Origin of the sequence: Oceanisphaera sediminis (genome assembly GCF_039539745.1) — a bacterium.
GTDB classification, from domain to species: Bacteria; Pseudomonadota; Gammaproteobacteria; order Enterobacterales; family Aeromonadaceae; genus Oceanimonas; species Oceanimonas sediminis.
The window spans coordinates 57,672-98,703 of record NZ_BAABDS010000006.1 but is presented as its reverse complement, the minus strand read 5'-3'; the positions used below and the strand labels follow the sequence as shown (position 1 = coordinate 98,703).

Sequence of the window (41,032 nt, the reverse complement as noted above, 5' to 3'; positions counted from 1 at the left end):
ACAAAAGAGAAAATCTACCATGTCTGCCTATTTTTTTGGGGATCCCTCAGCGCGAAGGCGGGAATCCAGGGCCAGTGGCGCAGATTTGTCAGCTTGCGCTGCTCCGGCAAAGACACTGGCCCCCCGCCTTCGCGAGGGTGACGAGAAAGAAAAGCTAGCCCCGGTATCCACATCAGTTATGAGATATTGCTTAGGGCCACTCAGCACAAATCCAGAAGATAAAGTTGATTGTTTATTCAAAAACAGACAATAAAACCAGAAGAAAATGGTAATAAATTCAAATTTAATAACTAAATATAAACAACAGGCAACATAAAACACCATTTTATTACTAAAAAAAAAGACAAAAAAACATAACTTTGCAATAATCCCGCTCGTTACATGGATTTAACCTGGTTCGCCGACCAAATATTGTGCTGCGACACCAACACTTTTCAGTAAGAGGGACTATGAATAACAACACTCCGAAAATACCCTTTGCCATGGCGATGCTGCCTATTATCCTGATGGTTGGTGCCATGCTGGTCACCATTGTCATCTTTGAAGGCAGCCCTCATATACCGCTCGCATTTGGCACCACTGTTGCCGCTCTGGTGGCCTGGAAGCATGGCTACAAATGGCAACAAATAGAAGACAGCATCTACAGCGGCATCAAGCTGGCGCTGCCGGCCGTGGTCATTATCATGCTGGTGGGTGTTGCCATCGGCGCCTGGATTGGTGGTGGTATTGTCGCCAGCATGATTTATTACGGGCTGCAGATACTTTCACCTTCTTTGTTCCTGGTCTCCATTACCCTGATCTGTGCCGTCGTATCCATCGCCATCGGTAGCTCTTGGTCAACCATGGGTACCATCGGCATCGCCGGCATGGGGATTGGCATCAGCATGGGGATCCCCGCTCCCATGGTGGCCGGCGCCGTGATTTCCGGCTCCTATTTCGGTGACAAGCTATCGCCCCTGTCCGACACCACCAACCTGGCCGCCGGCCTGACCGGCACCGACCTGTTCGAACATATCAAGCATATGCTCTATACCACCATTCCCGGCTTGCTGATTGCTCTGGCCGTGTACTGGTATCTGGGCCTGAGCTTCGGTGCAAGCGCCAGCGAATTCGAGAACATCGCCACCACCATGGCCATATTGCAGGACAATTTTGTCATCTCTCCCTGGCTGCTGCTGATCCCGGTGTTCGTGATTGTCCTGGTCACCCGTAAGGTACCGGCGCTTCCGGCCCTGATCGTGGGTATTTCACTGGGTTTCCTCAGCCAGGTGTTCATCCAGGGTGGATCTGTCGCAGACGCGGTAAAGGCCCTGCAAGCCGGCTTCAGCATCGAAACCGGCAACGAGATGGTGGACGGCCTGTTCAACCGGGGTGGCCTGGAGTCCATGATGTATACGGTATCCATGACCATCGTTGCCATGACCCTGGGCGGCGTGCTGGAAAACACCGGTATGCTGAAGGCCATTGTCGCCAAGATCCTCAGCAAGTCCCGCTCGGCCAAGAGCCTGATACCCACCACCATCGCTTCCTGTTTCATGACCAATGCGACGTGCTCGGAGCAGTATATTTCCGTGGTGGTACCTTCCAGAATGTTTGCCGGCGCCTATAAAGAGAGAGGGCTGCACTCCAAGAACCTGTCTCGGGCCCTGGAAGACGGCGGCACCCTGACCTCGGTATTCATTCCCTGGAATACCTGCGGTGTCTTTATCCTGGCTACTCTGGGGGTTCATGCACTGGAATATGCCCCCTATGCGGTACTCAACTTCGCCGTTCCCCTGTTGTCCATCCTCTTCGCACTGACCGGTTTTTCCATCGTGAAACTGAACAGCTCGGAGCAGGTGGCGGCTGGCGCCGATGACGTCACCACCACCACCACCAGCACGGAAGAACCGGGCATGATGCAGAAGGCCGGTCACTAAGGCTCACCTCGCCGGCTCCGTTTATCCGGCGGAGCCGGCAATCAGGTATCGATTGACATGAGCAGGCCCCGGCCTGCTCTTTTCCATTTCAAGCCCGGCGAACGCCGCTACCTAGCAGGAACAGGGTAAAATGAAAAAATTCCCCAGAGTGGTATGGGATCCATCCCGCCTTCTCGCCAATGCCGCCTTTCTGGATCGGCTCTGCCATCAGCAAAAAAACTCCGTTGGCTGGATTCCGGTGACCAAGGTCACCTGCGCCGACCCCGACATTGTCGGCACGCTAATCCGGCAGGGATACGACTCCTTCGCCGACTCGAGAATAGAGAATCTCCGGCGTATCAAGCAGATGTCATCAAGCTGCCAGACCACGCTGCTGCGCCTGCCCGGACTGCATGAGGTCGCCGAGGTGGTTCGCTACGCCGATATCAGCCTGGTATCGGAGCAGGACACCATAGCCGCGCTGCAACGCGAGGCGCAAAGAGACAACCGCCGCCATAAAATCATCCTGATGATTGAGCTGGGAGATTTGCGCGAGGGCGTCTGTACTCAGCACGCGCTTGAGATGGGCCGCTTCATTCTGGAACAGGACCATATCGAGTGGCTCGGCATCGGCACCAACCTCACCTGTTATGGCGGAGTGATCCCGACCGCAGACATCATGCTGGAGCTGACCGGCCTGAAAGCCCGGATAGAAACCGAACTGGGCCATGCCCTGACCATTGTCTCCGGTGGCAACTCCAGCCTGCTTCCCCTGCTGCTGGAACAGCGGCTGCCGCCAGGCATCAACCAGCTCAGGCTGGGAGAAGCCCTGTTTTTCGGCCGGGAAACCGCCTATGGCCGGCACATAGCGGGCATGCATGAAGACATCTTCCGGCTCGAGGCCGAGGTGATAGAGGTGAAGGAAAAACCTTCTGTTCCCAAGGGTACGCTGGGAAAGAACGCCTTTGGCGAAACCCCGGTGTTCAGGGACAGAGGCATACATACCAGGGCCATCATCGCCCTGGGAGAGCAGGACGTGCCGGTGGCCGATCTGAGCCCGTTCGACCCGAATATATCCATCCTCGGCGGCAGCAGCGATCATCTTATTCTTGATGTCACGGGGTGCGATATAAAGGTAGGGGATGTGCTGTCGTTCCGGCTGAATTATCGGGCACTACTCTATGCCATGACCTCCGGCTATGTCGGCAAACACAAACTGACAGAAGAAGAAATCGGCTCCTGCGTATCCTGATACCCATCTTTGGTATTACCGGATCGCCGGTTTTTTTTGCAGCATCCGCTGCAGGGTACGCCGGTGCATGTTCAGCGCCCTGGCGGCAGCTGAAATGTTGCCATCGTGCTGTTGCAGCACAAACTGCACATACTCCCACGACTGCTTGCGCACCGAGGGACGAAAGGCCACCAGTGCGTCGGGGGCAACCTCGGCAGGCGCCTCCGGCTGCTGAAAGGCCGCCACTATGGTGTCGACATCGGCAGGCTTGGGCAAATACTGGGTCGCGCCCAGCTTGATGGCAGTGACGGCAGTACTGATACTGGCATAACCGGTCAACACCAGAATAGCGGCGCGAGGAAAGCGCCGATGCAGCTCGGGCAGCAGTTGCAGGCCGCTTTCGGTCCCCAGATTCAAATCCAGGATGATACCGTCCGGCTCGGCTACCAACGCCAATGCATCAGCCCCGTTTTCGGCCCACGCCAGCGTCAGCCCGCGCCGGGCAAAACCGCGCTCGAGCAGATTGGCAAAGGTCGGATCGTCATCCACCAGCAGAAAATGCTGCATTCACTCACCTACGGCTGTGTCATAAGGTTTACTCTGTCGGCTCGTCGGCCAGCAGCAGCGGAATCCGAATACGGGCATAAACACCACCATTGGAATGATTACGCAGCGTCAGGCTGCCATTAAGGCGAGAAAAGGTGGCATGCGCCAGCCAGACGCCCATGCCCAGCCCCGCCGCTTTCTCCGACTCCTGCTGATTGAGCCCGGCCTGGGCCAACTGCTCTTCGCTTAAATGACCCTGACGGTTATAAATGCCGATATCGAGCAGGCTGTCGTCTACCACCGAGGTATAAAGTTCAACCCGGTTTTCGCCCGCATCGGCGGCATTATCCAGAATGTTGAGCAACGCCGACCAGAATAACTCGTCCAGCCACACTCGATAGTCCCTCCCCGGCGGTGCATTGTGCCATTGATACCGTACATCGGGTCTCAGATTGATCCAGCGGTCCAGATAGCCTTGCAGCTGACTGAACAGTAATACGGGTTCGGTCGCGGATTCTTCTTTACGCTTGAGCTGCCACAACACCTCCCGGCACAGTAACAGCTGCCGATGCAGCGTATCCAGATGCTGGCGGCCGTCATCGGACAGCGCCGGCTCGGCCGCCAGCTCTTCGGACAGTAAAAACAGATTGTTGAGCGGCGTCGACAACTGATGAGCCACCGAGGCCGACTCGATACCCAGCAGCAAAAACTGCTGCTGTTCCTGTTGCTTCTGATAGGCCTGCTGCAGTTGCCGATCCTTGTCGGCCAACAATCGCATCAGCCAGGACACCGAGGCCGTGATCAACACCGCAGACAGGCTGAAGGTCAGCCACATGCCAAGCAGATGCAGGTTAAACAGCGGTGCCGCCGCGCCATGATCGCCATGCTCCGCCGCCGACACCAATGGCCGGTACCAGTAGAACAGCAACAGATAACCCACCATGGCCACGGCAACGCTTAGCCAGGCAAACCTGGCCGAGCAGGTCAGCGCCGCAATCAGCAACGGAAACAGATACAGCGACGCCACCGGATTCATGGCCCCACCGCTGAAATAGGCCACCAGGGTCAGTACCACAATATCGACCAGCAGGCCGGTCTCTTTCACGCCACCAAGTCGGGGCCGCTGCCATGCCAGCACGGTAGCCAGCACATTGAACAACAACAAAGCCAGCAGCAACCAGACCAACTCGACACCCAGCACCGGCAACAGCAGCCAGTCGGTCAATAACAGGGCCCCGGACAGGGCAATAAAAAACAGCCAGCGTACCGCCGGCACAAATGACAAGACACGGAACGATCGCCAGGGGACGGCCACCGGTTCGGTGCCGGATTCACGTTTCATCGGCCTCTGTTCCACCTTCTGTATGGTTCCGTCAACGCCATGATAGCGCGCCGCTCATGGCCGACTGCGACAATATGTCGCATTGAAGCCGAGGCCTCATACTCATAAAGTCTGCCGCCGTTACTCGAAACACGCACCTTTTATGCAAACACTTTTTTCTAAACGATAAACAAATCAACAAACAGAAGGCTAACGGCAACGCCCATGAAACACCATGCTCTTTTTACTCTGACGCTCCCCCTGTTCGCCATGAGCCATGCTCATGGACAATCGGATGAACCGCTTTCAAGCTCTGCCGCCACCAGTATCGTCATCACCGCATCGCCGTTGAGTCGCCCTACCCGCGTCAGCCTGGATCCAAAAGCACCGGTACAGCCGATACCGGCAGCCGATGGTGCCGGCCTGCTGAAAACCGTGCCCAACATGAGCATCACCCGCAAGGGCGGCATGGCCGGAGACCCCTTGTTTCGCGGGCTTGGCGGCTCGCGCCTGGCCATCACCAGCGACAACAGTTACGTGCTGGGTGGCTGCGCCGCGCGCATGGATCCACCTACCGCCTATCTGTTTCCCCGCTCGTTTGACGAAGTGGTGATCACCAAGGGGCCACAAACCGTGACCCAGGGGCCCGGACTGGTGGCCGGCTCCATTCGTTTTTTGCGCCATCCCCGCTATTACGACGAGGCGGCGTTTAACCTGAGTGGCGGCCTCACCACCGGCAGTGCCGACCGGTTTGATGCCTTTACCGCGCTGGATGCGGGTAACCGCCTGGGTTACCTGCGTCTCAACGCCAATCACAACGAGGCGGGTGATTATAAAGACGGCGCCGGCAATCGGGTACATTCGTCTTATGACAAGAACAGTCAGAGTGTGCAGCTGGGGCTGACGCCCGACGATCTGAGCCTGCTGGAGCTGTCTTACGACCGTAGCCGGGGCCAGGCCGCCTACGCCGATCGAAACATGGACGGCAGCCAGTTCGACCGGGATGCCTGGGGCATCAAACTGGAACGTCAGGCCATCACACCCTGGCTCGGCAAACTGCAACTGCAATACGGCCACAGTCTGGTGGATCATGTGATGGACAACTACAGCCTGCGCCCCAACAGCGACATGTTTATGGCGATGAATCCGGAGCGCAGCACGGATACCGCCAGACTGATGGCCGAGCTGAATCTGGGCACACACCAGACCCAGGTCGGGATTGACTGGATGGAGGATAATCATCGCTCGCGAATGGGCAAAGGCATGACCGAAGCCGCCGCCGAACGCTATACTCAGGCGCCCTATACCGATACCCAGTCTTTTGAAAACCTGGGGGTCTTTGCAGAAGACCACTGGCAACTCAACGAACACCAGCGGCTGATAAGCGGCCTGCGGCTCGACCATACCCAGGCGCGCTTTGAGCAACTGCCGGCAACCAACCCGCTCAAGAAGCAGGACTACCAACTGCAGGCCGGCTTTGTGCGCCTCGAGCATCAGCAGCAGGCCTGGACCTGGTATGCGGGTTACGGCCAGGCCGAGCGTGCTCCCGATTACTGGGAGCGTAACCGCAATGGCGCGCTGAACAGTGAAACCAACCATCAACTCGATACCGGCGTTATGTATCGGGAGGGCCCACTGAGCGGATCGCTCTCACTGTTTGCCGGTTATATCGACGACTTCATTCTGGTAGACAACCTGGCCGCCCCGCAGGCCCGCAACGTGGACGCGCGTCGTGTTGGCGGCGAGGCCGAATTCAGCTGGCAGTTCACACCTGAGTGGTCACTCGGCAGTAACCTGGCCTATACCCATGGTCAGAATCACAGCGACGGCCTGCCTCTGGGCCAGACTCCGCCCCTCGAACTCAACACCAGCCTGATGTTCGACAACGGCGATTATGAGCTGGCATTGCTGATGCGCAATGTGGCCGGCCAGAGCCGCTTTGTCGAGGGCCAGGGCAATATCATCGGCCAGGATATCGGTGCTTCTTCCGGCTTCAGTGTGTTCTCGCTCAATGGCGGCTGGCAGCTCAACCCGCAACTGAAGCTGGCGGCCGGCGTCGATAATCTGCTCGACAAGGAATACAGCGAGTTTATCAATAAGCAGGAACGGTATGTCTCAGGGGCCAACCCACAAACCACGCGCATCAATGAACCCGGCCGTCAATGGTGGGCCGAGCTGCAGTTGACCTTCTGAACAAAAGCGTAAACAAGGACATAAAGACAAAAAGGGGAACGCCATGGCGTTCCCCTTTGGTTTGTTCAGGCCCGATGAAGGTTAAAACGTCAGGCCCGGCGACAATGTGGCCGGCATGCTGACCTTGTCCTCTTCCACCGAGGCCACCGGATAGGCGCAGTAGTCGGCGGCGTAATAGGCGCTGGCTCTGTGGTTACCGCTGTCGCCGATGCCACCGAAAGGCGCGGCACTGGAGGCACCGGTGATCGGCTTGTTCCAGTTGACGATACCGGCCCGAATGCGACGGAAGAAGTAATCCCAGTCGTCGGCGCTGTCGGACAGCAGACCCGCCGACAGGCCGTAGCGGGTGTTGTTGGCAATCACCAGCGCCTCGGGCAGCTCGTCATAACGGATTACCTGCAGCAGCGGACCGAAGTATTCTTCGTCCGGCAGCTCGGCAATGGCGGTCACGTCGATAATCCCCGGCGAGACCAGACCGGTACCGGCCTGCAAGGATTTAAGCATCAGCAAAGACTCGCCCCCCAGCGCCAGCAGGTGCGCCTGGGCCGCCACCATGGACCTGGCGGCCTGCTGCGAGATCATGGCACCCATGAACGGCTGCGGCTCGGCGTCGTACACACCGACCTTGATGGCTCTGGTCACCTCCAGCAGTCGGGCCAGAATGCGATCACCGGCATCGCCGTTCGGCAACAGCAGACGACGAGAACAGGTGCAACGCTGGCCGGAAGTAATAAAGGCAGACTGCACTATGGTGTGCACGGCGGCGTCCACGTCTTCCACCTGGGTCACCACCAGCGGGTTGTTGCCGCCCATTTCCAGCGCCAGTATCTTGCCGGGCTGGCCGGAAAACTGGTTATGCAGCAGGTTGCCGGTGCGCGACGAGCCGGTGAAGAAGAGGCCGTCGATCCCCGGATGTGCCGCCAGCGCCTTGCCGGTATCCACTTCGCCCTGTACCAGATTGAGCACGCCGGCGGGCAGGCCGGCCTGCTCCCACAGTTTGACCATTTCCTGCGCCACCATCGGGGTCAGCTCGGACGGCTTGAACACCACGGTATTACCGGCAATCAGCGCCGGTACTATGTGGCCGTTGGGCAAATGGCCGGGAAAATTATAGGGACCGAATACCGCTACCACGCCATGGGGCTTGTGGCGCACGAAGGCGCGGGCACCGGGCATGGGATTTTCTACCGTGCCGGTACGCTCGAAATAGGCTTTCTCGGAAATGCCGACCTTGCCAACCATGGCCGCCGCCTCGGTCAGGGTTTCCCACAGGGGTTTGCCGGTTTCACGGGCGATAATGCGGGCCAGATGTTCCTTGTGCTCGGTCAGCAGCTCGGCGTAGCGCTTGGCAATGGCCAGGCGTTGTTCAACACCGGTATCGGCCCAGGCCACGGCTGCGTCACGTGCGGCAGCAATGGCGGCCGCCACCTGCTCGGTGCTGGCGGCAGCACCCTGCCAGATCTCTTCATTCCTGGCCGGATCCAGTGAGACGAAGACGTCACCTTCTCCTGCCAGCCACTGGCCATTGATATATTGTACTGCTTCAGTCATCGATTCATCTCCACTACCCGGACGGTATCGCCGTCTTCCACCTTGAGCAAGCGGGCAACCTCTTCGGTTATCACCGCCTGGGCTTTTTCTTCATTAACTGCCAGATCCCCGATCAGCGCCCGGAAATCATCAAACCGGGTGTTGCTGATCAGATGCGTGCCGCTATCCACCGGCTCGCCGACATGCACCTTCAGCTGACGGCTGTTACGCACGGTACGGATTTGGCGCAAATCACATTCCACGCTGGGGCCCGCATCGAAGATGTCGACATAACCACGACAGGTGAAACCTTCTTCTTCCAGCAGTCGTACCGCCGGGCGGGTCTTGTCATGGGGTTTGCCGATGACTGCCCGGGCCTCTTTCGACAGCAGGTTGACGTAGATCGGGTATTTTGGCATCAGATCGGCGATAAAGCCTTTCTGGCCGATACCGGTCAGGTAATCCACCGTCGGGAAGTCCATGGAGAAAAAGTGCTCTTGCAACCAGTTCCAGAACGGACTCTTGCCCTGTTCATCGGACACGCCGCGCATCTCCGCCATCACCCGGTCATCGAACAGCTCGGAAAACTCGGCCAGAAACAGGAAGCGGCACTTGGACAACAGCCGGCCGTTCAGACCCTTGCGCGCCTGCTCCCGAAGGAACAGGGTGCACAGCTCGCTGACACCGGTGAAATCGTTGGTCAGGGTCAGGGTATCGACCACGTTGTAGATACCCAGCCTCGGCGAACTGTGCACCTGCTTGCCCAACAGATAGGTATAGAAGGGAGAAGACAGACCCACGGCCGCCTCCAGCGCAGTGGTACCCAGCACCTCGCCGGTGTCGCTGTCTTCCGCGACAAAGAAATACAGGCACTCGCCCTTGCCCGCCGGTCGACTGGCAAAAGAAGCGAGGGACTGATCTATCTTGTTTTGCAGTAATTCATCGTTCACTGGCAGCGAGGTAAAACCGTGGCCGGATTCAATGGCGATCTGCTTGAGGGTGGGGAAATCTCTCTGCTCGATGGGTCGAATCACCAACATGCAGAACTCCTTATCACAAAATTGACGACCAGAGCGAGGCGACTCTGCCCCGCTCTGAATTCCTGTCGTCGGAATAGTTTATCCGTTAACAACCCGGGCCACGGCGCGCTCGAAACGGGCCAGACCCTCAGCCACTTCTTCCTTGGTGATCACCAAAGAAGGAGCGAAACGAACCACGTTGGCGCCGGCAACCAGCACCATCAACTGCTCTTCCATCGCCGCCAGCAAAAAGTCACGGGCACGGCCCTGATACTGTTCGTTCAGCACGCAGCCCAGCAGCAGCCCCTTGCCACGCACCTGCTCGAAGCAGTGATACTTGGCATTGATGGCTTCCAGACCTTCCCGATACCAGGCTTCACGCTCTTTTACGCCCTGCAGTACCGTATCGGTGTTGACGGTATCGAACGCCGCCTCGGCCACCGCACAGGCCAACGGGTTACCGCCGTAGGTGGAGCCGTGGGTACCGACCTTGAGGGAAGCGGCAATCTTGTCGGTGGTCAGCATGGCGCCGATGGGGAAACCGCCACCCAGTGCCTTGGCGCTGGTCAGAATATCGGGAATGACATCCAGCCCCATGTACGCATAGAGATCGCCGGTACGGCCGACACCGGTCTGTACTTCGTCGTACACCAGCAGCGCATTGTGCCGATCGCACAGCTCACGTACCGCCTTGGCGAAGGCCGGATCCGGGCTGATGATGCCGCCCTCGCCCTGCAGCGGCTCCATCACCACCGCGCAGGTTTTATCGGAGATAATCGCCTTGAGCGCGTCCAGATCGTTGTAGGACACATGATCAACGTCGGCCGGCTTGGGGCCGAAACCGTCGGAATAGGCCGCCTGGCCGCCCACGGTCACGGTAAAGAAGGTACGACCGTGGAAACCCTGCTTGAAGGCGATGATCTGGGTTTTTTCCGCGCCGAAATGGTCGATGGCGTAACGACGAGCCAGCTTGAAGGCCGCTTCATTGGCTTCGGCGCCGGAGTTACAGAAATAGACCTTGTCGGCAAAGGTGGCATCAACCAGCTTGCTGGCCAGACGCAGGGCTGGCTCGTTGGTCATGACGTTGCTCAGATGCCAGAGTTTTTCACCCTGCTCTTTCAGTGCTCCAACCAGTGCCGGATGACAGTGGCCCAGACAGTTGACCGCAATGCCACCGGCAAAATCGATATACTCACGGTTTTGCTGATCCCATACCCGGGCGCCCTGGCCTCGGACCGGGATCACCTCGGCAGGAGAATAGTTGGGAACCATGACCTGGTCGAATACTTCGCGGGTGACTGCCATATCAGACATGCTTTGCTCCTCGAATACCGCAGCTTGCTCTGCGATAAAAGTTAAATCCATGTAAATTCGCAAGCATTATTGCAAACCAATGGTGACTTGTCTCTACATGACGCGAACATTTCAGTCATTTGTTCGGCGCATTTGAAAAATATAGTCATTGATATTGCATAAGCTCGCACTAAAAACGTCAGCCCGGCAATGAAGACGGACCCGGGCTGCATAAACGGGCAATTAAAAAAATTATCCGAAGACCACCCAAAGAAGGTGGAAACACCATTATTCCCGCTCTGCAGAACGCTGACGAACGAAAAACACTGATAGCCCCGATAAATAAAACTAATACCGGGAGCCGCCAGTAGAATTTCTAATACACTGCCGGCAACATAAAAGGAAGGCGCAAGGCTTAAATCAGTGCGAGGAAGTTGTTCAGCAGCCGGTGGCCGCCTTCGGTCAGGATGCTTTCGGGATGAAACTGCACGCTGTGCAGTGGCAGGGTGCGGTGTTGCATGCCCATGATTTCGTCCCGCTCGCCGGCCTCGTTCTCGGTCCAGGCGGCCAGCTCGAAACAGTCCGGCAGGCTGGCAGACTCGACCACCAGCGAATGATAGCGGGTTACGGTAAGTGGATCCGGCAAGCCGGCAAACAGCCCCTGCGCCGTATGACGAATGGCCGAGGTCTTGCCGTGCATCACCTGGCGTGCGCGTACCACCTGACCGCCAAAGGCCTGGGCAATGGCCTGATGCCCGAGGCAGACGCCGAGAATGGGCAGCCGACCGGCAAAGTGTTCGATGGCCATCAGTGAAATGCCTGCCTCAGTGGGCGTGCAGGGGCCGGGCGAAATCACCAGTCCGGCCGGTTGCAGGGCGGCAATCTCCTCCAGACCAATCTCATCGTTACGGCGTACCAGCACCTCTTGCCCCAGCTCGCCGAAATACTGCACCAGGTTGTAGGTAAAAGAGTCGTAGTTATCGATCATCAGCAGCATATTGAACTTATCTCTTTGATTTTAAAAAACTAACCAGCCAAACACTGCCTTGATACCCGTACTGAGACTTATATTTCATTTGATACCCTGTATCCGGAACCTCAACAGCACACACGAGGAGGCCGTATTCTCGCATCTATCCGGTTGGCGTCAAACTTCCGCGATCCGGACAGCACAATCCGTCGGTACGGCTTGAAGAGAGTGGAGTATGAGACCTACACCAGAACGCCGATTCGACTTACTCTGAAGACAGCGCCATCATTTTTTCATGAAAAAGACGCATTTCTTGATCCTCATCAATGCAAGTGGCTGCCTTTACCTTCGGACAAAGTTGCACCAAGTTGGTATAGTGTCTCAATCGGATACAAAAAAGACTATATATAACAATAACGGGTTAATAATGCTTAAGCGCTTTTTATGGTGGTTGCTGCTCGCATGGACAGTGCTGGCCGCCGTTCTCTGGGTGAGTAAAAAAATGTATGACAAAGGGCTGCAGCAGCAGGCCCTGAGCCGGCACCAGCACCTGATGAATGCCGCCAAAACCACGTTCCATGAACACCTGATGGTCGCCGTACAAAACACTCGGCTATTGTCCACCATGGCATTTGATCTGGGTTATCCTGATGCTCCCGCCGGCGAAAACCGGCAACGGCTGACGCAGGCGTTTATTAACAGCGCCAGCATCTTCGGTCGCTACGATCAAATCCGTATTATTGACTTGCAGGGGCAAGAGCGTATTCGCATCAACAATACCAATGCAGGGCCTGTTGCGGTACCCGAATCCGGACTGCAGAACAAACGGCATCGTTACTATATCCAGCAAGGGCTGAAACTGGCGCCCGGCCAGGTTTATCTGTCACCGCTTGATCTCAACACCGAGCAGGGTGAACTGGAAAAACCATTCAAGCCAACGATACGCCTGGTGGGCATGATGCAAAACACTCGGGGCGAACCCGCCGGGCTACTGGTACTGAACTTACGCGCCGCAGCCATGCTCAATCAGTTTATCGAGCTGTTTCCACAAGACGACAGGGCCATGCTGCTGAACGCCGATGGCTACTGGATGGTCAATCACGACTCGGTCAATGAATGGGGCTGGATGCGCGAACGCCCTGATCTGATAGCAGCGACCTGGCAGCCAGAACTGTGGCAAGAAATGCAAACCAACCGGCATGGTACGGCTAATATACAAAACAACCTGTTTAGTTATCTGTGGCTGGATATGGCCAATATCTACGAAAAAACGGTCGGTGGCCGCTATGCCAGCAACCTTGGTCTGATCAGCGATCTCTGGGCCTCTCAGTGGCTCATGATGGTACAGACCGCCCCTCGGCAATGGCAGTCTGGGGCCATTTATCTTCATCCCTGGTTCAAAGCGGCACTCGCCGGGCTTTTTATGATGGTGCTGGTAAAAGTGTACCTGTTGGTGCGCAATAAGCACCATGCTCGGGAAAAAGCTCGCCTTGAACAGATGCAATTGGAGTACTTCAGGGATCTTTACGAAAACGCACCTATCGGCTACGTCACCCTGGCAGAGGACGGCCGCATTTCCAATATCAACAAGCAGGCACTGAAATATCTGGGTTACCGGCGAGAAGAGCTGATCAATCGCTTAAAACTGATTGAACTGGTCGATAACGAGGTTCAGAAAGATGCGCCGGTATTACTGGAAAACATGTTTAAAGATGAAAAACATCATTTTCGCGTGACCATGAAAACCAAGCAGGGGGCCCCTCAGGTGATGTCTTGCAGTGTTTCATCCCGTCTTAATGATGAGCGTACCCTTGAGCTTAGCCGCTTCAGCATGCAGAACGTGACCGAACAGGCCCGACTGGAGCAACAGCTTCAACAACTGGCCTACAAGGATCCGCTCACGGGTGCCGCTAACCGCCGCCGATTTTATGAACAGGCCGAGCGAGAAATGATCCGCGCCAACCGAAACGGTTCACCACTAACGGTGTTAACACTCGATATCGATCACTTCAAGAAGGTGAATGACACTTACGGTCACGATGCCGGCGATGAAGTACTGATCGCGCTGGCTGAACATTGCCGGCTTGCCCTCAGGCGCACCGATATTCTGGCCCGTTTCGGCGGTGAAGAGTTCGTGATCCTGCTGCCCGACACACCACTGCAGCAGGGAGCGCACAAGGCAGAGCTGATTCGCAGGACCCTGGCAGAACTGCCGGTCACGGTATCCAGCGGAGCCGAGATCAGGTTTGCCGTGTCACTGGGCGTCGCCACCTTATCAAGCCGACATCAAGGTATTAAAGATCTGCTGCAATCCGCTGACGAGGCCCTTTATCAGGCCAAAAACAGTGGCCGTAACCGAGTATGTATGGCCGGCACACCAGAAAAGCCTGACTTGCTCGTAATCTGATCCCTTTGACAACGGGCCGATGCAGCACTGTTTTGCCGATTATGCGGACTTGATCCGGAAAATCACCACATACAGCAGTGGCACCACCACCAGGGTAATCACGGTGGCAAAGGCCAGACCGAACATGATGGTAACCGCCATGCTTTTAAAGAAGGGATCCATCAACAGCGGTGCCACCCCCAGTATGGTGGTCAATGCGCCCAGAAACACCGGCCGGGCCCGGCTGACGGCGGCGTCCACCACGGCGGCAAAGCCCGCCTTGCCGTCACCGATTTCCGCATCCGCCTGATCCACCAGCACGATGGCGTTTTTCACCAACATGCCAATCAGGCTCAGCAGGCCAAGAATAGCCATAAACTCGAACGGCACCTGAAACACCAGCAGGCCGACGGTGACGCCGATAATGGCCAGGGGCGCGGTCAGCCATATCACCAGGGGCTGGCGCAGGGCGTTAAACATCACCACCACCGCCAGTATCATGGCACTGAAGCCATAGGGCGCCGACAACAGCAGGCCTTCATTAGCCTCTTTCGAAGCCTTGTCTTCTCCATGCCATTCCAGCCGGTAACCGGGCGGCAGGGCCATGGCCTCAATATTCGGTCGCAGCCGCTCCAGCAGTGGTCCCGACAGCTCGCCCGGCAGCGGATCGGCCTGGGCCTTGATGGTAGGGAACCGGTCCACCCGCCGTATAATGGCGTCCACCCATTCCAGCTTCACCGCCGTGACCAGCTGACCGACCGGCACATACCGTTTGGCCGTAGGGCTGTAAACCTGCACGTTTTCCACCATGTCGGCACTGGCACGCTCGGCGGCCGGTGCCCGGGAGATGATGGGGATCAGCTGGTCTCCTTCGCGATACACCCCAATACGCTCGCCGCTGAAGGCGCGATTGATGGCCTGACTGATGTCGGTAAGGGTCAGCCCGGCCCGGCGGGCAGCCACTTCATCCACCACCGGGCGCAGCACCGGCACCTTTTCGCGCCAGTTATCCTGAATGGCAATGGCGCCCTCGTGCTGGGCCATGATGGCCTTGGCCTCTTCGGCCAGTTGGCGCAGCACCACCGGATCCGGCCCCATGAAGGCGGCTTCTATTTTCTTGCCACCGCCCCGGCCCAGCATGAACTTCCACACCTTGATGTCGGCCAGCGGATGACGCGCAGACAACTGCTGCTGCAGCTCGGCCACCATATCGGCAATCCGGGTGGGATCCTCTACATCCACCAGCAACTGGCCGTAGCTGGTGTTGGGATCTTCCGGTCCGTAGGTGAGCATAAAGCGCAGCCCGCCCTGACCGATAAAGCCGGTGACGTGAGTCACGCCATCCTGCTCTTGCACAAAGTCGCTCATGCGCGCCAGTTCCGCCTCGGTTTCCCGAATATCGGTCCCCTGTGGCAGATACATGTCTACCACAAACTGAGGCCGGGCCGACTCCGGCATAAAGCCCGGCTGCACCCATTTAAAGCCGAACACGGCACCGGCCAGCAGCGCCAGCAGCAGGCCGCCGGTCAGGGCGCGATGACGCAGGGCCGCACGCAGCAAGACGCGATAGCGCGCCAGCACGCTCGACTCGGGAACATCATTTGCCGACGGCGACACTTTCAGCAGCGCCACACAGAACAACGGCGTCAACGTGACCGCAAACAGCCAACTCAGCAACATGGAATAGAGGATCACCCAGAACAGGGAACCGGCGTATTCGCCCATGTCGGTGGGCGACAGGCCAATGGCGCTGAACGCCAGAATGCCCACGGCGGTGCCCCCCAGCAACGGCCATTGGGTGGCCTGCACCACGGCAACGGCGGCCCGGCCGGCCCGCTCGCCCTTTTGCATCCGCACCAGAATGCCGTCGGTCACCACGATGGCATTGTCCACCAGCATGCCCAGGGCGATGATCAACGCCCCCAGCGATACCCGTTGCATGGCAATGCCGTCGAGCTTCATGGCGATCAGGGTACCGGCCACCGTCAGCAGCAGCACGGCGCCCACGATAATGCCGCTGCGCAGCCCCATAAACACCACCAGCACCAGCACCACTATGGCCACCGCCGCCGCCAGGTTGGCCACAAAGCCGTTCACCGACTCCCGCACCGAGTCGGACTGGTAGGAGACTTCATTCAGCTCCATACCAAGCGGCCGTTCGCCTTCAAGCTCCATCAATCGGGCCCGTACCGCATCGCCCATATCCACCACGTTGCCGCCGGTCACCTGAGAAATCCCCAGGCCAATGGCCGGCTGGCCGTCGTATTTCATCAGTGCATGGGGCGGCTCGCTTTCGGCCCGGGTAATACTGGCCAGATCTTTCAGAAATACCACCCGATCGCCATCCTGGGAGGTCAACGCCAGGTTGCCCAGCGCCGCCACCGAGTCGGCCTGTCCGGTGGGGCTGAAATACACCCGCTGGGGGCCAATTTGCAGATCCCCCGCGTCGGTGATGACATTTTGCCGGCGCAGGGTCTGATAAATGCTGTCCAGGGATACATCCAGGCGGGCGGCCCGAGCGGCGGAGATTTCCAGATAAATAGCCTCCTGGGGTGCCCCCAGGGTGGCCACCCGGGCCACGCCCGATACCTGCAGCAGCTCCCGCTCCAGCCCCTGCAGGTAGTCCTTGATATGCTGCAGGGTAAAGCCCTCGCCGGTGACCGCAAAAAACAGTGCGTACACATCACCGAAGTCGTCGTTCACCACCGAGGGGCCCGCCCCCGGTGGCAGCTTGCGCTGGGCGTCGTTCACCTTGCGTCTGAGCTTGTCCCACACCTGCTCCAGCTCCCGGGTGCTGTGGGCAAAGCGCATGTCTATGTCCACCTTGACCAGGGAGTCGCCCATGCGCGACACCGAGGTCACTTCTTTCAGCTCCTGCAGTTGCTGCACCGCGTCTTCAATCACTTCGGTGACCTCTTCCGCCACCTGCGTCGGCAGCGCGCCGGGATACGGGGTGGAGATCACCGCCTGGCGAATGACAAATTCCGGATCTTCATAACGCGCCAGGCTCTGATAACTGATGTAACCGCCCACCAGCAACAACAGGCAGGCCATCCAGGCAATAGTGCGCCTGGCCAGGGTATGTTCGGCAATATTCACGGGAAGATCCTTGTTCAGGGAGTGGGTTGCAGCGGACGCACCCTGGTGCCTTCCCGCAACTGGCTGACACCGGCAGTGACAATGCGCTCGCCGTGATTGAGGCCGTCTTGTACCACCACGCTGTTACCCTGCACCCGGCCAAGGGTAACCGGCTGACGCTCAACCCGTTCACTCTCGGGGTTGACCTTCCACACACTGGTGTCGCCATCGGGGCCGGCCACCACCGCCTGCAGCGGGATCATGACCGGACCGGCTTCTGTTTGTTTCATCGCTGTTGGCAGCACGTCCACCGACATACCCGGCAGCAGGGTAAAGCCGGCCTCGGCGTCCAGCGCCAGTACCGCCTCGTAGCTCTGGGTCTGGGGATCGGCCTCGGCGGAGAACGACTTCAGCCGCACCGGCAGCGGCTGCCCGGGCTTGTCGGCAAACACCGCAACTCCTTCCACCTGCCTGGGGGCGGTACGCACCACCCGTTCGGGCACGCTAATCACGATTTCGAGGTTTTGGGTGTCCTGCAGACTCAGCACCGACTGCTTGGCCTGCACATTGCTGAAGTTTTCCACCTGGCGGCGGGTGATCACACCGGCGAAGGGCGCCAGCAGCCGCGTGTCATCCATGTCCTTTTTGGCCGCCAGGTAGCCCGCCCGGGCCACCTCCATGGCGGTGCGTTTTTGATCCACCTCGGCCCGGGCCACCGCCTGACTTTGCTGCCAGATGCGGTTAACCCGGTTAAAGTCGGTACGGGCCTTGCCGAATTCGGCCTCGGCCGAATTCAGGCGAATTTGGTAATTTTCTCCGTCGAGTCTGGCCACCAGCGCGCCCCGTTCCACCCGTTGCCCTTCTCGTACCGGCAGTTCCACAATACGCCCGGGCACATTAAAGGCCAGTTCCGCCCGCTGCACCGCGCGCACCCGGCCCGGAAAACGCAGGCTCGCCTCGCCGGCACCGGCACCTACCCGCATGATCTGCGCCGGCCGTACCACTTCTTCGCTGGCTACTGGCGGCACGTCCCGATCACAACCGGCCAGGCCGGCCAACAGCCCGGCTGCACTCAGCAGACCGAGCACTGCGTTTTTCCATCCCATGTTTCTGCCACTCTTGTTTGTTTGAGTCTGTTGTGGCCCCAACCGGCCCCAGGCGCTTTATTCAAGGTATAGTGTCGGCCAAAGTCCGCTTGCCAACAACGTCGGGGACACCCAAAATGGGTAATCATTTTTTCTTTTTTTACAAAGATATAAAACGGTATGGCAATCGACGACGATCATCTCACCACCCATTTTGGGCGAATATGGCCGGCGCATGTGGAGGCGCTGACCGAGTTGCTGATCCAGCTACGACAGCAGTTTGACGGCGATCTCGACCTGATGCTGATTCTTGGCATTATCGGCACCCGTACTCAGCCGGCACGCCTGGCCAGCGCCATGACCTATGCCCAGTTCACGGCACACGACCGGCCCACGCCCGTGAGCCGGCCCATCAATATTCAGTCGGTGGCAGAGTGCAGCGGCATCGCCCGGGAGACGGTACGCAGAAAAGTCGGTCGGCTGGAAAACATGGGGCTGGTCACCCGTGAAGCAAACGGCAACCTGCTGGTCACACCTCAAGCCACGGGAGAGCTAACCCCGTCCACCGAGGCCAGCCTGCGTTATATGGCGGTAATGCGAAAGCATTACGGTAATGAGGGCCAACACTCGTAATAAGTCGCATCAACACGCTTAGTGACACTCCGGCCTGCTGAATACGGTTCAGGCCGTGATTGCGCCCGGTTATCAGGCGCGGGTGACCGGGAAGGCGATCACCTGCTCCAGCCGTTCGGCACCGAGCGCCAACATGATCAGCCGATCGATGCCCAGCGCCACCCCGGCACAGTCCGGCAGCCCGGCTTCCAGCGCCGCCAGCAGATAGTCATCCACCGGCCGACACGGCAAGCCACGCTCGAGACGATCCCGGTTATCCTGCTCGAACCGGCGGCGCTGCTCGGCCGCATCACTGAGTTCATGAAAGCCGTTGGCCAGCTCTATGCCCTTGAAGTAGACCTCGAACCGCTCGGCTACCCGGTCATCGGTCGGGCTGATGCGGGCCAGTGCCGCCTGGCTGGCGGGAAAGTGGTAGACGAAACACGGCTCACGCTGGCCGATGCGAGGCTCGACTCCCAGTGCAAATAGCAGCTGCAACAGGGTATCTCTGTGCTCTTCACGGGCCACCAGATCGTCGGCTCCCAGGCCCAGACCGGCGGCACGCAGCTGATCCATCGAGCCGGTCAGCGGACACACCCCCAGGGTATCGATAAAGGCCTGCTGGTAGCTGAGTCGCCTGGGCGCACCGCCGCCCAGTACGACCTGCAGCAAGTCGGCCATTTCATCCATCAACCGGTGGTGATCGAAGCCGGGGCGATACCATTCCAGCATGGTGAATTCCGGATTATGCAACCGCCCGGATTCTTCATTACGGTAGGCTTTGCAGATCTGGTAGATGGCGCCACTGCCGGCCGCCAGCAACCGCTTCATGTGAAATTCCGGCGAGGTTTGCAAGTAGAGCGCCAACCCCTGTGCCATGCCGGGACCGACGAAGCGGGTCTCGAAATTGTCCAGGTGTACGTCGGTCACGCCGGCGCCGGCCAGGGTCGGGGTATCGACTTCCAGCACGCCACGCTCGGCAAAGAAGCCGCGGATCCGCGCCAGCAGGCGAGCACGCTGTTGTAAAAAAGGGAGGCTGGCCGTGGGGGGCCAGGCAATGGAAGTCATGTGCGATGTCATGTAAATAGCGCCCAAATAAGCGGATTTTACTCTTAAAATGGGCGCTTGCCAGCTTAACGGGCGCCTTTCAGCTCTATCTGGTTTCCTTCGGGATCGAACAGATAAACGGAGAGACCTTCACCTCCTGCCCCGTAACGCAGCACCGGTGCTTCGAAGATCACCCCGTTCAATGACAGATAGGTGCAGAGCTCATCCGCATCGAAAGGAGCGATGTTAAGACAAAAGTGATCCATATTGGCCTTGCACCGTTCGGGAGTTTCGCCATCTCCCCCCAGCGGCCCGCGAATATCGACCAGATCGATCAGCTGCGCTCCGGCCCGCAGTTGATAGAGGCCGATGTCACTTTTTTCCCGTTCCAGAGTACAACCAAGAATACGACAGTAAAAATCCAGCATCCGCGCCGGCTGCCTCACCCTCAGCACCAGATGATCCAGCCCCAGAATCTTGAACATAACGAAACCCTCCCTGCCAGGATGCTAACAGCATGGCGTAAAAGCGTACAAAATAACAGCACCATTGCGTTCGGGCGGCGGCCATGCCTCGCCGTTCATCGCCGGGGCCGGCCTGAGCCGGCTGATTAATTTCTTGAATAATGAGTCAGGATAGTTGCAAAAAGTTTTCGCACACCTACAATGCTGAAAACCGGGGGCCTAAGAAACCCCCGGTTTTTTTGTGCCTGTCACTTACTGAGGTAATACCATGCGTATCGAACAAGACTTGAAACTGGGCTTTAGCGATGTGCTGTTTCGCCCCAAGCGCTCTACTCTCAACAGCCGTTCTCAGGTAGAGCTGGGCCGCGAATTCGTGTTTAAACATTCAGGTCGTCGCTGGTCCGGTGTGCCGGTTATTGCCGCCAACATGGATACCGTGGCCACCTTTGCCATGGCCCGCTCTCTGGCCCGTCACCGGCTCCTGACCGCGGTACACAAGCATTACTCGGTGGCCGAGTGGCAGGCATTTGTTCAGGAAGAAGGCGCCGATGTACTGCAGAACGTTATCGTCTCCAGCGGCACCTCCGAAAAAGACTTCGAGAAGCTGCAGCAGGTACTGGCGTTGTCGGATGAGCTTGGCTTTATCTGCATCGACGTCGCCAACGGTTACAGCGAGCATTTCGCCGCCTTTGTCAGCAAGGCTCGCAAGCAGTGGCCAAAACACACCATCATTGCCGGTAACGTGGTCACCGGTGAAATGGTGGAAGAGCTGATCCTGTGCGGCGCCGATATCGTCAAGGTCGGCATAGGTCCGGGCTCCGTTTGTACCACCCGGGTCAAGACCGGCGTCGGCTACCCGCAGCTGTCGGCCATTATCGAGTGCGCCGATGCGGCTCACGGTTTGGGTGGCCAGATCATCGGCGACGGTGGCTGTACCTGCCCCGGCGACGTGGCCAAGGCCTTTGGTGGCGGCGCCGACTTCGTGATGCTGGGTGGCATGCTGGCGGCCCACGAAGAATGCGGCGGCGAGCTGGTCGAGCGCGATGGCAAGACCTTCATGAAGTTCTACGGTATGAGCTCTTCCAGCGCCATGGACAAGCACGCCGGTGGCGTGGCCAAGTATCGCGCGGCAGAAGGTAAGACCGTCGAGCTGGCGTTTCGCGGTCCGGTAGAAGACACCATTCAGGACATTCTGGGCGGCGTTCGTTCAACCTGTACCTACGTAGGTGCCCAGCACCTGAAAGAGCTGACCAAGCGCACCACCTTTATTCAGGTGCGGGAACAGGAAAACAACGTCTACGGAAAAGAATAAAAGCGGTAAGCGATAAGCTGTCAGCTATAAGAAAATCACCGTTCTATATAATAAACAACGGATGAGAAAGCAGAACCAGACACCAGAGCTCACAGACAAAAGGGTGTTGTTTGACTTACAGCTTAAAGCTGATGGCTTACGGCTGCGTTACAATAAAAAAGGCGCCAAAAGGCGCCTTTTTTTATTGTAACGTCCGAAGCTTACTTCACGCGGGAAACGTATTCACCGGAGCGGGTATCCACCTTCAGCACTTCACCAATCTGGATGAACAGCGGCACTCGTACTACGGCGCCGGTGGTCAGGGTGGCGGGCTTGCCGCCGGTGCCGGCGGTGTCACCTTTCAGGCCCGGATCGGTTTCCACCACTTCCAGCTCAACGAAGTTGGGCGGCGTCACGGAAATTGCGGCGCCGTTCCACAGGGTCAGGGTGCACACGTCCTGTTCCTTCAACCACAGCTTGGCATCGGCAACGGCTTTCTCGTCGGCGGCCAGCTGTTCGAAGGTCTCGTTGTTCATGAAGTGATAGAACTCGCCATCGTTGTACAGATAGGCCAGCTCCATATCCACCACATCGGCGGCTTCTACGGTGTCACCGGATTTGAAGGTTTTTTCCAGCATCTTGCCATTGAGCAGACGACGGATCTTCACCCGACTGAACGCCTGACCTTTACCGGGCTTGACGAATTCGTTTTCGACAATGGCACAGGGCTCGCCATCCAGCATAATCTTTAGGCCGGCACGGAAATCATTGGTACTATAAGAGGCCATTTTACCCTCGTGAGTTTGACAGAGTTGCAGAAAATGCCGGCAATGATACCCGTAAATGGGGGCGATTTACATATTAACTGGCAAAAAGAACTTGGCCAGGCCTTTACCTCTCCCGAGCAGCTGTTGCATTACCTGCAGATCGACGCGGCCCCCTGGCAGTCCGGCTTTCGGGCCCGGCAGCTGTTTCCGATGCGGGTGCCCCGGCCCTTTGCCGACAAGATGCGACCGGGCGACGCCCGGGATCCCCTGCTGCGTCAGGTGCTGCCCCTGGGCGAGGAATTCGAACAGGTACCCGGCTTCGTGACCGATCCGCTCGACGAGCACGACAGCGCCCTGCCCGGTCTGTTGCACAAATATGAGTCACGGGTGCTGCTGGTGGTGCGTGGTGGTTGCGCGGTGAACTGCCGCTACTGCTTTCGTCGCCACTTTCCCTACGCAGACAACAGCCCCGGCCGCGAAGGCTGGCGCGAGGCGCTGGACTATATCGCCGCTCACCCCGAGATCAACGAAGTCATCCTCTCGGGCGGTGACCCGCTGATGGCCAGAGACGATCACCTCGACACCCTGATCACCGGCCTGGAAGCCATCCCCCACCTGAAGCGGCTGCGCATTCATACCCGGCTGCCGGTGGTGATTCCGGCCCGGTTGACCGAGGCGCTGCAACAGCGACTCGGCCAAAGCCGGCTGCAGGCGGTGATGGTGCTGCACATCAACCACGCCAATGAAATTGACGATGAGCTGAGCAGCCGACTCGCTCCCTTGCGCCAAGGCGGCATTACCCTGCTCAACCAGAGTGTGCTGCTGGCCGGGGTGAATGATGATGCCGACGCCTTGTGCCAACTGTCGGAACGACTGTTTGAGGCCGGGGTGATGCCCTATTATCTGCATCAGCTGGACCAGGTTGAAGGCGCCGCGCACTTCGCGGTAAGCGACCGGCAGGCTACCGCCTTGCTGGCGGACATGCTGACCCGGTTGCCCGGTTTTCTGGTCCCCAAGCTGGTGCGCGAAATCGGCGGTGAACACAGCAAGACGCCCATCGATCTGGGTCTTGAACCGAACCGACATTAACAGACAGAAGGAACCGATATGCACGACTCCGTGACCGCTAAATTGAACGACACCCTGAAAGAGCTGTATCACCAGGCGATTGATGCCGACAAGAAACTGGCCGAGCTGCGCACGCGTGGCCAGGCTAAATTCAGCGCCGTATTGCGCCAGGACAGCCAGTTCATCACCCATGCGGATCATTTCATGCCCTATGTGGCCGAGCTGGCGGAAGAGCTGGAACTGCTGGCGACGGCCAGCGATGAGGAATATCAGGATTTGTTGTCACGCATGGTGCACAAGATCCAGCTGCTGGCCGAAACCCTCAGCCATTTTTCCCGGCTGTCTTGAGCTCTTGTCAATATCGCGCCGCCGGCTACTGAGCCTGGCGGTGCTTGAGCCAGCCGACCACCTCTTCGGCCGGCAAGATCTCGGCCACCGCATCGCCCTGCACCAGCAACGACTGCGCCATATTTTCAAGTATCTCAAGCTCCGCCGCATGATCGACACCGCAGCAAATCAGCGGTTGCTGCAGTACACCCGCCAGGGCAAACAAGGTTTCCAGCTGCCGGCGAGGCTCGCCCTCGCGTTCAATGCCGCTGCAGAAGGTGGCATCCAGCTTCAGCCAGCTGAGCGGGAGTTGCGACAGGGTTCCCCAGGCCGAACGACCACTGCCGAATTCGCTCAGCGCCATGCGAATGCCCGTCGCCCTGAGCGCGTTCATCACCTCCAGTGCCTCACGCGTATCCAGCATCGCCACGTTTTCATCGATATCCAGCACCAGTGCCTCGGCCGGCAGCCCGTATTGTTGCAATATCGGCACTATGGTTTGATCCAGCCCGGATCGAAACAGCGCCGGTGGCACCGTCAGGCTGACAAACACCGCAGGCCTGCCCGGTGTTTTCCACAGCGGTAACTGTCGACAGATCTGATGCAAAAACCACATGAACAGCCGTTCCGACAGGTGATATTGCTCAGTGACCCGCATCAGCTCTGTCGTTGGAATAATCCCGAATCCCGGATGATGCCAGTTCAACAGCGCCTGCAGCCCACGACAATCGCCGCCGGGCTTTTCTATCAGCGGCTGTAGCTGCAGACTCAAGCCGTTACCGTCCAGTGCCGCCGGCAGATCGATGGCCAGCTGCTGGCGACGCGACATTTCTTTCAGCAGAGAAGGGTCGAAAAACACATAGGGCAGCCGCTCTCGCCGACACAACTCCAGCGCCAGCTCCCCCCGGGCTCGCAAATCCACCAGGTTGTCCGCATCCGCCGGATACAGCACCACCCCCATAAGCGGCGTCAGGTAAAAATCATGGGCATCAATGGACACCTTGTCGGTCAGTGCCTGACGAAAACGGGACAGCTGCGCCCGCACTTCTTCCAGCGAGACCACACCCCGCCCCAGTATCACTATCCCTTCCTGCCGGGGCTGCGCAATGAACTCATGGGATTGCAGGCTCTGTTGCAGACGTTGACAGAAAGCCTGCAACAGACGATCCGCCACCTCGAATCCGAAGCGATGATGATGTTCGGCCAGATCTTTCAATTCCAGTACGGTCACACTGAAAGGCATTTTCTGTTCGATCATCGGTGCCATGCGTCGTTGCAGGGCAAAACGATTGGGCAACCCGGTCAGCGGATCCTGCAGTTGCTGAATCCAGTAATGCCGCAGCTCCCGAAACAACAACAGCAACAGCAGGGCCAGAGTAATAAACAAGCTCACTATCTGGATATGAAGCTGCTTGCCCAGTTTGCGATAAGCCTGGTCATACTCCGCATAAAATCGCACATTGCCATGCATGGTCGCGGTCACGGTACGAGACAGTGGCTCCAGATAGGGCGTCAGCTCGGTCAGAATGAAGCGATAATCCGGCGAGCCGGGTTGCAGCTCTGCCACCGCCCGTTCCAGCCCCCGCACCCGAGTATCGATCTGGCGAATCAAGAGCCACAGGTCGGGTCGATCGCCGAGAGTATCCTTGAACTGGCTGCTCAGCAGTATCGGGATTCGGCTCCAGAGAATATCGTAACGCAGCGCCAGTTCGTCTTTAGCGATGGCATTCGCCCGCAGCAAACGCACCGCATCCAGAAAACGGTCCATCTCCAGTTGCAGTTGCATCAGCGACCAGGGAACCTCGTAGGTACGTTGCTCCAGCACCGTATTGTGCTGGCGAATATCCATCAGGGTATGGGTGGCGCCACTGCCAAGAATGAGCATGCCCAGCAACAGCAGGCCACCAATAATCAGCTTGAAGGAATGAAGGTGGCCATATTGGTTATCCGCACGCAGAAATGAAGAAAAAAACGGTCTCATTCAGGCTCCGAATGCACACTGATGCTGCTGAGCTGCCAGGCCATGAAGTGCAGAAGATCGGCCTGCTGCACCTTGGGCACCCGATCGAAGGGCAGCATCAACCATAGCGGCCCCTTGTTACGGCGGCTCATCTTCTTGCCATCGTCCTGCCAGGCGAGAATGGGATTCAAGGGGCTGACTTGTGGCCAGTCGACGGCCACGCTGAAGCCGTTCAGGGCCTCCAGGTGCAGAGTAACCACCCGGCGATGACCGAACAGTCGTGTTACCAGCCGGTTCAGATCCACCCCCCGGTAGTGATGAGGCCTGCTCACCCAGGGATGGGCCGTGGTGATCTCGGCCTGAGGCATGGCCTGCAGCTCGCTCAGGGTAAAATCCAGTCGCTCATATTGCCGCTCATCGAGCCGCATATCTCCGAGCAGGGTCAGCACCACCGGTTCCGACGCCTGGGCCTGCCATGACCACAGCAGCAACATCAGTATTCTGCCCATCAGCTTCATTACCGCTTCTCCTTAACACCGACAGGCCGGACATCATCTTCAAGGGAATGACATCATGCCTCAAGCGAATACCATCATACCTAAATCATTGAGTCAGACCGAAGTGTAATTGATTAATAACACTGTTAATTGCGATATTTTAAGCATATAAAATTAAAAAACCGGGCACAGAGGCCCGGTTTTTGGATCATGGTCGGTTCAGCGACCAGGAAGTATCAATGTGATTCAGATCACATCATACCACCCATGCCGCCCATACCACCCATGCCGCCCATGTCCGGCATGGCCGGCGCGTCTTGCTTGGGCAGCTCGGTCACCATGGCTTCGGTGGTGATCATCAGGCCGGCCACGGAGGCGGCGAACTGCAGCGCAGAGCGGGTCACCTTGGTCGGATCCAGAATACCCATGGCCAGCATGTCGCCGTAGGTGTCGTTACCGGCGTTGTAACCGAAGTTACCTTCACCGTCCTTGATTTTGGAAACCACAACCGAGGCTTCTTCGCCAGCGTTGGTAACAATCTGACGCAGCGGAGATTCCATGGCGCGCAGGGCAACCTTGATACCCACGTTCTGGTCTTCGTTGTCGCCACGCAGTTCGGCCAGCGTGCTGGCAACGCGAACCAGGGCCACACCGCCGCCCGGTACCACGCCTTCCTCTACCGCGGCACGGGTCGCGTGCAGGGCATCGTCGACGCGGGCTTTCTTCTCTTTCATTTCCATTTCGGTGGCAGCACCGACCTTGATCACGGCAACACCGCCGGCCAGCTTGGCCACGCGCTCTTGCAGCTTCTCTTTGTCGTAATCGGAAGAAGAGTCTTCGATCTGCTGGCGAATCTGCGCCACGCGCGCTTCGATGGACGCCACTTCACCCACGCCATCGATGATGGTGGTGTTGTCTTTGGTGATAACCACGCGCTTGGCACGGCCCAGATCTTCCAGGGTGGCTTTTTCCAGCTCCAGACCCACTTCTTCGGAGATCACGGTACCACCGGTCAGGATAGCGATATCCTGCAGCATGGCCTTGCGACGGTCGCCGAAGCCCGGGGCCTTGACGCCGGCGACTTTCACGATGCCGCGCATGTTGTTCACCACCAGAGTGGCCAGCGCTTCGCCTTCGATGTCTTCGGCAACCAGCAGCAGCGGCTTGGATTGCTTGGCGACGCCTTCCAGTACCGGCAGCAGTTCGCGAATGTTGGAGACTTTCTTGTCAACCAGCAGGATGAAGGGGTCTTCCAGCTCGACGGTACCGGTTTCCTGCTTATTGATGAAGTAGGGAGACAGGTAGCCACGGTCGAACTGCATGCCTTCTACCACGTCCAGCTCGTCCTGCAGGCCCTGACCTTCTTCTACGGTGATCACACCGTCGGTGCCCACTTTTTCCATGGCTTCGGCAATCAGCTCGCCCACGGTTTCGTCGGAGTTGGCAGAGATGGTACCTACCTGAGCAATGGCCTTGGTGTCTTTACAGGGAACAGACAGGTTCTTCAGCTCGGCAACGGCCTGGATCACGGCCTTGTCGATGCCGCGCTTCAGGTCCATCGGGTTCATGCCGGCGGCAACCGCCTTCAGGCCTTCGTTAACGATGGACTGAGCCAGTACGGTGGCGGTAGTGGTACCGTCACCCGCTTCGTCGTTGGCCTTGGAAGCGACTTCCTTCACCATCTGGGCGCCCATGTTTTCGAACTTGTCTTCCAGCTCGATTTCCTTGGCAACGGACACGCCGTCTTTGGTGATAACGGGAGCACCAAAAGACTTGTCCAGTACCACGTTACGGCCTTTCGGGCCCAGGGTAACGCGAACGGCGTCGGCCAGGATGTTGACACCCTTGAGCATTTTTACGCGAGCGTCATTACCAAATTTAACTTCTTTAGCAGCCATTGTTCATATTCCTTGAAACTTGAAAGTAGATAAACCGGATGATTATTCGACGATAGCCAGAATGTCGTTTTCGGACAGGATCAGTACTTCCTGGCCGTCCAGCTTCTCGGTTTTCACGCCATAGCCTTCGTTGAAAATGACCTTGTCACCCACCTTGACGGACATGGCTTTCACTTCGCCGCTGTCCAGCGTGCGGCCATTACCTACCGCCAGCACCTCACCACGGGTGGACTTTTCGGCGGCAGACCCGGTCAAAACAATGCCTCCGGCTGATTTTGACTCGGCTTCAATACGCTTGATAATAACGCGATCGTGCAATGGACGAATGTTCATCGATAACTCTCCTGATGAGTGTTGTTACCTAGTGATATAAACGGCCGGCGGCCGCAAACTGTTATGCTGTCTCTCTATATGGGAGCGCATTCCCCCCCTTCAAGGGTTTAGGGTATAAATTTTTTTAAAAGCGCGACCGGCGACGGTATCATGGGCATCGCCTCTGCCAAGCAGGCTCATTCATTTCAAGAGATTTTTCGTGCTACAACACAACTCGCTGCTGACCTCCCCCATAGGCCCGCAACTGGCCAGAATGGCCGGGCCCATGGCGCTCGGCATTGTCGCCATTCAGGCCTTTAATCTGGTCGATATCTTTTTCATCGGCCTGCTCGGCACCGATGCCCTGGCGGCCATCAGCTTTACCTTTCCGGTCACCTTTGTGGTGATCTCGCTGGCCATGGGGCTGGGCGCAGGTTTGTCCGCCTGCCTGGGCCAGGCGCTGGGTGCCGGCAACCGGCAAGAGGCCGCCCAGTTCACCAGTCACAGCCTGCTGCTGGCGCTGCTGCTGGTCTGCCTGCTGGCCGGTTTGGGGGCCAGCACCATAGACCCGCTGTTCCGGCTGCTGGGCGCCACCGATGCACTACTGGTGCCGATCCACGACTATATGCTGATCTGGTATCTGACCATGCCGCTGCTGGTGCTGCCCATGGTGGGCAATGCGGCCATTCGCGCCACCGGCGATACCCGCACCCCCAGTCTGGTGATGCTGGTGGCCGGCCTGGTCAACGGCCTGCTCGACCCGCTGCTTATCTTCGGCATTGGCCCCTTTCCCGAGCTGGGCATCAGGGGCGCCGCCATCGCCTCGGCCAGCTCCTGGTTGATGGCCACTATCGTCGGGCTCTGGCTGTTGTGGCGCCGGGAGCAATTGCTGCTCTGGCCCTGGCTGCGGCTGGACAGGGTAGTGCCGCACTGGCGCCAGCTGTTGCAGGTGGCCATTCCCGCCTCCTTTACAAACCTGCTCAACCCGCTCACCACCGCTGTGCTGATGATGATACTGGCCGGGCTGGGCAAGGAGGTGGTCGCCGCCTACGGTGCCGCCTCGCGCATCGAGGCGCTGATGCTGATTGCCATGATGGCGCTCAGCTCGGTGCTGGCGCCCTTTATTTCCCAGAATACCGGAGCCGGCCTGCACGATCGCAGCCGGCAGGCCCTGCTGCTGTCGATGCGCTTTGCGCTCGGCTTTCAGCTGCTGGTGTTCGGCTTGTTGTGGTGGCTGGCCCCCTGGCTGGCACGCCAGTTTACCGACAGTGCCGAGGTAAGCCGGCACCTGACCTTTTATCTGCGGCTGGTGCCCTTGGGGTATGGTTTGCAGGGCTGCTTCATGCTGTTGGCATCGGCGCTGAACGGGCTGCGGGTATCGAGTATTTCACTGCTGTTCAACGCCATCCGGCTGTTCGGTCTGCTGTTGCCGCTGGCCTGGCTGGGCAACCAGTGGCACGGGGAAGCTGGTGTCTTTACCGGCATTCTGGTGGCCAACATGCTGGCGGGCATCATCGCCGGTGGTTTCGCCTGGCGGCGTTTCCCCTTTAAAATCAATCACCCGGCAAACTAAAGCGGTAAGCCATCAGCTGTCAGAAGTAAGCCAAGCTAAAACAGGCACTAACGCTGTCCCTGAGCCGTCTTACCGGGCTGGCCCTGGTATCTTTCTTTAGCTGATGGCTTACCACTGACGGTTTATACCAATCTGACTAAGTAACTGATCTGTTTAGCTTCTCTGTAAAGATCGAACGAAGGGTCTACTCCACCGACACGCTGCAAGCACCTCCATGTGGCGCTCAGCACATGACGTCCTGTCATGTGATGGTCGCTGGAGCAGAACCCTTCATCCGCCCCTCTGCTGCGGCGTCGCCTGTGGGAGCGCCCTGCAGACAACTCGGTGTTCCAGAAGAGGCAACAGAGAACGCCTCCCACGACCGTGAAATGCCAGGGACGGCATTTCCGAGCCCCCATGGGGCAGCTTGCTGCCGTATCTCTTTGTTGGGTAATGGACCGAATATCCAGTGAATATTCGCAGCCGTTACCCAGCAAAGATGGCGAGTCCAGTGGCGTGTCGAGGGAGGCGGCTGTGTTGCCTCTGAGCTCGGATTTAAAAATGATCAGATCTTTATTCAAATTGGTATTACAGCTGTTACTTATCGTCCTTACGCTGAAAGTCACCCTCAAAGGTGGTGCCTCCTTCACTTCGTTCCGAACCTTGTTCCGGGTGTCGGCCCAGTCGCTCCCGAGTCGTGCGGGTCTCGCTGTATTCATGATATTCGGCGGTAAAGGTGCGGCCCTGGTTGCCGCGTACATGTGCCTTGCTGATGAAGCGTTCGATCAGGACGGCACGTACCGGCGGCAGCAGCAGCAGCACGCCGCCCAGATCCGACACGAAGCCCGGCAACAGCAGCAAGACACCACTCAGGGCCAGCATGATACCGGCCAGCATCTCCCGCGCCGGGGTTTCGCCCTGGTTCACCTTGCGCTGGGCTTCCATCAGCGTCTGCAGGCCCTGAATACGCACCAGGCTGATGCCGACCACGGCGGTCAGCATGATCAGCGCGATAGTACTCCAGGCGCCGATGGCCGAGCCCACCTCGATGAATACAAAAATTTCCAGCAGGGTGGCGGCGACAAACATCCAAAAAATCTTACCCACTAAAACCTCATCTTCGCCTGCATTGGCGATGTATTGGGGAGAAACCATCAACATGGGGGCGAAGCGCGTTATTTTCAAATCATGCAGCGCGATGATTTTAGTCCGGAGCAAGGCTATAGTAGCCGTCACCCGGTGCTCTCTGCCGCCATTCAACTCACAAGGTGATTCATGTTGCGTATGCCGCTGTTATTGCTGACCACCGCCTTGATCGCGCTCCCGAGTCAGGCCGGGGTGCTGGACTGGCTGGGCCTGAGCCCCGAGCCGGCGGCATCACATTCCTCGTTTCTGCCGGTCGAGCAGGCCTTTGTACTCACCAGCAAGCAAACGCCCGCGGGGTTGCAGCTGGAGTTCGCCATGGCCCCCGGCTATTACCTTTATCGCCATCGGCTGTCGGTCTCCCCTAACAATGCCCGCTTCGGTGACTGGGCGCTGCCCGACGGCACGGCGCACGAAGACGAATATTTCGGCAAGACTCGGGTGTATTACCAGAGTCTTGCGCTGACCGTACCGCTACAGCAGGTGATGCCAAACGGCGAAGCCGAAATCCGTTATCAGGGCTGCACCACCGGGCTTTGTTATCCGCCCCAACAGGTCAGTATTCCGCTGGCGCCGCTGCGTTAATGAGGCGCCGCTGGATTAACCGATGAGCATGACCTTCGACAGTCACAAGATGAACGATGAGTACAGTGTAAGTAACCACGCCGCCGATAACCCGGCGTCGCCCTGGCACCTTTATCTGCTGCGCTGCCGTGATGGCAGCCTGTATGCGGGTATCAGCCTGGATCCGGTGCGCCGCTGCAAAGAACACAACCAGCAGGTTTCCCGCGCTTCCCGTTATGTCTGGTCCCGCCGCCCGGCGGAGCTGGTGTGGCAACGTGCCGTGGCCAGCCAGTCGGTGGCGCTGCAACTGGAATACCGCCTGAAGAAACTGAGCAAGACAGCAAAAGAAAAACTGTTGCAGGACGACAACGGCTGGCTGACGCTGCAGGCCAAAATAAAAACGGCGCCCTGAGGCGCCGTGGTTTGCTTGCTCTACCGCCTTACTCCGCTGTCGGAGCTTCGGCTACTGCTTCCGGCTGTTCGGCCGCCTTGATATCCAGCAGCTCGACTTCAAATACCAGCACCGCATTACCGGGAATGCTACCGGCACCCGACTCGCCGTAACCCAGATCGGCCGGGATAAACAACTTGTACTTGGAGCCAACGGACATCAGCTGTACGCCTTCGGTCCAGCCCGGAATCACCTGATTCAGCGGGAAGCTGGCCGGCTCGCCACGCTCGACCGAACTGTCGAAGGTAGTGCCATCCACCAGAGTACCGGTGTAGTGCACGGTCACCACGTCTTCGGCCGCCGGCTTGGCGCCTTCGCCCTCGGTCAGCACTTCGTACTGCAGGCCGGACTCGGTCACCTTGACGCCGTCACGCTTGGCATTTTCTTCCAGGAAGGTCTTGCCCTCTGCCAGGGTGGTCGCCGCCTGTTCCTGAGCCTGGGTTTCGATCAAGCCGTTGATATGCTCGTCATAAGCGGTCAGCGCGGTCTGAATTTCTTCGTCGCTCATCTGCCCCTTGTCGGTAAAGCCGTCTTTTACGCCCCGGAGTATGGTCTCGTTGTCCAGCTCGACACCCAGCTCCTGCTGTTTTTCCAGGGTGGAGCCGATGTAGCGTCCCATGGACAGGCCGATGGCATAGGCAGACTTGGCTTCAAAGCTGGTCAGCTCCGGTGCCGCTTCTACTGCCGCCGGGGCAGACGCCTGCTCTTCTTTACAACCACTCAGACCCACCAATACCGCAGAGGCCAGCAAACTGACTTGTAACAGTTTTTTCATTATTCACTCCAGAACAGGGGAAAAACCCCATGGAAAATGAGATGCTTATCAATCCGAACCTATACTACCGTTTCAAGTTGCCGATGCGAAAGCCCAAGCTCATAAAAATGCCCGCCAGCCTGCTGCTGATGACAATGTGTGTCACATTTATGCTGCTCTTCGGCTGCGATACAGGTGATACGGCGGTGAGCCAGAGCCGTTATGCCAAGGGCACCGTGCTGGCAGCACAAACCAGTGCCGATGGGCGCTTTACCCTGGTCGCCAGCGGCCCCAGCCCGGTACAGGTATGGCAACGCGGTCAGGAGCAACCGCTTTACCGCTGGTACCAGGGCGAAAGCACCGACGATATTCTGCTGCTGGCCATTTCTCCCGACAGTCACAGTGCGGCCACCGCCAGCCTGGACACGGTGGCCGTGTGGTCGCTGCAGAACGGCCGCAATCTCGGTTTCTATCAGCTGAATCACTCATTACGTGCGCTGGCGCTGGCCAACGATGGCCGCAGTCTGCTGCTCGGTTATCACAACGGCGAGGTCGAATATGTCGATCTGCAGAGCGGCCGCCGGCTGGTATTCATGGGCCACCGGCTCGAGGGCGAAAACAGCCGCATCAACTCGGTAGACTTGTCCGCCAACGGCCGTTACGCCATCAGCGCCAGCCAGAACGGCCGAGTCATGTTATGGCAAACCGACGACGCCGCCATTCTCGGTCGCTGGCAACATGAAAATAGCGTCAGTCTGGTGCGTCTGGACGGTGAAGGCCGCCTGGCCTTCAGCGCCGATGCTCAGGGCCAGGGTGAGCTGCACCGCTTGCCGTCGGGCGAACTTTATTCTCGTTTGCAGGTGCCTTACCGCGGCCAGACCTTTATCAGCGCCCGGCTGGATTCGGCCAGCAATCGACTGTTGACCGGCAGCACCGCCCGTCGTCTGGAGCTGTGGCAACTGGACGATGGCCAACACCTGCAACAGTGGGAAGTCGGCCTGCATACCAAACTGCGTCCCGCCAGTGCCATGGTTTATGATGTGGCCTTTATCGATCAACAACATGTTTACAGCGTCAGCTCCGCCGGCCTGGGTGAAACCTGGGACATAGTTCAGAGAGAACAGAATCATGAATGAAGACATACTGTACCGCCTGGATCAGCTGGAAACCCGGCTGGCCTTTCAGGACGACACCATAGAGCAACTGAATCGGGAGATTACCGCTCAGGGCACCGAAACCGCCCGCCTCAAGGCCCAGCTCAGCCTGATGGTGAAAAAGCTGAAAGAACTGCAGCCCGGAGAAGTCGCCGATCAGGCAGACGAAACGCCACCGCCGCATTACTAAAAGCGTGAGGAGTAAGGGGTGAGGAGTAAGACAACAAAAAAGGCGCCGAGGCGCCTTTTTTACTGCCAAGCCGAAGCTTAGTGCTTGTGACCGCAGCAACCGCCTTCATGGTCGTGCTCGTGGTCATCATGACCATGCTCGCCATGTACGTGGCCGTGCGCCAGCTCTTCTTCGGTCGCTTCACGCACTTCGCGTACCACGCCCTTGAAGGTCAGGGTCATGCCGGCCAGCGGATGGTTACCGTCCACCTTGACGTATTCTTCCGCTACTTCAACGATGGTCACCGGGCGGTGGCCGTCATCGGTCTCGGCCACGAAGGTGTCGCCTTCGGCCACTTCCATGCCGTCGAACAGCTCGCCGGGTACCGACTGTACCAGGCCATCGTCGCGCTCGCCGTAAGCCTGCTCGGGGCTCAGGGTCACGTCGAAGTCTTCGCCAACGACCTTGTCGTTCAGCACCGCTTCCAGACCGGCCACCAGGTAGCCGGTACCGTGCAGGTATTCCAGCGGCTGCTTGCCTTCGGTGGAGTCGAGGATGTCACCGTTGATGTTGGTGACGGTAAAGTCCAGCGTAACCACGCTGTTTTCGGATACTTTCATGGGAATAACCCTGCAGGTGAATTTTGCCATAGCATACAGGATGGCAAGTCGGGATGAAATGCAACGGCCACACAAGTGCCCCTCGTTGTGACCGCCGTGCGTCGTCGTTTATTCCGGCTTGAACACGCCGATCACATCGCCACCACCGGCTTGCCTGACCTGGTCGTCGGTCTGGCTCTGGGTGTGGCCGCAGCCGACACATTCGACTTTCTCGACACCGTGCTCCATATACAGCATCATGGTGTCCATGGCCTTACAGCGGGGGCAAACGGCCCCGGCAATAAAGCGCTTTTTACGACGGGTTTCCATGGTTTTACATCCTGAACGACAAACCTGACCCCGAATTCTCCGCCAAAAATGAACCTACTACAATGACCACAACCGCCCATTACAGCATTCATCATCAGCTTCTTGATCTACCTCACTTGGTGCCGGGCAAACGCCAGCGTCACATCAAGGGTGTGCTGCTGCTGATGCACCAGGGCGCCGGGCTGCTGCAGCTGGGCCGCCATTATTATCCGCTGGTCGAGGGCGAAGCCGCCTTTCTGCCCGCCGATACCCTGTTTGCCTGGCATGGCTTTGCCCACAGCCGACTGAGCCGGGTCGAGCTGTCGCCCCGGCTGGAACAGCCTACCCAGGCCGGCAGGTTGACCCCCTCGCCCCTGCTGAACGCCATTGCCGGCCGCCTGGCCGACTGGCCGGGCGAGCAAGACTGGCAAGGCGCCCATGGCCGCCTGTGTCGAATACTGCACGACGAGCTGCAACTGCAGACGGTACTTCCCGTGGCATCGCAACCGCCGTTGCAGCAGTTGGTCACCGACAGTCCCACCGGCTTTACCCTGGCATCAACGCAACAGGCCGAGTTTCGCCGCCATTTTGGCTGCGATGCAGACAGCTTTCGCCGCCAGTGCGCGCTCTTGCTGGTGCTGCGCGATCTGGCCAAAAGCCCGAATCTCGAACAGTTGGTGCAGGGTTATGGCTTTACCTCGGTGCCGCAATTTGAACAGGATTGTCGCCATTGGCTGGCACCCCCCTGTCATCGGAGCGGTAAAACCGGGTAAAATGCCGTTTTTGTCACAAGTCAGGATCCTATGATCACCCTCAACCAGATTGAACTACTTCGGGGCGGCCGCCCCCTGTTAAAAGATGCCAACGCCACCATTCACGGCGGCCAGAAAGTGGGTCTGGTGGGGAAAAACGGCTGTGGCAAATCCACCCTGTTCGCCCTGTTCAAGGGCGAGCTCGGCATCGACAGCGGCCAGTTCAATCTGCCCGCAGACTGGCAACTGGCCAGCGTGGCCCAGGAAACCCCGGCACTGAGCTGCTCGGCGCTGGATTACGTAATTGACGGCGACCGGGAATATCGTCGTCTGTGCAAAGAGCTGGTGCAGGCAGAAGACCGCCACGACGGCATTGCCATCGCCGAGCTGCACGGTCGGCTCGACATTCACGGCGGCTACCATGTACATGCCCGCGCCGCCGAACTACTGCACGGTCTGGGCTTTTCCAACGAGGCCCAGGGCCGCCCGGTCAGCGCCTTTTCCGGCGGTTGGCGCATGCGTCTCAACCTGGCCCAGGCACTGATTTGTCGTTCCGATCTGCTGCTGCTCGATGAGCCCACCAACCACCTGGATCTGGACGCGGTGATCTGGCTGGAACGCTGGCTGAACAGCTATGAAGGCACCCTGATCCTGATTTCCCACGATCGGGACTTTCTCGACGCCGTGGTCAACCGGATCATCCACATCGAAAACAACCAGCTCAACGAATACACCGGCAATTATTCCGACTTCGAGCGCATGCGGGCCGAGCAGCTGGCCTTGCAACAGTCCATGTTCGAGAAACAACAGCGCGCGCTCAGCCACATGCAGGACTACGTGGATCGCTTTCGCTACAAGGCGAGCAAGGCCAAGCAGGCCCAGAGCCGGCTCAAGGCCATGGAAAAAATGGAGCGCATCCTGCCGGCGCACGTAGACTCGCCGTTCAGCTTCAGTTTCCGCGCCCCGGCCAGCCTGCCGATTCCCCTGATCGCGATGGAGAAGCTGTCTGCCGGCTACAACGGCAAGGCCATATTGTCCGACATCAAGCTCAACCTGGTGCCCGGCTCGCGCATCGGTCTGCTCGGCCGTAACGGCGCCGGCAAGTCGACCTTTATCAAGCTGCTGTCCGGCGAGCTGACGCCGATGTCGGGCAAGCTGGAAGCCAGCAACGGCATCTCCCTCGGTTATTTTGCCCAGCACCAGCTGGAAAGCCTGCATCTGGAAGAGTCGCCACTGACTCACCTCGCCCGACTCGACCCCAAGGCCACCGAGCAGAGCCTGCGCGATTATCTGGGCGGTTTCGACTTCAGGGGCGATCAGGTCAAGGATCCGGTCGGTCCCTTCTCCGGCGGCGAAAAGGCCCGGCTGGTGCTGGCGCTGATCGTCTACCAGCGCCCCAACCTGCTGTTGCTGGATGAACCGACCAACCACCTGGATCTGGACATGCGCGAAGCGCTCACCCTGGCGTTGCAGGTGTTCGAGGGTGCCATGGTTATCGTGTCGCACGATCGCCACCTGCTGCGCGCCACCACCGATGAGTTCTATCTGGTAGATAGCGGCCGGGTACAGCCGTTCGATGGCGATATCGAAGATTACCATCAGTGGCTGGTGGCGAAGGACAAGGCGGCCCAGCCGGAGTCGACCAGCAGCGCCGGCGACAATTCGGCCCAGAATCGCAAGGCGGAAAAACGCCGTCAGGCCGAGCTGCGCCAGCAGACCCAGCCACTGCGCAAGGCCATCAGCAAACTCGAACAGCAGATGGAGCAGTGCCAGCAACAACTGGCCGATATCGAGCAGAGCCTGGCCGACCCGGACATTTACGCCGCCGAGCAAAAAGCCAACCTGCAGCAACTGCTGAAGGCGCAAATCCCCTTGCAGCAAAAACTGGCCGAGGTGGAAGCCGAGTGGCTGGAGTTGCAGGAGCAACTGGAAGAGCTGGAGCAGGCATGATGCTGCCCGGCGCCGACCAGCTCTGGCAGTTCAGCGAACAGCATTATGCTCGCCCCGGCGTGGCTCAGGCCTGCCTGCAACTGCAGGACGAACACGGCGCCAACGTCAATCTGCTGCTGTTGCTGTTGATGCTGGAAGAACGCGGGTTAGGGGTCGATCCCACCCATTTCCTGCCCCTGTTGCAGCAGCGCCAGGGACTATTCAGCCAGTGGCGCGGGCTGCGCCGCCGGCTCAAATCCCGGCTCGACAACGAAGATTATGTGCAGCTGTTGCAGCATGAGCTGGAGCTGGAACGCTGGCAGCAACAGGAGCTGCTGCGAGTGCTGGAACAGCATCCGCCCCAGCCCGGCAGCGGCTGCCTGCTGACCTACCTTACCCTGTTGCAGGTGGCCGATGCGCCGCTGTGGCAGCTTAAACTCGCCGGTTAATACGGACACCTTTCATGCTTAGCTATCGTCATGCCTTTCATGCCGGCAATCACGCCGATGTCATCAAACACGCGGTGCAGGCCCTGATCCTCGAGGCGCTGTGCGTCAAGGACAAGGGTTACAGCTACATCGACACCCACTCGGGTGCCGGCGGCTATGCCCTGGATCACGAGTGGACCCAGAAAAAGGCGGAATACCTGGGTGGTATAGCGCCGTTATGGCAACAACGCCGCAAGTGGCCGCAGCTGGCCGGTTATTTTGCCGCCATCGAGGCCATGAACCCGGGTGATGCGCTCGACTTCTATCCCGGCTCGCCCAAGGTGGCGGAGCACTTTCAGCGGCCGCAAGACAGTCTGACGCTGATGGAGCTGCATCATAACGAGGTGGACCTGTTGCGCCAGAACATGGGCCCCGAGGCGGCCATTCATCACCGCAACGGCTTTGAAGGGCTGCCGGCATTGCTGCCGCCCACGCCCAAGCGTGGCCTGGTGCTGATTGATCCGCCCTACGAGCTGAAGGATGATTACCAGACCGTGGCCACGACCCTGGCCAAGGCCCACAAGCGCTGGCCCATCGGCATCTATGCCATCTGGTATCCGCTGCTGGCCAAAAACGTGGATCGCAGTGGCGCGCTCAAGGAGGCGTTGGCCAACTGTGGCTTCGAGCAGGTATTGTGCGCCGAGCTCAGCGTCAGCGCGCAAGCCGACGACTTCGGCATGTACGGCTCCGGCATGATAGTGCTGAACCCGCCCTGGAAGCTGGATGAACAGCTGAGCGAGCTGCTGCCGCGACTGAAAGACACCCTGGCCCAGGACAAGGCCGCCGACTGGAAACTGGAGTGGCTGAAGAAAAGCGATAGCTAAGAAACTCTCCCGACTGAAACAAGCTTCAGAAAGGAGAGCGAAGGGCCCGCTCCGCCGACTCGCCGTAAATACATCCGTGTAGGCTCAGCCGCGCCATCCTTGGCGCGAATGGTCGGCTGAGCAGATCCCTTTGCCCTCCCTGATGCTCCTGCGTCGCCTGTTGGCGTCGTCTACAGACAACTCGGTGCTCGAGAAGAGGCAACAGAGATCGACTACCACGACCGTGAAATGCCATGGAAGGCATTTCCCGAGCCCTCAGGGATGAGTTTATGGCGTGTCGTGGGAGGCGGCTGTGTTGCCTCTTTGCTACAGTATGGCCAACAAAAAAGCCGGTAAGGTCGTCAACATGACAACCTTACCGGCTTTTTCATTTCTGCAGTTTACCAAGACTCCGGTTTACTGGTTCTTGTTCAGTACCGGGCAGGCGTACATCGACAATACCAGATCGCGTAATTCGGCCGGAATTCGAGCCATATGCAGCTCGAATGCCTCGGCGGCAGCGGGATCCACCTGAGCAGTCTGGCCGGCGGCCAGCAGGTTATTCGGAAAAAGGTGATAGTTGGCATGGATCTGCCGATCGATGGCCGTCGCCAGTTGATCCGCATTGTCGAACTCGCCACGCACCGGCTCGCCAAAGCTCACGTGAACCCGCCCCTTCTGGCCGACGATACCCTGCACTATGCTCTGTACGTCTTCGAACTCGCTTTTCTCATAGGCGCCATGGGTCGCCTTGGCGTAAAGCTCGCGTGCCTTGGCAACATCACCGGGATCGTATTCGTATGAGATGGAAACCGGCACCAGATTCAGGCTCTTGATGTAGTCGTCGAAGGGAATTTTCTGCCGCTTGCCTTCCATGTAGAACATCTTGAGGATGGCCGGATCGGTTTTATCGTTACCGTCCTTGGCGCGCCCTTCTTTCTGGGCAATCCAGATGGAATGGCCGTCGTCGAGGGAGTGGCGCAGGTAGGCCGACAGTTCGCTGAACGCCTTCATCATTTCCCGCGGGCCCTTGGCCGAACGCTTGACGATAAAGCTCTTGTTCAGCTTCATCAGCTCGGCGGCACAGGGCTTGCGCAACAGGTTGTCGCCGATGGCGATGCGTACCGTGTCCAGGCCGTTGGTGTGCAGGCCCCAGTTGACGAACGCCGGATCCAGCGCAATATCACGATGATTGGAAATAAACAGATAACCCTCGCCCGGCTTGAGCTTATCCAGACCGGAATAAGTGACGCCCGAGGTGGTGCTCTTGATCATCTTTTCCATGTAGGTCGCCACTTCCAGCTGGATCTGGCGAACGCTGTCGAGCTTGCGCCAGCGCCAACTCAGATACAGGCGGATCAGCGCCTTGACGAGGGGGCCACCGATGCCGCTAAGGGTGGAAAAACGGTATTTGGCGATGGCACCGATAAATTCGTCGTCGCGGATCAGCCGTTGAATAGCACCGGCAACTTCGTCGTCCCGGTAGGGACGAATATCTTTAAACAAATCTGTGTCTGAAACCATGACAATCTTGGGGTCCTGGGGCAAAAAACGCCCAGATTTTACACCCTT

The 41,032-nt window shown here is 58.5% G+C and carries 37 protein-coding genes; 17 read left to right on the top strand and 20 right to left on the bottom strand.

Features of this window, described 5'->3' with window-relative positions; translation table 11 throughout:
• The first annotated feature begins 449 nt into the window (after positions 1-449).
• Positions 450-1,919, top strand: coding sequence for a Na+/H+ antiporter NhaC (nhaC, locus tag ABD827_RS02940; RefSeq protein WP_344962189.1), 1,470 nt, complete (start codon positions 450-452; stop codon positions 1,917-1,919).
• A 130-nt stretch (positions 1,920-2,049) separates the two neighbouring features.
• Positions 2,050-3,150 (top strand): alanine/ornithine racemase family PLP-dependent enzyme, encoded by a 1,101-nt coding sequence (locus ABD827_RS02935; RefSeq protein ID WP_344962187.1) that lies wholly within the window; start codon positions 2,050-2,052, stop codon positions 3,148-3,150.
• A 15-nt stretch (positions 3,151-3,165) separates the two neighbouring features.
• Here ABD827_RS02935 and ABD827_RS02930 read toward each other — a convergent pair whose 3' ends face one another.
• A complete protein-coding gene (locus tag ABD827_RS02930) occupies positions 3,166-3,696 on the bottom strand; it encodes a response regulator transcription factor (RefSeq protein WP_344962185.1) in 531 nt (176 codons plus the stop codon).
• Positions 3,697-3,724: 28 nt separating this feature from the next.
• Complete coding sequence (locus ABD827_RS02925; protein WP_344962183.1) at positions 3,725-5,017, bottom strand: sensor histidine kinase; 1,293 nt, start codon at positions 5,015-5,017, stop codon at positions 3,725-3,727.
• A 204-nt stretch (positions 5,018-5,221) separates the two neighbouring features.
• Between ABD827_RS02925 and ABD827_RS02920 the strand changes: the two genes are divergently transcribed.
• Entirely contained in the window at positions 5,222-7,189 is a 1,968-nt protein-coding gene (locus ABD827_RS02920) for a TonB-dependent copper receptor (RefSeq protein WP_344962181.1), read from the top strand.
• Positions 7,190-7,270: 81 nt separating this feature from the next.
• Here the strand turns inward: ABD827_RS02920 and astD are convergent, their stop codons facing one another.
• The 4 genes from astD to ABD827_RS02900 form a co-directional block, all read right to left on the bottom strand.
• Positions 7,271-8,740: a succinylglutamate-semialdehyde dehydrogenase gene (astD, locus tag ABD827_RS02915; RefSeq protein ID WP_344962179.1), complete on the bottom strand. Its 1,470-nt coding sequence runs from the start codon at positions 8,738-8,740 to the stop codon at positions 7,271-7,273.
• A complete protein-coding gene (gene astA / locus ABD827_RS02910) occupies positions 8,737-9,759 on the bottom strand; it encodes an arginine N-succinyltransferase (RefSeq protein ID WP_344962177.1) in 1,023 nt (340 codons plus the stop codon). Before astA ends, astD begins: the two co-directional genes overlap by 4 nt.
• A gap of 78 nt (positions 9,760-9,837) precedes the next feature.
• Positions 9,838-11,052, bottom strand: coding sequence for an aspartate aminotransferase family protein (locus ABD827_RS02905; protein WP_298715843.1), 1,215 nt, complete (start codon positions 11,050-11,052; stop codon positions 9,838-9,840).
• A gap of 394 nt (positions 11,053-11,446) precedes the next feature.
• Positions 11,447-12,028, bottom strand: a complete 582-nt coding sequence (locus ABD827_RS02900) for an anthranilate synthase component II (protein ID WP_344962174.1) — start codon at positions 12,026-12,028, stop codon at positions 11,447-11,449.
• 475 nt (positions 12,029-12,503) lie between these two features.
• On the opposite strand from ABD827_RS02900, the gene ABD827_RS02895 reads away from it, so the two are divergent.
• Positions 12,504-14,408, top strand: coding sequence for a sensor domain-containing diguanylate cyclase (locus tag ABD827_RS02895; RefSeq protein ID WP_344962172.1), 1,905 nt, complete (start codon positions 12,504-12,506; stop codon positions 14,406-14,408).
• Between the two features lie 39 nt (positions 14,409-14,447).
• On the opposite strand, the gene ABD827_RS02890 is transcribed toward ABD827_RS02895, so the two are convergent.
• Positions 14,448-17,486, bottom strand: coding sequence for an efflux RND transporter permease subunit (locus ABD827_RS02890; protein WP_344962170.1), 3,039 nt, complete (start codon positions 17,484-17,486; stop codon positions 14,448-14,450).
• Positions 17,487-17,500: 14 nt separating this feature from the next.
• Positions 17,501-18,571, bottom strand: a complete 1,071-nt coding sequence (locus ABD827_RS02885) for an efflux RND transporter periplasmic adaptor subunit (protein WP_344962168.1) — start codon at positions 18,569-18,571, stop codon at positions 17,501-17,503.
• Positions 18,572-18,730: 159 nt separating this feature from the next.
• Between ABD827_RS02885 and ABD827_RS02880 the strand changes: the two genes are divergently transcribed.
• Positions 18,731-19,183, top strand: a complete 453-nt coding sequence (locus ABD827_RS02880; RefSeq protein ID WP_344962166.1) for a hypothetical protein — start codon at positions 18,731-18,733, stop codon at positions 19,181-19,183.
• A gap of 72 nt (positions 19,184-19,255) precedes the next feature.
• On the opposite strand, the gene epmA is transcribed toward ABD827_RS02880, so the two are convergent.
• Both epmA and ABD827_RS02870 read right to left on the bottom strand, forming a co-directional pair.
• Positions 19,256-20,230 carry an elongation factor P--(R)-beta-lysine ligase gene (epmA, locus tag ABD827_RS02875; RefSeq protein ID WP_344962164.1) on the bottom strand — a complete coding sequence of 325 codons (975 nt, stop codon included), beginning with the start codon at positions 20,228-20,230 and terminating at the stop codon, positions 19,256-19,258.
• Between the two features lie 65 nt (positions 20,231-20,295).
• Positions 20,296-20,694 (bottom strand): VOC family protein, encoded by a 399-nt coding sequence (locus ABD827_RS02870; RefSeq protein ID WP_344962162.1) that lies wholly within the window; start codon positions 20,692-20,694, stop codon positions 20,296-20,298.
• A gap of 247 nt (positions 20,695-20,941) precedes the next feature.
• Between ABD827_RS02870 and ABD827_RS02865 the strand changes: the two genes are divergently transcribed.
• Positions 20,942-21,985: a GMP reductase gene (locus tag ABD827_RS02865; RefSeq protein ID WP_344962160.1), complete on the top strand. Its 1,044-nt coding sequence runs from the start codon at positions 20,942-20,944 to the stop codon at positions 21,983-21,985.
• Between the two features lie 200 nt (positions 21,986-22,185).
• On the opposite strand, the gene efp is transcribed toward ABD827_RS02865, so the two are convergent.
• Positions 22,186-22,752, bottom strand: a complete 567-nt coding sequence (gene efp / locus ABD827_RS02860; protein WP_344962158.1) for an elongation factor P — start codon at positions 22,750-22,752, stop codon at positions 22,186-22,188.
• A 42-nt stretch (positions 22,753-22,794) separates the two neighbouring features.
• Here efp and epmB point away from each other — a divergent pair, with 42 nt between their 5' ends.
• Entirely contained in the window at positions 22,795-23,820 is a 1,026-nt protein-coding gene (epmB, locus tag ABD827_RS02855) for an EF-P beta-lysylation protein EpmB (protein ID WP_344962156.1), read from the top strand.
• A gap of 18 nt (positions 23,821-23,838) precedes the next feature.
• A complete protein-coding gene (locus tag ABD827_RS02850; protein WP_344962154.1) occupies positions 23,839-24,147 on the top strand; it encodes a hypothetical protein in 309 nt (102 codons plus the stop codon).
• A 25-nt stretch (positions 24,148-24,172) separates the two neighbouring features.
• On the opposite strand, the gene ABD827_RS02845 is transcribed toward ABD827_RS02850, so the two are convergent.
• The 4 genes from ABD827_RS02845 to ABD827_RS02830 form a co-directional block, all read right to left on the bottom strand.
• Complete coding sequence (locus tag ABD827_RS02845) at positions 24,173-26,107, bottom strand: EAL domain-containing protein (RefSeq protein ID WP_344962152.1); 1,935 nt, start codon at positions 26,105-26,107, stop codon at positions 24,173-24,175.
• Positions 26,104-26,604, bottom strand: coding sequence for a putative pterin-binding protein (locus ABD827_RS02840; protein ID WP_344962150.1), 501 nt, complete (start codon positions 26,602-26,604; stop codon positions 26,104-26,106). The genes ABD827_RS02845 and ABD827_RS02840 overlap by 4 nt, the downstream gene beginning before the upstream one ends.
• Positions 26,605-26,834: 230 nt before the next feature.
• Positions 26,835-28,481: a chaperonin GroEL gene (groL, locus tag ABD827_RS02835; RefSeq protein ID WP_298715944.1), complete on the bottom strand. Its 1,647-nt coding sequence runs from the start codon at positions 28,479-28,481 to the stop codon at positions 26,835-26,837.
• Between the two features lie 42 nt (positions 28,482-28,523).
• On the bottom strand, positions 28,524-28,814 hold the full coding sequence (locus ABD827_RS02830) for a co-chaperone GroES (protein WP_298715946.1): 291 nt from the start codon (positions 28,812-28,814) through the stop codon (positions 28,524-28,526).
• Positions 28,815-29,013: 199 nt separating this feature from the next.
• Between ABD827_RS02830 and ABD827_RS02825 the strand changes: the two genes are divergently transcribed.
• Positions 29,014-30,366, top strand: coding sequence for an MATE family efflux transporter (locus ABD827_RS02825; protein ID WP_486348557.1), 1,353 nt, complete (start codon positions 29,014-29,016; stop codon positions 30,364-30,366).
• A 576-nt stretch (positions 30,367-30,942) separates the two neighbouring features.
• Here the strand turns inward: ABD827_RS02825 and ABD827_RS02820 are convergent.
• Positions 30,943-31,452 carry an FxsA family protein gene (locus ABD827_RS02820; RefSeq protein WP_344962148.1) on the bottom strand — a complete coding sequence of 170 codons (510 nt, stop codon included), beginning with the start codon at positions 31,450-31,452 and terminating at the stop codon, positions 30,943-30,945.
• A gap of 168 nt (positions 31,453-31,620) precedes the next feature.
• Between ABD827_RS02820 and ABD827_RS02815 the strand changes: the two genes are divergently transcribed.
• Both ABD827_RS02815 and ABD827_RS02810 read left to right on the top strand, forming a co-directional pair.
• Positions 31,621-32,073 (top strand): protein-disulfide reductase DsbD domain-containing protein, encoded by a 453-nt coding sequence (locus ABD827_RS02815; RefSeq protein ID WP_344962146.1) that lies wholly within the window; start codon positions 31,621-31,623, stop codon positions 32,071-32,073.
• 22 nt (positions 32,074-32,095) lie between these two features.
• The gene (locus ABD827_RS02810) at positions 32,096-32,464 is read left to right on the top strand and encodes a GIY-YIG nuclease family protein (protein WP_344962144.1); all 369 of its coding nucleotides are present in this window, start codon (positions 32,096-32,098) and stop codon (positions 32,462-32,464) included.
• Between the two features lie 28 nt (positions 32,465-32,492).
• Here the strand turns inward: ABD827_RS02810 and fkpA are convergent, their stop codons facing one another.
• Complete coding sequence (gene fkpA, locus ABD827_RS02805) at positions 32,493-33,278, bottom strand: FKBP-type peptidyl-prolyl cis-trans isomerase (protein WP_344962143.1); 786 nt, start codon at positions 33,276-33,278, stop codon at positions 32,493-32,495.
• Between the two features lie 185 nt (positions 33,279-33,463).
• Here fkpA and ABD827_RS02800 point away from each other — a divergent pair, with 185 nt between their 5' ends.
• Positions 33,464-34,393: a WD40 repeat domain-containing protein gene (locus ABD827_RS02800; protein WP_344962141.1), complete on the top strand. Its 930-nt coding sequence runs from the start codon at positions 33,464-33,466 to the stop codon at positions 34,391-34,393.
• Positions 34,386-34,601, top strand: coding sequence for a SlyX family protein (locus ABD827_RS02795; protein WP_344962139.1), 216 nt, complete (start codon positions 34,386-34,388; stop codon positions 34,599-34,601). Before ABD827_RS02800 ends, ABD827_RS02795 begins: the two co-directional genes overlap by 8 nt.
• A gap of 77 nt (positions 34,602-34,678) precedes the next feature.
• Here the strand turns inward: ABD827_RS02795 and ABD827_RS02790 are convergent, their stop codons facing one another.
• Together ABD827_RS02790 and ABD827_RS02785 are read right to left on the bottom strand one after the other, a co-directional pair.
• The gene (locus ABD827_RS02790; RefSeq protein ID WP_298715959.1) at positions 34,679-35,200 is read right to left on the bottom strand and encodes an FKBP-type peptidyl-prolyl cis-trans isomerase; all 522 of its coding nucleotides are present in this window, start codon (positions 35,198-35,200) and stop codon (positions 34,679-34,681) included.
• Between the two features lie 108 nt (positions 35,201-35,308).
• Positions 35,309-35,509: a YheV family putative zinc ribbon protein gene (locus ABD827_RS02785; protein ID WP_298715961.1), complete on the bottom strand. Its 201-nt coding sequence runs from the start codon at positions 35,507-35,509 to the stop codon at positions 35,309-35,311.
• A gap of 62 nt (positions 35,510-35,571) precedes the next feature.
• On the opposite strand from ABD827_RS02785, the gene ABD827_RS02780 reads away from it, so the two are divergent.
• From ABD827_RS02780 to ABD827_RS02765, 4 genes are read left to right on the top strand one after another with little or no spacing between them, the layout of a single operon-like run.
• Positions 35,572-36,261 carry a hypothetical protein gene (locus ABD827_RS02780; RefSeq protein WP_344962136.1) on the top strand — a complete coding sequence of 230 codons (690 nt, stop codon included), beginning with the start codon at positions 35,572-35,574 and terminating at the stop codon, positions 36,259-36,261.
• Between the two features lie 30 nt (positions 36,262-36,291).
• Entirely contained in the window at positions 36,292-38,190 is a 1,899-nt protein-coding gene (locus ABD827_RS02775; protein ID WP_344962134.1) for an ABC transporter ATP-binding protein, read from the top strand.
• Complete coding sequence (locus tag ABD827_RS02770) at positions 38,187-38,618, top strand: TIGR02444 family protein (protein WP_344962132.1); 432 nt, start codon at positions 38,187-38,189, stop codon at positions 38,616-38,618. The genes ABD827_RS02775 and ABD827_RS02770 overlap by 4 nt, the downstream gene beginning before the upstream one ends.
• A gap of 14 nt (positions 38,619-38,632) precedes the next feature.
• Positions 38,633-39,481: a 23S rRNA (adenine(2030)-N(6))-methyltransferase RlmJ gene (locus ABD827_RS02765; protein ID WP_344962130.1), complete on the top strand. Its 849-nt coding sequence runs from the start codon at positions 38,633-38,635 to the stop codon at positions 39,479-39,481.
• 396 nt (positions 39,482-39,877) lie between these two features.
• Here ABD827_RS02765 and ABD827_RS02760 read toward each other — a convergent pair whose 3' ends face one another.
• Positions 39,878-40,984, bottom strand: a complete 1,107-nt coding sequence (locus ABD827_RS02760) for a 1-acyl-sn-glycerol-3-phosphate acyltransferase (RefSeq protein ID WP_344962128.1) — start codon at positions 40,982-40,984, stop codon at positions 39,878-39,880.
• Positions 40,985-41,032: the final 48 nt, after the last annotated feature.

Bases quoted from the DNA above. Each gene is read 5' to 3' on its own strand.
- ABD827_RS02920 (WP_344962181.1), top strand. From the start codon at position 5,222: ATGAAACACCATGCTCTTTTTACTCTGACGCTCCCCCTGTTCGCCATG.
- groL (WP_298715944.1), bottom strand. From the start codon at position 28,481: ATGGCTGCTAAAGAAGTTAAATTTGGTAATGACGCTCGCGTAAAAATG.
- ABD827_RS02815 (WP_344962146.1), top strand. From the start codon at position 31,621: ATGTTGCGTATGCCGCTGTTATTGCTGACCACCGCCTTGATCGCGCTC.
- fkpA (WP_344962143.1), bottom strand. From the start codon at position 33,278: ATGAAAAAACTGTTACAAGTCAGTTTGCTGGCCTCTGCGGTATTGGTG.
- ABD827_RS02760 (WP_344962128.1), bottom strand. From the start codon at position 40,984: ATGGTTTCAGACACAGATTTGTTTAAAGATATTCGTCCCTACCGGGAC.
- efp (WP_344962158.1), bottom strand. From the start codon at position 22,752: ATGGCCTCTTATAGTACCAATGATTTCCGTGCCGGCCTAAAGATTATG.
- ABD827_RS02925 (WP_344962183.1), bottom strand. From the start codon at position 5,017: ATGAAACGTGAATCCGGCACCGAACCGGTGGCCGTCCCCTGGCGATCG.
- ABD827_RS02840 (WP_344962150.1), bottom strand. From the start codon at position 26,604: ATGAAGCTGATGGGCAGAATACTGATGTTGCTGCTGTGGTCATGGCAG.
- ABD827_RS02845 (WP_344962152.1), bottom strand. From the start codon at position 26,107: ATGAGACCGTTTTTTTCTTCATTTCTGCGTGCGGATAACCAATATGGC.
- epmB (WP_344962156.1), top strand. From the start codon at position 22,795: ATGATACCCGTAAATGGGGGCGATTTACATATTAACTGGCAAAAAGAA.
- ABD827_RS02830 (WP_298715946.1), bottom strand. From the start codon at position 28,814: ATGAACATTCGTCCATTGCACGATCGCGTTATTATCAAGCGTATTGAA.
- ABD827_RS02900 (WP_344962174.1), bottom strand. From the start codon at position 12,028: ATGCTGCTGATGATCGATAACTACGACTCTTTTACCTACAACCTGGTG.
- ABD827_RS02795 (WP_344962139.1), top strand. From the start codon at position 34,386: ATGAATGAAGACATACTGTACCGCCTGGATCAGCTGGAAACCCGGCTG.
- ABD827_RS02905 (WP_298715843.1), bottom strand. From the start codon at position 11,052: ATGTCTGATATGGCAGTCACCCGCGAAGTATTCGACCAGGTCATGGTT.
- epmA (WP_344962164.1), bottom strand. From the start codon at position 20,230: ATGACTTCCATTGCCTGGCCCCCCACGGCCAGCCTCCCTTTTTTACAA.
- ABD827_RS02785 (WP_298715961.1), bottom strand. From the start codon at position 35,509: ATGGAAACCCGTCGTAAAAAGCGCTTTATTGCCGGGGCCGTTTGCCCC.
- ABD827_RS02765 (WP_344962130.1), top strand. From the start codon at position 38,633: ATGCTTAGCTATCGTCATGCCTTTCATGCCGGCAATCACGCCGATGTC.
- astD (WP_344962179.1), bottom strand. From the start codon at position 8,740: ATGACTGAAGCAGTACAATATATCAATGGCCAGTGGCTGGCAGGAGAA.
- astA (WP_344962177.1), bottom strand. From the start codon at position 9,759: ATGTTGGTGATTCGACCCATCGAGCAGAGAGATTTCCCCACCCTCAAG.
- ABD827_RS02880 (WP_344962166.1), top strand. From the start codon at position 18,731: ATGGCAATCGACGACGATCATCTCACCACCCATTTTGGGCGAATATGG.
- ABD827_RS02935 (WP_344962187.1), top strand. From the start codon at position 2,050: ATGAAAAAATTCCCCAGAGTGGTATGGGATCCATCCCGCCTTCTCGCC.
- ABD827_RS02850 (WP_344962154.1), top strand. From the start codon at position 23,839: ATGCACGACTCCGTGACCGCTAAATTGAACGACACCCTGAAAGAGCTG.
- ABD827_RS02770 (WP_344962132.1), top strand. From the start codon at position 38,187: ATGATGCTGCCCGGCGCCGACCAGCTCTGGCAGTTCAGCGAACAGCAT.
- ABD827_RS02810 (WP_344962144.1), top strand. From the start codon at position 32,096: ATGAGCATGACCTTCGACAGTCACAAGATGAACGATGAGTACAGTGTA.
- ABD827_RS02865 (WP_344962160.1), top strand. From the start codon at position 20,942: ATGCGTATCGAACAAGACTTGAAACTGGGCTTTAGCGATGTGCTGTTT.
- ABD827_RS02870 (WP_344962162.1), bottom strand. From the start codon at position 20,694: ATGTTCAAGATTCTGGGGCTGGATCATCTGGTGCTGAGGGTGAGGCAG.
- ABD827_RS02780 (WP_344962136.1), top strand. From the start codon at position 35,572: ATGACCACAACCGCCCATTACAGCATTCATCATCAGCTTCTTGATCTA.
- nhaC (WP_344962189.1), top strand. From the start codon at position 450: ATGAATAACAACACTCCGAAAATACCCTTTGCCATGGCGATGCTGCCT.
- ABD827_RS02790 (WP_298715959.1), bottom strand. From the start codon at position 35,200: ATGAAAGTATCCGAAAACAGCGTGGTTACGCTGGACTTTACCGTCACC.
- ABD827_RS02885 (WP_344962168.1), bottom strand. From the start codon at position 18,571: ATGGGATGGAAAAACGCAGTGCTCGGTCTGCTGAGTGCAGCCGGGCTG.
- ABD827_RS02895 (WP_344962172.1), top strand. From the start codon at position 12,504: ATGTATGACAAAGGGCTGCAGCAGCAGGCCCTGAGCCGGCACCAGCAC.
- ABD827_RS02775 (WP_344962134.1), top strand. From the start codon at position 36,292: ATGATCACCCTCAACCAGATTGAACTACTTCGGGGCGGCCGCCCCCTG.
- ABD827_RS02930 (WP_344962185.1), bottom strand. From the start codon at position 3,696: ATGCAGCATTTTCTGCTGGTGGATGACGATCCGACCTTTGCCAATCTG.